Genomic DNA, 55,151 nt, shown 5'->3' on the forward strand with positions numbered 1-55,151 from the left:
ATCTGGCTGGGCATGCAGCGCATCCTGGACTTTGCCGCTGGCGTCAGGTTCTCACGCGAACTTCAGGCAGCAGGGAGTTGTGTATAACGAAATGCGCTAGCCCCCATCACCAACCTCTGCGTTGCCCGCGTAGCCGCCACATAAAACACCTGCGCCGCTTCCTTTTCGTCCTCCCCTGGCACCAGCATGTGCCCCACGCCGGGTAGCGCCACCACGGGGAACTCCAGGCCTTTGCTGACCTTCATGGTCATCACTTGAATGGCGTCTGCTCCGGGTTGGTAGTCGCCGCCTTTTGGTAGTGCGCTCACGGGGCCTTCCTTCCTTTGGTCAACCTGCTGGCCTTGGGTGTCTTTTTATCCTCATGCGTCAGAAACCCAATGGGCCGCTTGGGCGGCTCCGGTGGTGTGGTGAGCTCACGCACTACGTCCAGCAGTTGGCGCAATTGCAGCCGGGTGTTCCGGCTGAACGTATCGTGTGACATCTCTATAGACTCGGTTTTCATTTCCAACTCAGTCAGGCGTTTGGCAATATCGGCGTTTGCCGAGAGTGCCTGGCGCAACTGCACAAACGCCCGCACGACATAAATTCCCATCTCCACTGCTTGGCTTGACGCCAGCACATTAGCTGCCTGTATTGCCCCGTGCTCGGTAAACGCAAACGGCAGCGCCTTGGAAAACTTCAGATTTTGCAGGTGGTCGCAATTTGCGACCACCTCGGCTTTTTCATCCAGCGTGAGTTGAAACAGAAAATCGCCGGGGAAGCGGTCCCGGTTGCGTTTGACCTGCTCATTGAGCCGCTTGGTCTGCACCCCGTACAGCGCAGCCAAGTCCACATCCAGCATGACCCGCAGGCCGCGAATCACCTGGATACGGCTTTCGATGCGCGGCACCAGTACCGTGTTGCTCGTCATCACGCTTGTAGCCCTTTCATGTTCCTAGCCTTGCCCCAAACCTGCTGTCGCCGCTGACAGTAACCAGCAACCTCTGCGTAGCCGCCACATAAAACACCCGCGCCGCTTCCTTCTCGTCTTCGCCGGGCGCAGGCATGTGCCCCACATCGGGCAGCGCGACCACGGGGAACTTCAGGCCTTTGTTGACTTTCATGGTCATCACCTGAATGGCGTCTGCACCGGGGTTGTAGTCGCCGCTGCGTTTGCGCACGCGGTGCGGCAGCTTGCGTTGGGCCAGGGCCTTGGCCAAGTGGTCGGCTATGGCAAACGCTTCATCACGCAATGTGGGCAGTTTGATGATGATGATGGCGGCTTGGCCTTTGAGCCCGCAGCTGACGGCTTGCTTCGGGCCAACCCGCACGGTGTGCCCAAACGAATAGTCACTGCGCATTTGCCCCAACCGCCCAGCCAGTCGGCGCTTGCCCGCGCTATCGAATGAAGTGGTTCCTGTGAGGGAAATAAGAGTCGCCATTTCGCCGCCACCGCCCTGTTTGGTTGCTCAGTTTGATTAACACTTGGTAACAGGTGATCATGCAGCCAAAGTGACTTCTATGGTCGAGTTGTTTGCGGATTTATTAGAGGGAATGTTCGCGTCGCCTGTCTCCAAAAGCCGCAGCGCCATCCGCCTTACAAGGCAGGGCTTTTAAAGGTGGCAAAGCGTGGTTTACGTGTGCGTGACAGCCGCCTGCGCGTGGGCAAAACCGGCAGAAGCATCCACAATACTCATGTGCTACATAAAATATAGCAATAAAATCAATACCAGCGTGCGCAAAGCCACTATTTAACCAATTTTTTCGTCTCATCCCGCAGCAAATGCCCCAACGGCAGCGCGCCGCTGGCTTTCACCTCGCCGAGCGAAAAACTGGTGTGCAGGTCTTTCACGTTCGGCAGGTTGATCAGCACATCCCTGGCAAACTGGCTGAAGCTGTTCAGGTCACGGCTGACGACCTGCAATTCAAACGTGCCGGTGCCGCTGATGTAGTGGCAGCTGACCACTTCCGGAATCTTGCGGATCGCTTCTTCCAGCGACTGCAGCACGTCGCCGCTGTTGCGCGCGGCGTCCAGGCGCACGAAGGCCAGCACGTCCAGGCCGATCTTGTGGCGGTTGATCTCGGCGCGGTAGCCGGTGATGAAGCCGGCTTCTTCCAGCGCCCGCACACGCCGCCAGCAGGGCGCGGCTGACAAGCCGACGCGCGACGCCAGTTCGGTGTTGGTCAGACGGGCCTCGGTCTGCAACTCGTTCAGGATGGCGATGTCAAACTTGTCCAATGTTTCCATTTTTCGTATTTTGCAGCAAGAATCTTTCGTCAGGCGCGCTAAATCAGGCAAAAAAAGCAAAGACATATCACAAGGCGGGACATACACTTTTGCCTAAAGTCAAAGCGCTGGCCTGACCGGGCTTGACGCTGGCAAAACCATCTGCCCACAAGGCAGGTTACAAAAACCATCCTGGAGACAAACACCATGAATGCACCGCTGCCCGAGCACATCCGCAAAGCGCTGGAAACCGTCACGCTCGACGACAAATATTCGATTGACCGTGGCCGCGCCTTCATGAGCGGCGTGCAGGCGCTGGTCCGTCTGCCGATGCTTCAGCGCACGCGTGATGCCATCGATGGCTTGAACACCGCGGGCTTCATCAGCGGCTACCGGGGCTCGCCGCTGGGCGGTTACGACCAGGCGCTGTGGGCCGCCAAGAAGCACCTGGCGGCGCAAAACATCGTGTTCCAGCCTGGCGTGAACGAAGAACTCGGCGCCACCGCCGTCTGGGGCACGCAGCAGCTCGATTTGTACCCGCAGACCAACAAGTTCGACGGCGTGTTCGGCATCTGGTACGGCAAGGGGCCGGGCGTGGACCGCTGCTCGGACGTGTTCAAGCATGCCAACATGGCCGGTACGGCCAGGCATGGCGGCGTCATCGCGATTGCCGGCGACGACCACATCAGCAAAAGCTCGACCGCGCCGCACCAGAGTGACCACATCTTCAAGGCCTGCGGCCTGCCGGTGTTTTTCCCGTCCAGCGTGCAGGACATCCTGGACATGGGGCTGCATGCCTTTGCCATGAGCCGCTTTTCCGGCCTGTGGTCGGGCATGAAGACGATCCAGGAAGTGGTGGAGTCGTCGAGTTCGGTGTCGGTCGATCCGGACCGGGTGAAGATCATCATGCCGGAAGACTTCCAGATGCCGCCGGGCGGGCTGCACATCCGCTGGCCCGACGCGCCGCTGGAGCAGGAAGCGCGGCTGATGGACTACAAATGGTATGCCGCCCTGGCCTATGTGCGCGCCAACAAGCTCAACTACAACGTGATTGCCGGGCCGAACGACCGCTTCGGCATCATCGCCAGCGGCAAGGCCTTCAACGACACGCGCCAGGCGCTGAACGACCTGGGCCTGGACGAAGACACCTGCCACCAGCTCGGCATCCGCCTGCACAAGGTCAATGTGGTCTGGCCGCTCGAAGCCACCATCACCCGCGACTTTGCCCAGGGCCTGCAGGAAATCCTGGTGGTTGAAGAAAAGCGCCAGGTCATCGAATACCAGATCAAGGAAGAGCTTTACAACTGGCGCGCCGATGTTCGGCCCAATGTGCTCGGCAAGTTCGACGAACCCGAAGGCGACGAGTCGGGCGGCGAATGGAGCCGCTCCAATCCGAGCGACAACTGGCTGCTGCGCGCCAAGGCCGACCTGACGCCGGCGATCATTGCCAAGGCGATTGCCAAGCGCCTGACCAAGCTGGGTGTGCCGAGCGACATCGTGGCCCGCATGCAGGCGCGGCTGGCGGTCATTGATGCACGCGAACGCGCATTGATTGAAACCAAGACCGACACTGGCGAGCGTGCCCCGTGGTTCTGCAGCGGCTGCCCGCACAACACCAGCACCCGCGTACCCGAGGGTTCGCGCGCCGTCGCCGGCATCGGTTGCCATTACATGGCGACCTGGATGGACCGCTCGACCACCACCTTCACGCAGATGGGCGGCGAGGGCGTGCCCTGGGTCGGCCAGTCGGCCTTCACCCGCGACACGCACATCTTTGCCAACCTGGGCGACGGCACCTACTTTCACAGCGGCCTGCTGGCGATTCGCCAGAGCATTGCCGCCGGGGTGAACATCACCTACAAGATCCTCTACAACGACGCGGTGGCCATGACCGGCGGCCAGCAGGTCGGCGAGCGGCCCGAGGGCCATTCGGTGGCGCAGATTGCGCACAGCCTGCGCGCCGAGGGCGTGGCCCGGCTGGTCGTGGTCACCGACGAGCCCGAGAAATACCACGGCCGCTCGCATACCCTGGACAGCAGCGCCGCGCGCGCCGGTCACGCTGAACTGGTCAACGACCTGCCGCCAGGCATCGAGGTGCATCACCGCGACGAGCTGGACAAGCTCCAGCGCGAGTTCCGCGAGCTCAAGGGCACGACGGCCATCATCTACGACCAGACCTGCGCCACCGAAAAGCGCCGGCGCCGCAAGCGCGGCACGCTGGCCGATCCGGCCAAGCGGGTGGTCATCAACGAGCTGGTCTGCGAAGGCTGCGGCGACTGCTCGGTGCAGTCCAACTGCCTGTCGGTAGAGCCGCTGGAAACCGAATTCGGCCGCAAGCGCCAGATCAACCAGAACAGCTGCAACAAGGATTATTCTTGCGTCAAGGGTTTCTGCCCGAGCTTCGTGACGGTCGAAGGCGGCCAGCTCAAGAAGCCGAAGAAAGAGAAGAAGGGCGACCTGAGCAGCCTGCCGCCGGTTCCCGAGCCAGTGCTGCCGGTGGCTGAAAATGCCTGGGGCATCGTCGTCGGGGGCGTCGGCGGCACCGGCGTCATCACCATCGGCCAGTTGCTGGGCATGGCCGCGCACCTCGAAGGCAAGGGCGTGGTGACGCAGGACGCAGGCGGCCTGGCGCAAAAGGGCGGCGCGACCTGGAGCCACATTCAGATCGCCAACCGGCCCGAGTCCATTTTCACCACCAAGGTCGATACCGCCAAGGCCGACCTGGTGATCGGCTGCGACCCGATCGTGACCGCCAGCCCGTACACGCTGGCGACCATGCAGCCAGGCCGCACCTTCGTGGCGATGAATTCGCACGGTGCGCCGACGGCGGCATTCGTCACCAATCCCGACTGGCAGTTTCCGGGCGGCAACTGCGAAAGCGCCGTGCGCGCGGCCGTGGGCGCAGAAGGCATGGCGAGTTTCGATGCCGAGCAGGTTGCAGTGCAGCTGATTGGCGACTCGATCTACACCAACCCGCTGATCCTGGGCTTTGCCTGGCAAAAGGGCCGGGTGCCGCTGTCGCATGCCGCGCTGATGCGGGCCATCGAACTCAACGCGGTGCAGGTGGACAACAACAAGGCGGCTTTCGAATGGGGCCGGCGCTGCGCGCATGACCTGGCGCAGGTACAGGCGCTTTTCAAGGCCGCACAGGTGATCCAGTTTGTCAAGAAACCGTCGCTGAACGAGATGCTGGCCAAGCGGGTCGCCTTCCTGACGGATTACCAGAATGCGGCTTATGCGCAGACCTACCAGTCGTTCGTCGAGAAGGTGCGCGCTGCCGAGGCACCCCTGGGCAAAACCGTGCTGACCGAAGCCGTCGCCCGCTACCTGTTCAAGCTGATGGCCTACAAGGACGAGTACGAAGTGGCGCGGTTGCACACCGACACCGGTTTCCTGAACAAGGTGGGCGCCATGTTTGAAGGCGACTTCAAGCTCAACTACCACCTGGCGCCGCCGCTGCTGGCAAAGAAGAACGACAAGGGCGAGTTGCAAAAGCAGCAATTCGGTCCCTGGATGCTGACCGGCTTCAGGCTGCTGGCCAAACTCAAGGGTCTGCGCGGCACGCCGTTCGACGTGTTTGGCCGCACCGAAGAACGCAAGGAAGAGCGCGCGCTGATTGCCGACTACCGCGCCAGCATCAAGGAAGTGCTGGCCGGCCTGACCCTGGAAAATCACCCGACGGCTGTTGAAATTGCCCGGATTCCCGAACTGATCAAGGGCTACGGCCATGTCAAGGCGCGCCATCTGGCCGCTGCCCGGCCAAAGTGGACGGCGCTGATGCAGGCGTTCCGACAGCCGGAGCCGGTTCGGGAGGTCGCGGCAGCCTGAACTGGTGCGGCTGACTGTTGACTTGGACTTGCTTTGGTTTTGAGGCAAGGCGTTTTCAGGCAGCGGCCCGCCAGGGCCTCACCTAAATAGCCGCACACGCGCGAGTTGAATTCAGCGCTTGTGCCACGCCGCATACAATCCACCGGTCCATGCTCCGGCCTTTCTTGCCTGGGCGCTTGCCAGTGTTCCTTTAAAAATGTGGAGTCAGCCGTGTTTATTTCTTCAGCTTTTGCCCAGACTGCCCCTGCTGCCGCAGCCGGTGGCAGTGACATGATGTCCACCCTGACCGGCATGCTGCCGCTGGTGCTGATGTTCGTGGTGCTGTATTTCGTGATGATCCGTCCGCAGATGCGCAAGCAGAAAGAACACCGCACCATGATTGAGGCCCTGGCCAAGGGTGACGAAGTTGCCACAGCCGGCGGCCTGCTGGGCCGGGTCACGCGCCTGGGCGAAGGCTATCTGACACTGGAAATCGCCTCTGGCGTCGAAGTGCAGCTGCAGCGCAGCGCCATCGTCCAGGTGTTGCCCAAGGGCGCCATCAACAGCGCCAAATAAGGCAGTACTGCAGTAGACAAGACGGTGCAGCCGGCAAGACTGGGCCGTCCATTGCGCCTTTTGTTTTCCGTTTACCAGGGACAGTCCTCTCATGAATCGTTATCCGGCCTGGAAGTACGCCATCATGGCGGTGGTGCTGCTGATTGCTTCGCTTTATACGCTGCCCAATTTCTTCGGTGAAGCGCCTGCGGTGCAGATCTCCAGCAGCAAGTCCACCTCTAAAGTGGACACGAGCACATTGGCCAGGGTCGAGCAGGCGCTGAAGGATGCCAGCATCACGGCCGACGCCATCACGCTGGAAGCGGGTTCCATCAAGGCCCGCTTCAACGACACCGACACCCAGCTCAAGGCGAAAGATGCGATCCAGAAGGCGCTGGCGCCTGATCCTGCCAACCCCGCTTATGTGGTGGCACTGAACCTGCTGTCGCGCTCGCCGGCCTGGCTGACCTCGCTCAACGCCAATCCGATGTATCTGGGACTCGATTTGCGCGGCGGCGTGCATTTCATGCTGCAGGTGGACATGCAGGCGGCGCTGACCAAGCGTGCCGAATCGCTGGCCGGCGACATCCGCCTGTCGCTGCGTGAAAAGAACATCCGGCACAGCGGCATTGTTCGCAACGGCCAGGCGATCGAGATCCGCTTTCGTGACACCGCCACCCTGGAGTCGGCCAAAAACCTGATCCAGGACCAGATTCCCGATCTCCAGATGGCCGAAGCGCCTGACGGCACCGAGTACAAGCTGACCGCGACCATCAAGCCCGAGGCCGCGCGCCGCATCCAGGACCAGGCGCTCAAGCAGAACATGGTGACGCTGCACAACCGGATCAACGAACTGGGCGTGGCCGAGCCGGTGATCCAGCAGCAGGGCATTGACCGCATCGTGGTGCAACTGCCTGGCGTGCAGGACACGGCCAAGGCCAAGGACATCCTGGGCCGTACTGCCACGCTGGAAATGCGCCTGGTCGAAGACAGCGCCGAAGCCCGCGCTGCTGAAAACAACAACGGCCCGGTGCCCTTCGGCGCCGAGCGCTTCTTCGAGCGCAACGGCCAGGCCGTGATCGTCAAGAAGCAGGTCATCCTGACAGGCGAAAACCTGACCGATGCGCAGCCGGGCTTTGATTCGCAGAACCAGCAGCCCAAGGTTGACCTGACGGTCGATGCCAAGGGCGGCCGCATCATGCGCGACACCAGCCGCGAGAACCTCAAGAAGCGCATGGCGATCCTGCTGTTTGAAAAAGGCAAGGGCGAAGTGCTGACCGCGCCGGTCATCCAGGGCGAGCTGGGCAACCGCTTCCAGATTTCCGGCTCCATGAGTGTTGCCGAAGCCAGCGACCTGGCGCTGCTGCTGCGCGCCGGCTCCCTGGCTGCGCCCATGGACATCATTGAGGAACGTACCATCGGCCCCACACTGGGCGCCGAGAACATCACCAAGGGCTTTCACAGTGTGTCCTGGGGCTTTGCGGTGATCGTGGCCTTCATGGCCGTGTATTACATGCTGTTCGGCCTGTTTTCGGGCATTGCGCTGGCGGTCAACCTGCTGCTGCTGGTGGCCGTGCTGTCGATGCTGCAGGCCACGCTGACCCTGCCGGGCATGGCGGCCATGGCGCTGGCGCTGGGCATGGCGATTGACTCGAACGTGCTGATCAACGAGCGCATCCGCGAGGAACTGCGCGGCGGTGCCTCGCCGCAGGCCGCCATCCATTCAGGCTACGAACGGGCCTGGGCGACGATTCTGGACTCGAACATCTCGACCTTGATTGCCGGTCTGGCTTTGCTGGCCTTTGGTTCGGGGCCGGTACGCGGTTTTGCCGTGGTTCACTGCATCGGCATTCTGACCAGCATGTTCTCTGCGGTATTCTTCTCGCGCGGTCTGGTCAACCTCTGGTATGGCCGGCAAAAAAAGCTCAAGACGGTGTCCATTGGCACGATCTGGCGCCCGCCGTCAGACGGCGCGCTCGCCAAGTCATGACCGCCACTTTTTCCTGAGCTGCTTCCCAAGGACCCCAGATGGAATTTTTCAAAATCCGGCGTGATATTCCGTTCATGCGGTATGCGCTGATCTTCAACGTCATCAGTTTCGCCACTTTCGCGCTGGCCGTGTTTTTCCTGTTTTCGCGCGGGCTGCACCTGTCGGTCGAGTTCACCGGCGGCACCCTGATGGAAGTGAACTACACCCAGGCCGCCGATGTCGGCAAGATCCGGGACACGGTGGCCAAGCTCGGCCTGAACGATGTCCAGGTGCAGAATTTCGGCACCTCGCGCGATGTGATGATCCGCCTGCCGGCGCAAAAAGGCGTCAGCACGGCCCAGCAGAGCGATAACGTGCTGGCCGCGCTGAAAACCGCCAGCCCTGACGTGACCCTGCGCCGTACCGAATTTGTCGGCCCGCAGGTGGGTGAAGAACTCGCCCAGGATGGTCTCAAGGCGCTGGCCATGGTGGTGTTCGGCATCATGGTCTATCTGGCGTTCCGGTTCGAGTGGAAATATGCAGTCGCAGCCATCATCGCCAACCTGCATGACGTGGTCATCATTCTTGGATTTTTTGCCTTTTTCCAATGGGAATTCTCGCTGGCCGTGCTGGCCGCCGTTCTGGCGGTGCTGGGTTATTCGGTGAATGAATCGGTGGTGATCTTTGACCGGATTCGCGAGAATTTCCGCCGCTACCGCAAGATGAACACGGAAGAGATCATCAACAACGCGATCACCTCCACGATCAGCCGGACCATCATCACCCACGGCTCGACCCAGATCATGGTGCTGTCCATGCTGCTGTTCGGTGGCCCCACGCTGTTTTACTTCGCGCTGGCGCTGACGATTGGTATTTTGTTCGGCATTTACTCGTCGGTGTTCGTGGCCGCGGCCATTGCCATGTGGCTGGGCATCAAGCGCGAAGACCTGATCAAGGGGCCGTCGAAAAAAGACGAAGACCCGAATGATCCCAACGCGGGCGCAATGGTCTAGCACTATTCGACAACGCTCAATCGCCAGCTGTGCCGTCCCGCAATCCACCGCAAAGTTTTCTTGCCGGACAGGCTCGCGCCCTGTTCACAGAGCGTGTGGCGCAGATGGTGCCGGAACTTGCCAGGACGATTGGTGACACGCTGTCCGAACTGGCGCTGCGGCCGGGGAATGCACGGGAAATGCAGGATCTGCGCGACGCCTTGCGGCTCTACCAGAACAACCGCCCGGCCTGGGTTCACGGCATCCTCGGCGCTGTACGCCAGCCATTCTCTTCGTCCGCCAAGACGACGTCCTCGGTGCTGCCGGAGCTTGGAGAAATGGAACTGGTCGGCAACGAGACCGTCGAGCACCGCATTCTTGCCTCGCGCCTGGCGCTGCGGTTGCTTGATTTTGCAAGTTGGGAGCTCAATGACCTGCGCCTGCGCATCCAGACCCTGGAAGGCATGCCGGAATTGAGCCGGCTGGACCTGTTCCGCCCGGAAGTGATTGCACAGCACCTGGTCGAACAATGGACGCTGGCGGGCCTGCCGCAGTCGGCATGGCTGCTGGGCCAGGACACCATCCACAAGAACATGGCAGCCTGGATGCTGGAGATTTACCACGCAACCAACGCGTTTCTGATCGAACGCGGCGTCATGGCTGAGATTGACCTGCGGCCCCTGGTCAGGCGAACGCCTTCTGCTGTGAAAGCCGGCACGACCGCAGCCGAAGGCGCTGCTCGGATCGGCAGTGGTTCTGCAGGTGATGGAAATTCGGGAACGGCTCCGCTAACCGCACCCACCCGAAGCGGGTGGTCGGGCAACGCCGTCCAGGAAGAAACGCGCATGCAGACGGCGACCACGCCGCTGGCCCGCGTGCGGATGCGCGCGCAGGGTGTGCTCGGACATCTCAAGCAAATGCTTATGAGTCGCGTCGAAGGGTTTGACCAGCCACACGCTCGCCAGGCCTCGCCACAACTGGAACATGCCATGAACCGCCTTCAGCAGCAGGCTGAAGTTGAGATCCGGGAAGGCACCCGGCACTCGGAAGCGGGTTTTGCGCGCACGCAGGTCGACCAGGCGCTTCAGGAGCTGCGCCAGCGGACCAGCGTGCTGAAAAAGGCAGCTTCCAGTTCCGCGGAAAAGGCCACGATCGAAATCGTTGCCCTGATGTTCCAGAGCATCCTGGCAGAAGACCGCATCGCGCCCCAGATCCGTGTATGGTTTGCACGCCTGCAGATGCCGGTCCTTCGGGTGGCTGTCGCCGAGCCGGAGTTTTTCAGTTCGCTTGAGCATCCGGCGCGCCAGTTGATCGACCGCATGGGATCGTGCGCGCTGGGCTTCGATGTGACGGTCGAAGGTGATGTCCTTGAGACGGAAATCAAGCGCGTCGTGCAGGTGATCGAACAATACCCTGAAACCGGACGCCGCGTGTTCCAGCTTGTCTACGAAGAATTCGACAAGTTCCTGTCCCGTTTCTTTGCCGAGCAGGGCAGCGTGGCGCGTGCGGTCAGCCTGGCCCAGCAGCTGGAGCAGAAGGAAACCATGACCGTCCAGTACACCATCGAGATGCGCACCATGCTCGATGGCATGCCGGTACGCGATGAAATACGGGAATTCCTGTTCAGGATCTGGGCCGAGGTGCTGGCGATTGCCGCGATGAAGAACGGTCCGCAGCATGCGCAGACGCTGCTGTTCAAGCAGGCTGCGGCCGATCTGGTCTGGTCGGCCAGCGCCAAGCCCAACCGCAGCGACCGGTCGCGTGTGATTGCCGCGCTGCCCAGACAGCTGCAATTGCTGCGCCAGGGCATGACCCTGCTGGGGCTGGACCTGGCGGCGCAGGATGCCCAGCTGAAGATGATCAACGCCATCATGGCGGATGCCTTCATGTCGAAGACCGATGCGATTCCGCTTGAAAAGATCGAGGCCATGGCCAGGCGCCTGACCAACCTTGAAGACTATCTCTCGGAGCAGGAGGTCGGCGACTTTCCGCTGGATGCCGACAGCCTGGTCACCATGATAGGCATCGACTCGGTGCATATCGAGGTGATTGCCGACGGCGGCAGCCAGCCGACAGACGCCATGTGCGCCTGGGCCAGGGAATTGCAGCCGGGCAGCTGGTTCAACCTGGACCACAATGGAAAAATCAGCCATGTGCAGTTCGCCTGGTGCAGCGAGCGCAAGCAGTTGCACCTGTTTGCCACCGCCGATGGCCGCAGCTTCCTGATCCAGATGCGCCGGCTGGCAGCCTACCTGCAGGCGGGGCTGCTGGTACCGACGGAAGAGGAAGCGCTGACGGTACGCGCCACGCGCGATGCCCTGGCCAAGCTGGACGCCAATCCCGAACGACTTTTTGGCTGAAGCTAAATCGACCGTGGCTTTCGCACACGGCATGCAAAGCGAGTGACAGTTTTTTGCTACTGAATTAATAGCGGATCATGAACGTATTGCCTGCGAAAAAGGCCTATATGTCGTTAAAAACGAATGCGCTTTCGCGCTTGGCCTTATTGGCCAACCGGGCAGGAGTTGCACTGTCGGCAAAGGAATGACGCCATGGCGATGGCAAGGCCACGGGTCAATGCGCGAGGCGGCCTTCGGTGTCGTCGCACAATTCATCGAGCACCAGCGCGTCGGGTTCTTCGCCAAAGCTCCAGTACACCATGAGGACGATGATCTTCAGGTCATCGAGCGACACCGGATCGCCGGGCGCAGCCATGGCCCGGTCCATCACGATTTCGCGCATGTGCGGCGGCAATACGCCCGAGGTTTCCAGGAAGCAGACAAATCCCAGGCTTTGCGCGCCCAGGTGCGCTTGTTCTGCAACGGAGTAGATGCGCAGGCTGTTGCTGGCCTGCGCCTGCATGCGCGCAGGGACGGCGCCGCTGTCCGATGGCTCGCCTGCCAGTGCGCCCGGTGCATCCGGCAAGCTGATCTGCGTGCCTTTGGCGGCAATGTTCAGCCCGTCGAGCCAGACCAGCGCTTCCTGGATTTCCTCGGCTTCGAAGCCTGCTGCGATCAGTTTTCGCCCGAGTCTGTCAAATTCAGGACAGGCGGCGCCCTGCCAGTAATTTTCGTAGACGTAGACCAGAACTTCAAACATGCATTCAATATAACGCAGATAAGCTCAGCCCGCCGCCATGCGCTGAAACAGTCCGCCAGGCAGTCGCACAACCTGTCCTTCGAGTTCGAGTTCGAGCAATCCAGCCTGCAGATGGGCGGTGTCCAGGCCGGTGCGGGCCTGCAGCGCATCCAGGCTCACCGCATCGAATCCCAGCGCCGCCAGCAGCGGATCTTCGCGGGTGCCAGCGGCTTCGTCAGCCTCGTCGCCTTCGGGCGGCGTCTGCAGCGCAGCAGGCGCTGCGCCGGAACCGGTGGGGGCCAGCCGCAGTTCTTCGAGCACATCCTGCGCCACTTCCACCAGCTTGGCGCCCTGCTTGATCAGTGCATGGCAGCCGCGCGACTGCGGCGAATGGATCGAGCCGGGAATGGCAAAGACTTCCTTGCCCTGCTCGGCTGCGAGCCGGGCGGTGATCAGCGAGCCCGACTGCAACGCCGCCTCGACCACCAGCGTTCCCCGGCTCAGGCCGGAAATGATGCGGTTGCGTTTGGGGAAATTGGCCGTCAGCGGCGGCGTTCCGAGCGGGAATTCGCTGATGATCATGCCCTGCCGGGCAATGCGGTGCGCCAGGTCCAGGTGCCGCTTGGGATAGACCCGGTCCAGCCCGGTGCCGACCACCGCAATCGTCTCGCCGCCGCCCAGCATCGCGCCATCGTGGGCTGCGCCGTCAATGCCCAGCGCCAGTCCCGACACCACGCAGATGCCGGCGCTGCCAAACGCTTTGGCAAACTGCCGGGCATTGCTTTCGCCTTGCGGCGTCGGGTTGCGGCTGCCGACGATGGCCAGGCTGTTTGCTATTTTTTCAGTAGCTGAAAATGCACTGTTGGCAAGCGAACCCAGCATGTAAAGCATCAAAGGTGGATCTTCGATGTCGAGCAGGGCCGGTGGATAGGCAGGGTCGCCCAGCACCGCGATGCGTCGGTCGTGTCCGTCCTTTAGCCAGTCTGTCGTGGTCTTCAGCTGTGCCGCCAGGCCGGGCGGCTCGCTGCGCAGCGTGCTTGCCAGCTTGTCGGAGCCGAGTTGCTGCAGGGTGGCGCTGCTTTGCTCGAAGATGGCCTGCGCCGAGCCGAACGCCGTCAGCAGCTTGCGCGCCGTGGTATTGCCCACGCCGGGTGTGAGCGCCAGCCGCAACCAGGCGCGGAGCTCTTCGGAATCCATGGCGTCGGCCATTTATCGGGATGGCCGTTGAGCCGCCGCCTTGGCGTGCTCGGCCATGCAAGTGCAGTACACCGGCTGCATGCCGTTCAATCCGGGTTGGTGAAACGGTCGCCGACCTTGATGCCGTCAGTGGCCCTCAGGATCAGCGCATACGACAGCCGGTCAAAGGTGCGAAACACCATCAACAGGCCGTTGCGCTCGTTGGGCAGCTTGATGTCCGGCCGGGCGCTGTCGGTCTTGTCGCGCAGGCGCTCGCCGTCCTTCAGGATGGCCATCACATGGCCGCGCTCCAGGCCGTCGCGGCTTCCCCGGTTGATCACCACGATCTGGTTTTCAGAGGCCCAGGCCACGGCGTTGCCGTAGACCGAAACGATCTGTCCCGCCATGGGCGTCGAAGGCGCGCGCGGCACATAGCTGCGCAATTCACGGGGCGGCTCGGCCATCAGGCGGTCACCGACGCGCATTTCTTCCTTGGCGGCCACGATGTCGATGGTGGCCGGCACGCGTTCGGTCTGCAGCTTGCCGTCCTTGTCCGGATTCTGGACGCTGGATTCGCCGCGCACCAGCTCGGCCTTGCCGACGTAGTGCGCTTCATAACCCAGGATTTCCTGGGTGGTCGGGTCTTTCAACGGCGTGGCGTTGCGAAACACCCGGTAGTCCAGTGGCTCACCCTTGCGGTCGCTTAGCGGCTGGCCAGGGCCATCGCCGCCCGCATAGCCGCCCAGCGCGTAGGCGCGGTCGCCACGGCTGAGCAGCACCCGGCCTTCCTGGGTGGCGACGATGCGCGGGGCTTGTGAAAAAGTCAGTGCATCGACAATCAAGGGCTCGGCCAAAAAGGGCTCGATGTCCTGCGGCGCCAGCGTGGGAATCGAGGCATCGGCCAGCGACTCGTAGCGGGTGCGCGGCGACACCCGGACAGTGCCCATCGACGCACCATCGCTGCCCGCCTGGCGGGTGCGCAAGGTCGCGCGGCCATCGCGCTTGTCGAGGAACAGCTGCTGGCCGGGATAGATGCGGTGCGGGTTTCGGATGTCTTCCAGGTTCATGCCCCAGAGTTCGGGCCAGCGCCAGGGACTTTTGAGGAACAGGCCCGAGATGGCCCACAGGGTGTCGCCCGATCTGACGGTGTAGCTGTCAGGCGCATTGGGCATCAGGTCGGCCAGGGGGATGCCGGTCCGGGCCACCTGCGCGGCCGTGGCCTGCTGGCCCGGGGTGATGGGAAAGTTCTGGGCCTGCACGCCGGCTGACAGGGACAGCAGACCCGCAACGACGATTGAAACAGGGCGGAATCGACCAAAAGTTGTGTGCATCTTGAAGCTTGTTGGAACGGACTGCATTTACTTTGCGCTACAAGGAAATGCATTTTGCAATGCTTGTATCCGCGCAAATTTCCAGCGATTCTGTACCCAAGCCCTTCATTAAGCAATGATTAGGAGATTCTGAGAGGATTACAGGCTTTGAAAATTGGGAAAAGTGGCGAAAATAGCGACTTCTCCCCATTGCTGTCATGACCCAACTCACCATTCTTCGCTATCCCGATCCGCGCCTGCATACCGTGGCCAAGCCGGTTGCAGCCATCGACGCCCGTGTGCGCCAGCTGGCCGACGCCATGTTCCAGACCATGTACGACGCCGAAGGCATCGGCCTGGCCGCCACGCAGGTTGATGTGCACGAACGGCTGCTGGTCATCGACGTGAGCGAGGCCCGCGACCAGCCGCTGGTGTTGATCAATCCTGAAATCGTCTGGGCCAGCCTAGAGACGCGCATCGGCGACGAAGGCTGCCTGTCGGTGCCCGGCATCTACGACGGTGTCGAACGCTCGCTGGCAGTGAAGGTCGAGGCGCTGGACCTGGACGGCCAGCGCCAGGTACACGAGGCCGAAGGCATGCTGGCAGTCTGCATCCAGCATGAAATGGACCACCTGATGGGCAAGGTGTTTGTTGAATACCTGTCGCCCCTCAAGCGCAACCGCATCAAGACCAAACTGGTCAAGCAAAAAAAGGACGAGGAACGCGACTCGGTGCGCTGACGTGACGAGGAGGGGGTTGCCGCTTCGACATGCTTGATGCGCCGGCGACTCTTTAGAATCACGCCCCATGCGCGTTATTTTTGCCGGTACCCCTGACTTTGCCCGTGTGGCGCTTGTGCAATTGCACGCTGCCGGTTTTGAAATCCCCCTGGTGCTGACCCAGCCCGACCGCCCCGCCGGACGCGGCCTGAAGCTGCAGGCGTCCGCCGTCAAGCAGTGGGCCGAAAGCCAGCAGATTCCCGTCGTCCAGCCCAGAAGCCTGCGGCTGGACGGCAAATACCCCGAAGACGCCGCTGCCGCGCGAGATGCAATGCAAGCGGCGCAGGCCGATGCCATGGTGGTCGCTGCCTACGGGCTGATCCTGCCGCAGTGGGTGCTTGACCTGCCCCGGCTGGGTTGCTTCAACATCCACGCTTCATTGCTGCCGCGCTGGCGCGGCGCCGCGCCTATCCACCGTGCGATCCAGGCCGGCGACCGGGAAACCGGCATCACCCTGATGCAGATGGATGCGGGACTGGACACTGGAGACATGCTGCTGGTGGAAAAACTGGGTGTCCAAGACACCGACACCACCGGCACGCTGCATGACCGGCTGGCCGCGCTGGGCGGGCAGATGGTCGTGCAGGCGCTGAATCTGGCGGGCAGCAGCCAGCTGCATCCGGTCCGGCAGCCTGCCCAAGGCGTGAGCTATGCCCACAAGATCGAAAAAGCCGAAGCAGCGGTCGACTGGACGCAGCCGGTGGCCGTGGTGGACCGGCACATCCGCGCCATGACGCCTTTCCCGGGCGCCAGCACGCAGCTGGGGCCGGATACCCTGAAACTGTGGCACTGCGAAATTGATAGCTGTTCACGCCCGCCTGATGTGCGTGAAGGCCAGATTTTGTCTGCAAATGCTGATGGCGTCCGGGTCGTCTGCCGTGACGGCGTGCTGGTGCTCACCGAACTGCAGCGCGCCGGCGGCAAGCGCCTGGGCAGCGCTGACTTTTTGCGCGGCTTTGCGCTGGCGCCCGGCATGGCGTTCGGAAAGTAACCGCCGGTGTTTCTGCGCGCTGCTTATTACCGCCACGCTGAATTCCGCCAGGGTGCGCGCGACATGTTCTCCGTGGCGCCGGGTTTTGCCGCCTGGGGCCTGATGACCGGCGTGGCCATGGTCAAGTCGGGCATGAGCGTCATCGAGGCGATCCTGATGACGGTGCTGGTGTATGCCGGCAGCGCGCAGCTGGCCGCGATTCCGCTGCTCGTCGCGGGCGCGCCGGCGTGGGTGATTCTGGCCACCGCCTTTTGCGTCAACCTGCGCTTCGTGGTGTTCAGCGCGCACCTGCGTGCCTACCTGATGCACCTGCCCCGCTGGCAACGCCTGCTGACCGGCTTTTTGACCACGGACCTGAGCTACGTGCTGTTCGTGCGCCGCTTTCCCGTGCCTGGCGACACGCCCGGCCAGCGCCTGGCGGAGCAGGCCTACCTGGCGGGCAATTGCGGGTTGTGCTGGGTCAACTGGATGGGCAGCAGCCTGGTCGGCATTGCGCTGGCCAATTTCATCCCGAGCGCCTGGGGGCTGGGTTTTGCCGGCATCCTGGCATTGCTCGGCATCTCTTTTTCGCTGGTCACCACCCGGCTGCGCATCATCGCGGCGCTGGTGGCGGGCGCGGCGGCGGTGGCCGCGTTCGCGCTGCCGCTCAAGCTCAACATCCTGGTGGCCATCGCGGCTGCAGTTGCCGTTTGCATGATGCTTGAACGGGCCGGCCTGCGCGCGGCAGCGCATTCCCCGGGCGCCGTCCCTGAAGAAAAGCCATGAACGAGACCGATCTCTGGACCATCGGGACCATCGTCGGCATGGCGGGGGTGACGGTGCTGACGCGCTGCTTTTTCTTTTTGTCAGACAAGCCGTGGACCCTGCCGGACCTGGCCCGGCGCGGCCTGGACTATGCGCCGATTGCTGCGCTGGCGGCGGTGATCGTTCCCGAAATCGTCATGACGCAGGGCCACCTCATCGCCACCTGGCAGGATGCCCGGCTGTTTGGCACGGCGGCGGGCGTCGCCTGGTTTTTCTGGCGCCGGGGCGTGCTGGGCACCATCGTGAGCGGCATGGTGGTGTACCTGACGCTGCACCTCGGCTTGGGCTGGTGAATGTGGCCCCCACGGTCGCCCACTGCGTGTGGCTTCCTGCCCCCCGAGGGGGCTGCTGCGCCTGCGGCCCGGCAAAGCCGGTTCCGCGGCCCCTGCTGGGTTGGAGAGATTGCCCCCTAGGGTCGCTGGGTGGCAAGGGCCGAACCCTACAATTCTTTTTAGCCAGCCGCCCACCGGCGGTTTTATCAACCTTTGTACTTTGCGAGTCGCCCATGAATTTCATCCGTTTTTCTGATTTGTGCGCCAGCGGCCAGGTCGCCGGCAAACGCGTGTTCATCCGTGCCGACCTGAACGTGCCGCAGGACGCCAGTGGCGCCATCACCGAGGACACGCGCATCCGTGCTTCGGTGCCGTGCCTGCAGATGGCACTCGATGCCGGGGCGGCGGTGATGGTCACGTCGCACCTGGGCCGCCCCGTGGAAGGCGAATTCAAGCCGGCCGATTCGCTGGCGCCGGTTGCCCGACGGCTCGGCGAGCTGATGCAGCGCGAAATTCCCGTGGTGTCGAACTGGGTCGATGGCGTGGACGTGAAACCTGGTCAGCTGGTGATGCTGGAAAACTGCCGGCTGAACAAGGGCGAGAAGAAAAACGACGAAGCGCTGGCACGCAAGATGGCCGCGTTGTGCGACATCTTCGTGCATGACGCCTTCGGCACCGCGCACCGGGCCGAAGCCTCGACCTACGGCATTGCGCAATATGCGCCCGTCGCCTGCGCCGGTCCGCTGCTGGCCGCCGAGATGGACGCCATCACGGCCGCCTTCGCCCATCCCAAGCGGCCGCTGGTCGCCATCGTCGCTGGCAGCAAGGTCTCGACCAAGCTGACCATCCTCAAGGCGCTGGCCGAAAACGTCGATCAGCTGATCGTCGGCGGCGGCATTGCCAACACCTTCATGCTGGCCGCCGGCCTGAACATCGGCAAGAGCCTGGCCGAACCCGACCTGTTGGCCGAAGCCACGGCGGTGATGGCCGCCATGAAGGCGCGCGGCGCCGAGGTGCCGATTCCGACCGACGTGGTCTGCGCCAAGACCTTTGCCGCCGATGCGCCGGCCACCGTCAAGCAGGCGACCGATGTCGAGGACGACGACCTGATCCTGGACATTGGCCCCGACACCACCGCCCGGCTGGCCGCGCAACTCAAGCGCGCTGGCACCATCGTCTGGAACGGGCCGGTCGGCGTGTTCGAGTTCGAGGCCTTTTCACACGGCACCGAAGGCATCGCCCGGGCGATTGCCGAATCCAGCGCCTTCAGTATTGCCGGCGGCGGCGACACGCTCGCGGCGATCGCCAAGTACGGCATTGAAAAAGACGTGGGCTATATCTCGACCGGTGGCGGCGCTTTCCTCGAAGTGCTGGAAGGCAAGACGCTGCCGGCTTTCGAGATTTTGCAGAAACGGGCCGGCGACGCGCGCTGACCGCTCTTTTTTTAATAGCTGCTTGCGCCCGCCCAGCATGCGGAAAAAGCTTTTTTTGCTTGTAAAAAGAGGTTTTTGCGTATTTCTGGCGTGACAGGTGTGCAGCCAGCGCAATGCGCATTTCACCCGTCCTGCACGCGCGCTTTTTGGTACCCGTTTGGTAACCGGTTCCGTGTAAGAATCGGAAACTAAATTACAAGGAGACACCCCCCCATGACGCGTCGCGCCACCAAAATCGTTGCCACTCTTGGCCCTGCTTCCAGTGATCCGGTTCTGCTGGAAAAAATGATATGTGCCGGGGTCAATGTGGTACGGCTGAACTTCAGCCACGGCAAGGCACAGGACCACATCGACCTGGCCGCCCTAGTGCGCGAAGTGGCCCAGCGCACCGGCCGCGAAGTCGCCATCATGGCTGACCTGCAAGGCCCGAAAATCCGCGTCGGCAAGTTTGCCGAAGGCCGTGTGATGCTGGTGCCGGGTGAGAAATTCATCCTCGACGCGTCCCGCGTCGAACTGGGTGATGTCAAGGGCGTCGGGCTGGACTACAAGGAGCTGCCGCGCGATGTCAAGGCACGCGATGTGCTGCTGCTCAACGATGGCCTGATCGTGCTGACCGTCGATGCGGTGCGTGGCGAGGAAGTCCACACCACCGTCAAGCTCGGTGGCGAGCTGTCGAACAACAAGGGCATCAACAAGCAGGGCGGCGGCCTGACCGCGCCGGCGCTGACGGCCAAGGACATGGAAGACATCAAGACTGCGATGAGTTTCCAGGCCGACTACGTCGCCGTGAGCTTTCCGAAAAACGCCACCGATATGGAAATGGCGCGCCAGCTGTGCAACGTAGCCGCCGCGCCCTACAAGCACAAGCCGGGCCTGATCGCCAAGATCGAGCGCGCCGAGGCGATTCCCAAGCTCGACGAAATCCTCAAGGTCAGCGACGGCATCATGGTCGCGCGCGGCGACCTGGCGGTCGAAGTCGGCAATGCTGCCGTGCCGGCGCTGCAAAAACGCATGATCAAGATGGCCCGGGCCGCCGACAAGGTCGTCATCACCGCGACGCAGATGATGGAAAGCATGATCCTGAACCCGGTGCCCACGCGCGCCGAGGTCAGCGACGTGGCCAATGCGGTGCTCGACGGCACTGATGCGGTGATGCTCAGCGCCGAAACCGCCGCTGGCCGCTTCCCGCTGGAAACCGTCGAGGAAATGGCGAAGATCTGCGAGGAAGCCGAGAAGGCCGAGTACAAGGAGCTGAGCGCCGACTTTTCCGGCAAGACCTTTGCGCGGATTGACCAGTCGATTGCCATGGGTGCGCTGTTTACCGCCCACCACCTGGGAGCCAAGGCCATCGTGGCGCTGACCGACAGCGGCTCGACCGCCCTGTGGATGAGCCGCCATGACATCCGGGTGCCGATCTATGCGCTGACCCCGCGTCTGGAAACCCAGCGCAAGATGGCGCTTTACCGCAACGTGCGCTCCATCCTCATGGACAGCAGCGCCGACCGCGACACTGCGCTCGAACAGGCTGAAGGCCACCTGCTGCGCCTGGACATCGTTCAGAGCGGCGATGTGTACGCCATCACCTGCGGCGAGCCCATGGGCGCCCCGGGCGGCACCAACATGCTCAAGATCTGCCGGGTGGCGTAGGCCCCCACGCTTGTCGCTTCGCGTACTGCGCTGCCCCCCGAGGGGGCGCTGCGCCTGTGGCCCGGCAAAGCCGGTTCCACGGCCCCTGCTGGCGCGGCGAGGGTGCACGGCGCGCCCGGTCGGTGCTGGTCTGAATCCACCGCCAGGGGCGCTGCGTATAGCCCTACGCCATGAAAACTATCTTCTCTGAATTGCCCAGACGCTCATTGTTCGCCATGCTGCCGGCGCTGCTCACCGCCTGCTCGGGCACTGACCTGCTCAACGCCACGGTTTCCACCGACAGCTACCGGCGCACCGAGGGACTGGCCTATGGCGCCGACCCGCGCCAGCTGCTTGACGTGTACCAGCCGGCCGCAGGGGTTTCCCGCGCTCCGCTGGTGGTGTTTTTCTATGGCGGCAGCTGGTCGTCGGGCGAGCGCGGCGACTACCGGTTTGTCGGCGAAGCGCTGGCGTCGCGCGGCATTGTGGCAATGGTCGCCGACTACCGGCTGAGCCCGGCCTTCCGCTACCCGGCCTTTGTGCAGGACAGCGCCAGCGCGGTGCGCTGGGCGGTTGACCACGCGGCACGCTTTGGCGCTGACGAAAAACGCATTTTTGTCATGGGCCACAGCGCCGGCGCCTACAACGCCGCCATGGTCGCGCTGGATGCGCGCTGGCTGGCGGCGGTCGGTCTGGCACCTGCACAGTTGGCGGGCTGGATCGGGCTGGCCGGACCCTACGACTTTTTGCCGATTGGCGACGTCCAGACACGGGTCGCCTTCAACTGGCCGCAGACCTCAGCGGAAAGCCAGCCGATCATTCATGCGTCATCGGCCTCGCCGCCTGCATTGCTGCTGGCGCCAGCCGTGGACAGCGTGGTCAATCCGCAGCGCAGCACGGTGGCCATGGCGGCGCGGCTTCGTGCCAGCGGCGTTCGGGTCGAGTCCGAACTGTTCCCCGGCGTCAGCCATGTCACCTTGCTGGCATCCATGGCGCAGGTTCTCAGAAGCCGGGCGCCGGTGCTGGCGCGCGTGACAGATTTCGTGCAATCAGCTGGCTGACCGCCGCATCCACGCCGGCCGCCACCGTCCAGCACAGCCAGGCGGTCCACAAGGTATGGCTCATGTAGTGCGCGCCGCGAACCTGCTGCGCCAGCCCGAAGACGAAGCCGGCCAGCATCGCGCCGGCCAGCCAGCGCCGGGCGGTATGGGGAAGCACATGCCTGAAGGCGAAAAATCCGCCCATGAAGGCAAAGCCTGCCGACGCATGCCCGGCCGGAAAGCAGCCGCCTGTGCCGCCATCGCGAATGCCCCAGGCCCAGTGCGACACATGCGTCGCCACGCCGCCGAAGTCCTGCAGGTCCCAGGGGCAGCTGGTATGGCTGTACAGCTTGATCGTTGAGACGATCAGCAGCGCGACCAGCGTTGTCAAGGCCAGTTGAACTCGCCGCACCATGGGCAGGCGCTTGAGGCTGCCCAGGGGCAGGAACATGCCCACCAGCAGGTACAGCTCCAGCACCCAGGGCCACAGCCTGACGTCGTCATGCAGCAGGTTGCGCCACAGCCAGTGGCTTTCCAGCGCAAAACCGTTCGTGGAGCCGAACCAGTGCGCCATGACGAGGTCAAGGCTTGAGAAGTCCCAGATCAGCAGCAGCAACAGGCTGCCCAGCGTCCAGCGTAGAAAGTGCGTGCGGGGGGAGGGGACAGGAAACAGCTGGTTAGACATGGTGGCTTTGGGCATATCGGGTGCTGCGAAGGTAGCGGCGATGCCTTAAGTCACTCTTAAAGACCGGCGAAGTTCTGAAAAATAAGTCACGGGCGCGACAATAGGCGCATGAGAATCCTGGTGGTTGAAGACGACACGGGCATTGCCCTGGGCCTGAAGTCCAGCTTGCAGCAGCGGGGCTATGCGGTCGATGTGTGCGGCACGCTGCGCAGCGCCTGGGCAGCCCTGCGCAGCGAAGCGTTCGACCTGGTGCTGCTGGACCTGGGCCTGCCCGATGGCGATGGCAGCCAGCTGGTGCAGCGCATCCGGCAGGCGCCCGCAGCCGCAGGCGGCCTGCCCGACACCCTGACGCCAATCCTGATCATGACCGCCCGCGACCAGGTCGCCGACCGCATCCTCGTGCTGAACCTGGGCGCCGACGACTACCTGGTCAAGCCGTTTGACCTGGACGAGCTGGAAGCCCGCATGCGCGCGTTGCTGCGCCGGGCCGGGGGGCGCGCCCATCCACTGCTGGTGCATGGCGACCTGGTGGTCGACCCGGCCGCCCACACCGTGCTGCGCGCCGGCCAGCCGCTGGAACTGACGCCGCGCGAGTTTGCCCTGCTGCTGCTGCTGCTCGAATCGCGCGGCCGTGTGCTGTCGCGCCAGCAGCTGGAGGCACGGCTTTACAGCTGGCAGGATGCCGTGGGCAGCAATGCGGTCGAAGTGCATGTGCATCATCTGCGCCGCAAGATCGGGGAAAGCGTGATCCAGACGCTGCGTGGCGTCGGCTATTTCATTCCCCGGGAAGACCCGCCATGACGCCCCCTGCAGGCCGCCAGGCCTCGCTGACGCGCCGCCTGGTGCTGGGCGTGCTGGCGGCGCTGCTGCTGGTGTGGGCCGGATTTTTCGCCGTCGGACACCGCACCGGCATCCATGAGGCCGACGAACTGACCGATGGCCAGCTGGCGGGAACGGCGGCGCTGTTGCTGACGCTGGACCTGCCGCCCTTCATGGCAAGTTCCCTGGAGCCGAATCGCCAGGCCAACCTCAACATGGTCCGGCCGGCGCTGGACAGCCTGAAACACCACGACTACCAGTTTTCCCTGAGCGTGGTGGTGCGCGACGCGGCCGGCCATCTGCTGGCACGCTCGGGCGAGGCGCCGGTGCCTGACTTTGTCCCGCGTGACGGGTTTGCCGACCTGCTGCTTGGAACCCCGGCAAGCGCCTGGCGCAGTTTTTCCCAATGGGATGCCACGCACAGCCGGCAGGTGGTGGTGCTGGTTAAGTTCGAGGAACGCGAGGCACTGGCCGAGGATGTGGCTGCCCAGCTCGCCGAACCCGTTCTGTGGCTCCTGCCGGTGGTGGCGCTGGCGCTGGGCGCGGCTATTTTGCGGGGCCTGCGGCCACTGCAGGCGCTCTCGCGCGATGTGGAAGCGCTGGAGGTGGACAAGACGGCCCGCCTGCAGGCCCGCCACCCCTACCGCGAATTCAACTCGGTGGTGCGCTCCATCAACCGGCTGCTGGGCCAGCAGCAGGCGGCACTGGAGCGGGAACGGCAGCTGGCCAGTGAAATTGCGCACGAGCTGCGCACCCCGCTGTCGTCGATTGCCCTGCAGGCCGCATCGCTTCGCGGTGCCTTGCCGGCCCCGGCGCAAGCCGCAGCCTTGCAGCAGATCAGCACCGATGCGCTGCGCGCAGGCCATGTCATCAGCCAGCTGCTCGCGCTGGCGCGCACCGGCCAGGCCGGCATGCAGCAGGCGCTGGTGCCGCTGGACCTGGCCGTACTCGCGCGGGAAGTCGTGGCCGGTTATGCGCAGACGGCCTGGCAAAGCGGCCACCGGCTGAGCGTCCAGGGGGATGAACACCAGACCGTGCTGGCGCATCCCCTGCTGCTGGAGCTGGCCTTGCGCAACCTGATCGACAACGCCCTGCAGCACACCGCCCGCGGCACTGCTGTGTGCGTGCAATGGGGAAACGATGCGGGCCGCGCCTGGCTGCAGGTCTGCGATGACGGCCAGGGCGGCCACGACGCGCCGGCCGCCACCCCGGCCTCTATTGATCGACTGGGTCTGGGGCACAAGATCGTGGGCCGGGTGATGGACATTCATGGCGGCAGCTTCGCGCAACACATGGCAGCGGTGCCGTTCAACCGGTGTTATCGCCTTTGTTTCCCGGCGGTTTCATGACCTAACGGACTATTGGCAGACAGTAGAATGAAGGTTAAGGTTACCTTGCGGTTACCGTCAGCCAGCGTGGCATCGCCAGTTGCGCTACCCGCCCACGCACACCACCGTTTTCTTCAGCTTTTCAACTTTTCAGGGGACTCTCAATCATGGCACTCGTTTCGATGCGCGAACTGCTGGACCATGCCGCAGCCAATGGCTACGGCATCCCGGCTTTCAACGTCAACAACCTGGAGCAGGTCCAGGCCGTGATGGCCGCTGCCGACGAGGTTGGTGCGCCTGTCATCCTGCAGGCCAGCGCAGGCGCGCGCAAGTACGCCGGCGAAGCCTTCATCAAGCACCTGATCCTGGCGGCGGTCGAGGCCTATCCGCATATTCCGCTGGTGATGCACCAGGACCACGGCCAGAGCCCGGCGATCTGCCAGGGCGCCATCGAGCTGGGTTTCAGCTCGGTGATGATGGACGGCAGTCTGGAAGCCGACGGCAAGACCATCGCCAGCTTCGAGTACAACGTCGAAGTCACGCGCAAGGTGGTCGAAATGGCGCACGCCACCGGCGTGTCGGTCGAAGGCGAGCTTGGCTGCCTCGGCAGCCTGGAAACCATGCAGGGCGACAAGGAAGACGGCCACGGCACCGACGCCGTCATGACGCATGACCAACTGCTGACCGACCCCGAGGAAGCCGCCGAGTTCGTCAAGCGTACCCAGCTGGACGCGCTGGCGATTGCCATCGGCACCAGCCACGGCGCCTACAAGTTCACGCGCAAGCCCACCGGCGACATTCTGGCGATCGAGCGCGTGAAGGAAATCCACCGCCGCATTCCCAACACCCATCTGGTGATGCACGGCTCGTCGAGCGTGCCGCAGGATCTGCTGGCGCAGATCAACCAGTACGGCGGCCACATGAAGGAAACCTACGGCGTGCCGGTCGAGGAAATCCAGAAGGCGATCCAGTTCGGCGTGCGCAAGATCAACATCGACACCGACATCCGTCTGGCCATGACCGGCGCGGTGCGCAAGTTCCTGGCCGAGAACCCCGAGAAGTTTGATGCCCGGGAATGGCTCAAGCCTGCCCGTGAAGCCGCCAAGGCGATCTGCAAGCAGCGCTACATCGAGTTCGGCTGCGAAGGCCAGGCCGCCGGCATCAAGGGCCGCAGCCTCTCTAGCGTCGCCGGCGAGTACGCCAAGGGCGAACTGGCGCAAGTCGTTCATTAACCCGGCGCCTGCGCCCCTCGCTTCGCCGGATTGGCGATAATTCAAAGCCCGTGCCCGACCCGCGTCGCACGGGCTTTTTCATTTTTCCAACCTGCAGACCCGCATGACCACCACGACCCCCGCACTTCATACCTCGGCCCTGACTTCCTTGCCCCTGCTGGCACGCGGCAAGGTGCGCGACAACTATGCCGTGGGCAAGGACCGGCTGCTGATGGTGGCCAGCGACCGCCTGAGCGCCTTTGACGTGATCCTCGGTGAGCCGATTCCCGGCAAGGGCGCGCTGCTGACGCAAATGGCACTGTTCTGGTTCGACAAGCTGGGCGACATCTGCCCCAACCACCTGACCGGCGAGGCGCCTGAAAGCGTGGTGACGGCAGCTGAAATCCCGCAGGTCGTGGGCCGCTCGATGCTGGTCAAGCGCCTCAAACCCATTCCGGTGGAAGCGGTGGTGCGCGGCTACCTGGCCGGCAGCGGCTGGGCCGAATACCAGCAGAGCCAGTCGGTCTGTGGCGTGCCACTGCCCGCAGGCCTTAAAAACGCCAGCAAGCTGCCCGAACCCATCTTCACACCCGCCGCCAAGGCCGAGGCCGGCGAGCACGACGAAAACATCAGCTACGAGCAGGTCGTGACCATCGTCGGCCCCGAACTCGCCGCGCAGATCAAGCAACTCAGCATCGCGATTTATGAAACCGCCGCCGCCTTCGCGCTGACCAAGGGCATCATCATTGCCGACACCAAGTTCGAGTTCGGCCTCGACGACAACGGCACGCTGACGCTGATGGACGAGGTGCTGACGCCCGATTCGTCGCGCTACTGGCCCATAGAGGGTTACGAAGCCGCCTTTGCTGCGGGCGAGAATCCACCGAGCTACGACAAGCAGTTCGTGCGCGACTGGCTGGAAGCCGTGCGCATCAACGGGAAGCCGTGGGACAAGACCCCGCCATCGCCGCACCTGCCGCCCGACGTGATTGCCAAGACCGCCGCCAAGTACCAGGAGGCGATGGCGCGGCTGACGGCTTAAGGTTTGAAGACTTCAAAGATTTGTGCCACACTTGTGTCACAAATTAACCTGCAAGGAAAGTCTCATGTCCACCACGACCTTACGGATTGAAAACGCATTGCGCGAGCGGATCGTCCGGCTGGCGAAAGCTTTTGACCAGACGCCACACAACTTCATGCTCGAAGCGCTGGCGCAAAAAGCGGATGAGGCCGAGTGGAAGCTGGACATGCAGCGTGAAGCCCGGCAACGCGACATGGCCTTGATGGCCGGCGAGCCAGGCGTTGAATGGCATGAAATGCGCACGTACTTGCGTGGACGCCTGAGCGATGCAGCCGCCATGCCTGAATCCACGCCGCAGTCACAGTGAGCCGGATTGTTCTGGCCGCGCAAGTCAGGGCCGACTTCGACCGGATTTTCGATTTTCTTTTTGAGTACGCGCCTGATTCCGCCGCGACGCGCATCGAAGCCATCATTGCCGCTATCGATATTCTGCAAACCAGCCCATTGATCGGTCGGCCCATGGCCTTCGGCCAGCGTGAACTGGTGATTGCTACCGGCAGCAGTGGCTACCTGGCGCTTTACCGTTACGACCCGACGCTGGACACAGCGTTTGTGCTGGCAGTGCGCAGCCAGCGCGAGCACGGCTACAAAAAAGGATGATGCTGCGCACGGCACAACGGAAAGAGCCGTTTTATGAAAAATATGCTTGCAGCGCACACTGGATAAGCCCGAGAAGCTACTGATTCAATAGCAAAAAAGCCCCGCTACGAAAAACGCAGCGGGGCTTTTTTAATGGAAATCGCACAAACCGCCAACGGTCTGCACGCCTTCTGGCTTGCGCTTAATTGCCGCGATAGGTCGAGAAGCCGTAAGGGCTCAGCAGCAGCGGGATGTGGTAATGCGGCACCGTACCGTCCACCGCAAAAATCACCGGCACTTCAGGGAAGAACGTCGTCATCTTGTGCTGGGTAAACCAGTCGCCCGTCTTGAAGGTGACGCGGTAGTTGCCCTTTTCCAGTGTCTTGCCTTCCGGGTACAGCGCCGGAATGCGGCCCTGCTCGTTGGTCGTGCCGCTGTTCAATTCGGTCCAGTTCTTGCCGTCCTGCTTTTCCAGCAGCACTTTGACGCCGGGCGAAGGCAGGCCGTCTTGCAGGTTCAGCACGTGAACGCTCAGCGGGTTGGTGGCGGCAAAAGCGATGGCTGAAGCGCCGCACAGGGCAATGCCGGCGCACAGGGATTTGAAAGTCATCATGGGTAAGTTTCCTTTTTGGGTGGAGTTACGGGTTACGGATTAAAAATTCGACAGGCGGCCGGCTCAAGATGCGGGCGGCAGCACTTGGGCAATCGCTTTGAGCGCGCAGCCTTCGTCCTGCGCTGCGCCGCCCGAGCCGCCGACGCCGATGGCGCCAATCACGTCCTTGCCCACGGTCAGCGGCACGCCGCCACCAATCAGCAGCAGCGAATCGACGGTGTTGAGGTTTTGTGATTCGGGGTTGGCACGGGCGTTGGTAGCCAGCAGGCGCGTCGCCGTCTTGGTCGAGAGTGCTGTGAAGGCCTTGCGCTGTGCGGCTTCGGTGTTGTGGGGACCGACGCTGTCGTCGCGCTGCACGGCGATCAGGTTGCCGCCCCGGTCGACCACCACGGCCACCGCCGAGCGGCCGTCGGCGTGGCAGGCGGCCAGCGTGGCGTTGATCAGTTCATTGGCCATGGCCAGCGAGACGTTTTCCTGCTTCAACGTAACGGCCGGAGCAGCCCAGGCGCTGGACGCGGCGGCGGCGCACAGTGCCAGGGTGCTGAGGGCCAGCGCGGCGGCACGGGGGATAAGTTGCATCGGGTTTCCTTGGGGTCAATTCAGGGGCGCTTGTTGAAGCGAAGGCCTTGATGATGCGTCGCCAACCCCGTCAAAACGATGGCCCACAGATGACAACTTTGTCATGTACGCACGCGCCGTTTGCGTTTAGTCTTGTCTGCAAGGAGACGACGCATGCGCATACTGGTGGTGGAAGACGAGGTCAAGGCGGCAGACTATTTGCGCAAGGGGCTGGGCGAGTCGGGCTATTTGGTCGAAGTGGCGCACAACGGGCTGGACGGCCAGTTCCTTGCGCAGGAAAGCGAGTTTGACCTGATCATTCTGGACGTGATGCTGCCCGGCATTGACGGCTGGCAACTGCTGCAAATCATTCGCCGCAAGAGTCAGGTGCCGGTGCTGTTCCTGACGGCGCGCGACGCGGTGCAGGACCGCGTCAAGGGGCTGGAGCTGGGTGCCGACGACTACCTGGTCAAGCCGTTTTCGTACGCCGAACTGCTGGCGCGTGTGCGCACGCTGCTGCGCCGTGGCCCGCCGCGCGAGGCCGAGCATTTCCAGGTGGCCGATTTGCAGCTCGACGTGCTGCGCCGGCGCGTGTCGCGCGGCGCCGAACGCATCGTGCTGACGAACAAGGAATTCGCATTGCTGCAGCTGTTGATGGAGCGTAGCGGCGAGGTGCTGTCGCGGGCGCAGATAGCGTCTCAGGTGTGGCAGATGAACTTTGACAGCGACACCAACGTGGTCGATGTGGCGATTCGCCGACTGCGCGCCAAGGTCGATGACCCGTTCAGCCCGAAGCTGATCCACACCGTTCGCGGCATGGGCTACACGCTCGAAGCCCCCGAGGCATGAAGCAACGGATGACGGCGCTGTGGCCGCGCGCCCTCAGCCTGCGGCTGGCGCTGATGTTCGCGCTGGCCAGCGTGCTGCTGCTCGGCGCGCTGGGGCTGTACCTGTACCAGTCGCTGGAGCGCGAGATTGCCTGGCGCGACGATATTTCACTGGTCGGCCGCGTCGAGCGCATGGGCGTCTTGATTGGCGACAGCGACAGCATTGACGCGCTGCGCCAGCGCCCGCAGCTCTACGCCAACATGCTTGGCAACCGCGATGATCTGCTGTGGGTACTGGACGGCACCGGCCAGCCGCTCATCGAGATCAACCCGGCACGTTTGCCGGTGCCCGCACTGCCGCCGGGGCCGGGCGTGCAGTTGCAGGATGGCGTGGGCGCGCCGTCGCGCCTGGCCTGGCTGCATGTACGCCAGGACGGCCGCGATCTGACGCTGATTGCCGGCAAGCTGCTGGCCGAACGCAGCCAGATGCTCGCCGCCTACCGTCTGAAACTGTGGCTGGCACTGGGTGCCGGGGCGCTGCTGGCGTTTTTGCTCGGCTGGGCGGTCAGTCTGCGCGGCCTGCGTCCGGTGCGCATGCTGGCGGCGCGCGCGGCGGCTATTGACGTGCAGCACCTGCACCTGCGCCTCGACGCCGCGCAGCAAATCAGCGAACTGCAACAGCTCAGCGGCGCGCTGAACCAGATGCTGGCGCGGCTGGAGGACGGCTTTGGCCGGCTGTCGCGCTTTTCCGAAGATTTGGCGCATGAAATGCGCACGCCGCTCAACAACCTGATGGGCCAGACCCAGCTCGCGCTGCAAAAAAACCGCAGCACCGAGGACTACCAGGCGCTGCTGGCGTCCAGCCAGGAAGAGTACGAGCGGCTGGCGCGAATGATCGACAACATGCTGTTTCTGGCGCGTGCCGAGCAGCCCGACGCCGTGCTGCACCGCCAACCCATCGCATTGCACGATGCGACGGCGCAGCTGTGCGATTATTTTGAAGGCATGGCCGAGGAGCGCGGCATCGTGCTGGTCAATGAAGCCGATGGCGCGTTGTCCGCCGACCCGCAGTTGCTGCGCCGGGCACTGGCGAATTTGCTGGCCAACGCGCTGCGCTACGGCAGCGCCGACAGCCCGGTGCGTATCGCCAGCCAGCGGCACGGCGGCTGGGTGGACATCAGCGTGACCAACCAGGGCGAGCCGATAGCGCCCGAACACCTGCCGCGCCTGTTTGACCGCTTTTACCGCTGCGACCCGTCGCGCGCCGAGCCGGGCGACTCGGGCGGTCTGGGGCTGGCCATCGTGCGCTCCATCATGCAGCTGCACGGCGGCGCGGTGCGGGTCGAAAGCAGCGCCGCCGGGACCTGCTTTACCTTGCGCTTTCCGGTGCTGGTCTGAGGGCGGCCTGGCTGTAGCGCGCCATGTCACAGCCCGCTAACACCACCAACGGTCCGTCCTGCTTAAAAATAAGCGTTTCGCTCATTAACCCCAAGGAGACAGACATGGCGGCCAAGAAGATTCTGATGATTTGCGGCGACTACTGCGAAGACTACGAGACCATGGTGCCGTTTCAGGCGCTGCTGGCCGTCGGGCACACGGTGCATGCCGTGTGTCCCGACAAGAAAGCCGGCGACCAGATCAAGACGGCGATCCACGACTTTGAAGGCGCCCAGACCTACAGCGAAAAGCCGGGGCACAACTTCTCGCTCAACGCCACGTTTGCCGACATCCACGTGGAAAGCTACGACGCGCTGGTGTTGCCGGGCGGTCGTGGCCCCGAGTACCTGCGCAGCTATCCGGCAGTTGTCGCCATGGTGAAACATTTTTTTGACACCAACAAGCCTGTCGCTGCCGTCTGCCACGCCGCGCAACTGCTGGCGGGCGCCGATGTGCTGAAAGGGCGCACCTGCTCGGCCTACCCGGCCTGCCGCTTCGAGGTCGAGCGCGCCGGCGGCACCTATGCCGACATTGCCATTGATGCCGCGCATACCGAGGGCAATCTGGTGTCGGCACCGGCCTGGCCGGCCCATCCGGCATGGATTGCCCAGTTTCTGGTGCTGCTGGGGACGAAGATCACGCATTGACACCCCGCCAGCGGGCGCTGCATGATTCCGGGAGCCTGACCGACCCCCGGAAAACGTAAAACTGCTGGAGACAAATAATGTGCGAGGTCTTTATTAGCGCCGACCCGGCGCTCTACGCAAGCCGTATCCGTTCGGTGCGCCTGCATGGCGTGGCGACCAGCATCCGGCTGGAAAACCTGTTCTGGAATGTGCTGGCCGACATTGCCGGGCGCGACGGTATGAGCGTGCCCCAACTGTGTACCCGGCTGCATGACGAACTGGTGGCCGAGCGCGAGGGCATCGACAATTTCGCCTCGTTCCTGCGGGTGTGCTGTGGCCGCTATCTGGCGCTGCAGCTTTCGGGTGGCATTCCGCGTGACGCCTCCATTCCCATCGGCAGCCTGAACGCCAGGCAGGTGCTGGCGACCGAGCGGCGTTCGCTGGCGGCGCAGGGTGCGCGGCTCTGCGAAGTGCCGCGCACGTTGGCAGCCTAGCTCAGCACCACGCTGCTCAGGCGCCGGCGGTACGTGGCCACCGTGGCGTCTTCCGGCGGAATCTGGCCGTCGGCGACCTTGGGCTTGGGCGTTTCCATGATGTCCAGGATGGCGATGTAGGTCTTGCGCGCCAGGCCGTCGTTCCACGCCTTGTCGCGCATCAGGATTTCGAGCAACTCGTCGAGCGCATCGGTCCAGCGCTGGTCGGCCATCAGCCAGCGGGCCTGGTCGAAGCGGGTGTCGAAATCACGCTTGTTGGCGGCTATTTTTTCATCAAATGTGGCTTGCGCGCTTGCTGCATCGGCATGAGCAGCTACAAAATCAAGAGCATCCATCCAGCGTTTCAGGGAATCGAAGCGGCGCACCGTTCCGGTCTGGGCAATCACCGGCGCAAATGCCACCTTGGCATCGTCGTCGCGGCCCCGGCTCAGCAGCTGCTTGACATAGTCGAAGCGGGCGGATTCATTGGTCGGGTCGGCGGCGACGGCGCTTTGCAGCCGTTCGAGCACGGCTTCCGGCGCGTTGTCCAGCACCACTTCCTCTTCGGGCGGCGCTTCTTCCGGGGCGGGCGGCAGGTGCTTGTCCAGGAATTCCTTGATCTTGCCTTCAGTCAGCGCACCGGTAAACCCGTCCACCGGCTGGCCGTTCACCACCAGGATGCAGGTCGGAACGCTGCGAATGCCAAACGCCTCGCCCAGTTGCTGCTCCTGGTCCGAGTCGATCTTGACCAGCTTGAAGCGGCCTTCGTAGGCGATTTCAACCTTCTCAAGAATCGGTCCCAGCGACTTGCAAGGGCCGCACCACGGCGCCCAGAAGTCCACCAGCACGGGTGTGGTCGTGGAAGCCTCAATGACTTCCTGCTGAAAATTGGCAATGGTGACGTCGATCATGGTGTTGGGCAACTAAAGGTTGGAATAAGGGGGTTCAAGCCAGCGCCCTGGCGCCCTGAAAGGGAAGGGCAGTCATCGGTTCTGGCAGCAGGCATGACGATAGCATGCAAGCCGCAGCCAGCGGTTGCGCCGGGGCATGGCTTGGTTAGCTACCCCAGACCTTAAAATCACGCCTTATCGGCCCACAGCCTTCCAGCGACCTCAGCACTTCAATCCTTATGACGACAACCAACAATTCCGCAGCGCCCCTGGTCGGCGTGGTGATGGGTTCCAGCAGCGACTGGGACACGATGCAGCACGCGGTGCAAATCCTGCAACACTTTGGCGTGGCGCATGACGCGCGCGTGGTGTCGGCGCACCGCATGCCCGACGATTTGTTTGCCTATGCGGAAGCTGCCGCCGGACGTGGCCTGCAGGCGATCATTGCCGGTGCCGGCGGCGCGGCGCATTTGCCCGGCATGCTGGCCGCCAAGACCATCGTGCCGGTGCTCGGCGTGCCCGTCGCCAGCAAGCATTTGCAAGGTGTCGATTCATTGCACAGCATCGTGCAAATGCCCAAAGGCATTCCGGTCGCGACGTTTGCCATCGGCAACGCCGGCGCAGCCAATGCAGCGCTGTTTGCCGTCGCCATGCTCGCCCTGCACGACAAAACGATGGCCGACAAGCTGCAGGCGTTCCGCGCTGAACAAACTGAAGCCGCCCGCGCCATGACGCTGCCACCGGTATGACTACGTTGCCAATTTTCCCCGGCACGGTCGACGAAACCGGCCGCCCTGCCACGCTGGGCGTGATGGGTGGCGGCCAGCTGGGCCGCATGTTCGTGCATGCTGCGCAGCGCATGGGCTACTTCACGGCGGTGCTTGACCCGGACCCGCACAGCCCGGCCGGCCGCGTCAGCCACCACCATGTCCAGACCGCCTATTCCGATGTGCCGGGGCTGTCGCAACTGGCCGGGCTGTGCGACGCCATCACCACGGAGTTTGAAAACGTGCCGGCCAGCGCGCTGCAAGCCCTGGCTGCGGCCCGTCCGGTCGCACCGGGTGCAGCGGCGGTGGCCATTGCACAAGACCGGATTCAGGAAAAGTCCCATTTCATGGCCTCTGCCGGTGTGGCGGACGTGCGCTGCGCGCCTTATGCGGTCATTGAAACGCAGGAGCAACTTCAGGCCGTGCCCGACGACCTGTTGCCAGGCATCCTGAAAACCGCACGCATGGGCTACGACGGCAAAGGCCAGCTGCGCGTCAAGACGGCGGCTGAACTGGCGGCGGCTTGGGCCGAACTGGGGCAGGTGGCCTGCGTGCTGGAGAAAATGCTGCCTTTGAGCGCCGAATGCTCGGTGATCGTGGCGCGTGGCTGGGACGGCGCCATCGTGGCGTTTCCGCCGCAGTGCAACCTGCATGTCGATGGCATTCTGGCCGTGACCGAGGTTTATGAAGGAAATATGCCTTTTGCGCTTTCTGCACGGGCACAAGAAGCTACTAAATCAATAGCAAACCACATCGGCTATGTCGGCGTGCTGTGCGTCGAATTCTTCGTGATTGACGACGGCAGCGCAGACGGCGCGCTGATCGTCAACGAGATGGCACCGCGCCCGCACAACAGCGGCCACTACACGATGGACGCCTGCGACGTGTCGCAGTTCGACTTGCAGGTGCATGCGATGGCCGGCTTGCCGCTGCCCGTGCCGCGCCAGCATTCACCGGCCATCATGCTCAATTTGCTCGGCGATGTGTGGTTTGACGCCACCGGCCAGGCGCGCACGCCCGACTGGCAAGCCGTGCTGGCGCTGCCCGGCGCGCATTTGCACCTGTACGGCAAAACCGAGGCCCGGCCGGGCCGCAAGATGGGCCACCTGACCATCACCGGCGCTGACGTGGCCGGCGTGAAAGCCACCGCCCGCCAAGCCGCCGCGATCTTGGGCCTGCCGGGTTTTGAAGGCGACGAATGATTCTGCCCGGCACCGACCCGCAAGCGATTGACGACGCAGCCCGCCGCATCCAGGCCGGCGGGCTGGTCGGCTTTCCGACCGAAACCGTCTACGGGCTGGGGGCTGATGCGTCCAGCGACACCGCTGTCGCCGGCATTTTTGCCGCCAAGGGCCGACCCGCCAACCATCCCTTGATTGTTCATGTGGCCGATGCGGCGCAGGTCAATGATTACGCCAGCAGCGTGCCGCCCTTTGCCGCGCGGCTGATGCAGGCGTTCTGGCCCGGCCCGCTGACGGTGATCCTCCCGCGCCGCGACGGTGTGGCGGCGGCGGCAGCAGGCGGACAAAACTCCATCGGCCTGCGTTGCCCCGCGCATCCGGTGGCGCTGGCTTTTTTAAAGGCGTGCAACACCGGCGTCGCCGGCCCCAGCGCCAACCGCTTTGGCCGCGTCAGCCCGACCACCGCTGAACATGTGGCCGGCGAGTTTGGCGACGACCTGCTGGTGCTGGACGGCGGGCCGTGCGCGGTCGGTATCGAGTCCAGCATCGTCGATTGCACACGCGGCCAGCCCGTGCTGCTGCGTCCCGGCGTGCTGACCCGCGCGCAACTCGAAGCCGCCTGCGGCCAGCCGGTGCTGGACAAGGACGCTGTGCAGGCCATCGGCAGCGCCCCGCGCGCATCCGGCACGCTGGAGTCGCACTACGCGCCCAACGCCAAGGTGCGGCTGATGGACGCCAGCGCCATGCAAACCGCGCTCGATCTGCTGGGCGCAGACGCGGCCCACATCGCCGTCTATGCCCGTACGATTTTGCGCATCCAGTCCCCGAACGTGATTTACCGCCGCATGCCCGACGACGCGCTGGCCACCGCGCAGCAGCTGTTTTCGGTGCTGCGCAGTTTTGATGCGCAGGGCGTGCGGCTGATCTGGGTGGAAACCTTGCCCCTTGACACCGAATGGGACGGCGTGCGCGACCGGCTGGGGCGGGCTGCGGCGAGTTGAGGCGAGTTGAGGGTTTGGGCAGTTCTGGTGGTCAGACAGCCGGGGGCCAGTTGATTTGCACCTTGCGGTTATTGGCAAGACAGTCACGCAAATACAGGTTGATAAGACTCTGGTACGGCACCCCAGCCTCATCGGCCATGCCCTTGAAGTACGCCACAACGTCTTCAGACAGCCGCATGGTGACAGGCTTTTTCAACTTTGAAGCGTATGGGTTTTTGCGCGACTTCAGTGTCGCGAGATCGTATTCTGCTTTCATGGCTGGTTACCCCGGTAAAACGCGCTTTCACGCTGGGTGGCTTTGCGAGCCGAAATGATGCGAATCACCGCGCCGTGTCCACGCTCGCAATGACAGACGATGAGCAACTTGGCCCCGGAACTCATGCCCAGCAGCAAAAATCGCTCTTCATCGGAGGAGTGTTATTCATCAAAGAACTGAACGGCAAATTCGTCGTGGAAGGCTGATTTGGCTTCCTCGAAAGAAACTCGATGCTTCTTAAGGTTTTCTGAAGCTTTAGGCAAGTCCCATTCGAACGTAATCATCAATACATTGTATGTACGGCTGTGAACGTGTCAAGTTGAGTAAATAGGAAGCTTTTGAACGTACAGCCAATCGCCTGCGGATGAGCGCCGTCGCAGCACTGCAGCGAGCAAGAAGTGAACGTCACGATAGCTAGCAAAGGGTGAACGCAACTTAATGGGTATGCCCACCAGCGGCGGGCCGTGCGCGGTCGGCATCGAATCCAGCATCCTCGATTGCACACGCGGCCAGCCCGTGTTGCTGCGCCCCGGCGTGCTGACCCGCGCACAACTCGAAGCCGCCTGCGGCCAGCCGGTGCTGGACAAGGACGCTGTGCAGGTAATCGGCAACACGCCGCGCGCATCTAGCACGCTGGAATCGCACTACGCGCCCAAAGCCAAGGTGCGGCTGATGGACGCCAGTGCCATGCAAACCGCGCTTGACCTGCTGGGCGCAGACGCGGCGCACATCGCCGTTTATGCCCGCACGATTTTGCGCATCCAGTCCCCGAACGTGCTTTACCGCCGCATGCCCGACGACGCGCTGGCGACCGCGCAACAGCTGTTTTCGGTGCTACGCAGTTTTGACGCGCAGGGGGTACGGCTGATCTGAGTGGAAACCTTGCCCGTTGATATCGAATGGGACGGCGTGTGCGACCGACTGGGACGGGCGGCGGCGAGTTGAGGGGGTTGGGTGGCTTTGAGGTGACTAGTGGGTTACGGCCAGTTGCGGGCGCACATCAGTGACGGGTTTGAAGCAGGCAAAATTCACCATCCAATCTACCTTGTTGATGTCCACTAGATCGGAGAATCTTTTTGTTACTATTCTTTGCTGCCCGTCGATAGACATGTATGAGAATTTTCGGAAGGCGAGGCTACGAGGAACAGCAATGAAACGTCGCGGATCTTGGATGGGCTGTGATAGCTGACTTGCCTTGATTGACGAACGTCTCCGGCGGTTCAATAGACAGAATAATCGACATGGGGACTTGAGCATGGCAGAGGGTTCCACCGATCAGTACGCCGCAGGCGAGCAAGGCTTGGGATACATCTATCAGCCTCGTTTCGGTCTGCTGAAGCTTTTACAGCTGCCGGAGAGTACGTCGATCCTGATTGAAAAGGATGATGACCTTGATTTCATCGACAAGGACGGCGTCAAAACTCTTGCCTCGCTCAAACACAAGGGTGTCGGCGATCGCCTGACGGACCTATCCACAGACTTCTGGAAGTCGGTCCGAATCTGGATTGCACGCTACAACCGTGACGGCCGTAGCGAGGCCAGCCTTCGGTTTTTTCTGTTTTCAACAGGCACTGTTTCAAGCACGTCGTTCTTGCGACGCTTCCTACTTGAGCAGCCTGCGTACGACGACGAAGTCAAGTCGCTGTCCCAACTCACAGCCGATGTTCTGGCCAAAACAGAGTCGAAACTTATCGGCCCAATCGCCGAAGAGTTCCACAAATTCAATGACCACGAAAAAGAGGATTTTCTCTCGCGTATCGTAATTTTTGATGGCGGATCGCGCATCGAAGATGTGCCGTCAATCATCAAAGATCAACACATGCGCGGCATCCATCGTGACAACCGGAACGCCATCTTTGAGCGTCTCGAAGGTTGGTGGAATGACACCATCGTCAATCTGCTGGTCAGAAAGCGCACCGAGCCAATCTTCGGGTACGAGGTCTCAGACAAGCTATCCGCGTTTGCCGAGGAGTACAGGTCAGATAACCTTCCCGTCACATTCAGAGGGAAAGTACCGGAGGGAGAGATCGACGTAGATAACGATCCTCGACTTTTTGTTGCGCAACTGCGAGAAATTGGTATTGCCTCCAACCGTATCCGCAACGCCATCCTGGATTACTACCGGGCTTTCGAGCAGCGATCTTCCTGGGCTCGCGAGAGCCTCCTGATTTCGGGGGAAATGGAAGAGTACGAAGACCGCCTTGTCGATGAATGGAGCCGGTACCGCGACTTGGTGTTCGAAGAACTCGATAAAGAAAGCGCCGATGCGGTTCTTCTGGACGCAGGCAAAGCACTGTATCGCTGGGTTGACATCGAGAGTGGCAACAGCAGCACGCTTCGCATCAGGGAGCGCGTGACCGAACCCTACGTGATCCGTGGCGGATTTCATATTCTTGCCAACAGCCGGCCGCTTCCAAGGGTCTACTGGCACCCTCGCTTCCTTGATCGTGTCGGTCAGGTGTTGGGGGCTGCGGAATGAAACGATGGGATCAACGGCCATTCGAAGTTAGAAATCTTTTCAATCCCGCCTTCTGCGGCCTTGTGCTGTTCAGAGCATTGCTGGGCTATGAGGAAGAGAACCCGGATGGCATGCCGTTTTCTCTCGCGCTGCTCGTATTGCCACTGTGTCTGCAGAAAGACGCTCGTCAAGTGATCGCGGGAAACTCTCGCAGCTATCTGCTCAAGATCGTCGAGAAAAATCCTCAGTTACTGGTCGGCTTCGCCGAGCGGACCAGCGACATGTTGCCATTCGCACTGGAGGCTTTCGGCTTGCTGATGGAGCGGGGATGTTTTGTCGTATCGCAGGATGGCCGGTTGAAAACAGTATCGAGCCGGGTTCGCAAGTCGGTGACAGGGACCGACGAATCGGTTTCCTGTCAGCGTGTGGCACGCATCGTTGGAAAAGAATTTGCCCGCATCGCAGACCGCGTGACGGTGTACACGACCTTTGGAATACGCCCATGAAGATTAAGTCAATTCATATCTACAGCCACGACGGCCAGCGCCGAGATCTTCAGTTTAAGGTGGATGGCCTGAACGTCATCACCGGGCGCTCCTCCACCGGAAAATCAGCACTCTCTGAGATTGTTGAATACTGTATGGGGCGCTCGACCTTCAATGTCCCCGAAGGCATCATTCGCGACAAAGTGGCCTGGTTCGCTGTGATCTATCAGTTCCCCCAGGAACAGGTTCTGATCGCGAAGCCCACGCCAACTGCTGGGGGGACGAGTTGCAGCACCGCCATGCAGCGACGGGGACGTCAGCTTACAGCCCCGGACTTCAAGGATCTGGTGGTCAATACCGATGACGATGGGGTGGTTGCAATGCTGTCACGATTGCTAGGCATTCCTGAAAATCGAACCGATGTCGCGATCGAGCACAGCCGAGAGAGCTACGAAGCAAACGTCAAACACACCTACTATTACCTGTTCCAGAAACAAGGAATTGTCGCCAATAAGGATCAGCTCTTCTATCGTCAGAATGAAGGGTTTCAGCCACAGGCGATCCGCGATACGCTGCCGATACTTCTTGGAATTTCCTCAAGCGATCGGTATGAACTGGAAGTTAAGCTGCGCGCTGCCCAGCGAGAACTGAAGCTCAACGCCAAGCTACTGGAGCAAGCCCGCGACGCCATAGATACGTCCCAGCAAAAGGGGATCGGTCTTTTCTCGGAGGCCAAGACGGTCGGCATCATTGGGCTGGAGAACCAAGAAGCTGGGGCTGATGGTGTGATCAACGCCTTGCGCACTGCCTTGGAATGGAAGCCAGCCTCGGTTCCTGATGACGACGGTTACCGGATATCTCGGCTCGAAGAAGAGATTGGTCAGCTACGCAAGGATCGACGTGCGGTTCAGTCCAAGATTGATGCCGCCCGCCAGTTTTCGAAGCAGGCCGGCGGTTTTGAGAGTGAGGCGATGGAGCAGAAAGATCGGCTCGCTTCCATCAAAGCTCTTCCCAAGAACCCTGAGACGGGTGAATGGCAATGGCCATTCTGCGAAGCGAATCTGGCGTTGGAGTCCCCTGTCGCGCAAATGCTTCTCAACGAGTTGACGACACTCGACGCGGAGATGAGCATCGTGGTCGGGCAACGTCCGAAGCTCGAGGCTTACCTGACCGAACAGGATGACAAGGTGAGAGAAGTTGTAGCCGCAATCAAGAGCAAGGAAGCCGAGCTTTCAGCGGCGATCGCGGCGAATGAAGTTATTGCGCAAATGGGGACGCGCAACAATGCGGCTGCACGGGTCGTAGGTCGCGTTAGCTTGTTTTTAGAGAATCTTGTCCCCAATGCGGAACTCGCCTCGCGCGAGGCAGAGCAACGCCGTCTGAAGTTCAAGGTAGAGGAGTTGGAGAAGCGGGTTGGGGCCGACGATAGCCACGACCGACTGGTCTCCATCCTTAACAACATTTCGGCGCAGGTGTCACGTTACATACAGACCTTCGAAGCGGAGTTCAGCGCCTTCCCGGCGCGGCTCGATCTGAACCATCTCACCATCGTCTTTGATCGTCCAGATCGTCCGGTACCAATGAGTCGAACTGGCGGAGGTGAGAATCATCTGGCGTATCACCTCTCTGCATTGTTGGCTCTGCATCTCTTCGCCGCGAAGAACAACAGGCCGATTCCTCAGTTTCTGCTCATTGACCAGCCAACCCAGGTTTATTTTCCGTCGGAGAAGATCTATCAGGAAGCGGACGGATCTGTTCAGAAAACGGAAGCGGACGCCGATGTGGCGGCGGTGCGCCGGTTATTCGAACTATTGCTGAAATTCACGCAGAATGATGTCCCGGGCTTTCAACTCATCGTGACCGAACACGCGAACCTTCGAGAACAATGGTTCCAGGATGCTTTGGTTGAGCAGCCTTGGACGAAGCCTCCAGCACTGGTACCGGAAGACTGGCCTTTGCTACCACTGTCATCGTCGTGACCAGAAGTAGGAAGAGGCAGGACAACCAAGATTCCGAACTCTGTCATCGGTGCCGTTTTTCTGTTCGCGCCGAACACTACTACAGCCATTCGCCACTGAACTCCCTGTTTATGGAGAGTGGCGTGCCGGGAATCGTGCCCGAAGGAAACTGCGAAACGAAGTGCAGCAGTTGGCTTCGACGCCGCAACGCTGATTCCAGCGTCGATCCCATGCAAGTGCTCGGCCAGATCATCCAGAAGTTCACGGACCTAGAGCCCGACGACTGTAATCAAAAGATTGGCCTCGGACAAGAGCGCATCCGAGCCAGCTTCGCCCAGAACCAGTTAACCCATCATATGAACGGGTTCATCACTCTGGCAGGGGTGAACTCGGCTGCAATGTCACTCGCTGATTTTTCAAAGCTGGCAACTTTTCGTCTATCGAAACAGAGTTCGAACGTGCCATCTCGCAATTTGATCGCGATCCGTACGCAGCGATCACGACAGCCTGTGCCATCCTTGAAGCGCTGTGCAAGACGTACATCGGCGTAAATCGATTGGAAATGCCAACGAAAAAGGCAATTGGCCCACTCTGAAAAGCCATGCAGTAGTATCTTGGTCACAACATTGAGCATACCTTGCAGGACGATCAGAAAAAGATTTTGCAAGGCTTGGCGCCAATCGTTGACGGCGTTGACGGCGTTGACGACGTTGGCGCATATCGCACTCACATAGGGTCAGTGCACGGGCGCGGAATTAAGCCGCCGCAGATTGTGGCATCTGAGGCCAAGCTCAGGCTGGCAGTCCATGCATCGCACACGGTTGTGATTTTCGTCATGGAGCGCTGGCTGGGCGTGCAACCCATAGACTGCTCCGAATCTCTCACCATTCGTTCTCGTATTCGTAATCCCCAAGCTTGATATTTGCCGCCACTGCGCCGCACGAACTCACGGCGAAGAGCAGTAGATCCTTATACGATCGCACCGGTCGAAGCTGCTTTTCAGCTGTTGATTTTTTCGCTTTCTGGTTCATCCCCGAGTGGCCGCTACCAGTAAGCCAACCAAGGATAGTTGAAGACCGCTTTGGGTAGTAAACGGACGTTCACGAAAAAAGGTACAAAAAGGCGAGTCTCAAGCTCAAGGCGAGCCCTTGAAATGCACATCTGTAATCAACACAACTCTTGTGACGTAGTAGGCGCAGACAGATTTTAGATATGGCGAGATTTTTTTTAAAGTGCTTTGGGGCTTGTAGTGCGATAGTCATTCAGCGACAGGCCACAGCGCCGCACAGCCCTGCGGGCGTATCAAGTTCCATCACACGGCAGCTTTCAAGCCTTTCCGCCAGCGCCGGACTCCACTCTTGCAGCGCCAGCCCCAGACATTTAAGACCGGCCTCCAGACGCGTCCATTCACGAGCAAATGCCAGCGGTTGCTCAGACTCGGGCTGGCCCGCAATCCGGCGAATGGCCTGCGGACAAAGGTAGTCATGCGCCACGGCTTGCCAGTCAAAGGCGGGCGCGATGCGCAGGATGTCCACGCCCACCGGGCCGTTGTGGCGCAGGGCGGCTACCGACAAGCCCGCTTCGTGGCTCACGGACAGGCCGATGTTTTTACCGTGAACGGGATGTTCAACGCGCAAGGGCTGGCCGGGAATGGATTGCAAGACAACCGATTCGGGTGCGCAGCCCAGTTGCAGGCTCAGCACTTCGCGCAGTGCGTCGCGCATTTGCGCGCGGGCCGCTTCGCGCAGGGTGCTGTCGGGTGTGACGACGCTGATTACCAGCAACTCTGCCGCCCTGCCGGAACCTGCCGAACCCAGCAACCCGGAACCTTTGCCAGCGCTGGCGGCCAGCAAGGCGCGGGAGGCAGGCCAGGAATGCACAGCGATCAATTTTTCAGGACTTTTAAGTCCCAAACTTTCCAGCCTTTCCAGCCCTCGCAGTCTTTCCAGCATCTTCCGCCCCGCAGCCTCTACCCCAACCGCCTCAAACCCGCGCCGGTGCCGCCGGGCAACCGCGCCAGGCCGTTGCCGCTGGAATGAATTCGCCCTTCATCACCAGCGTCAGCGCGCCCAGTTTGGCGTTGTCGCCCACCACGGCGCTGTACAGCACGGCGCTGCGTGGCCCCATGTAGACGCGGCTTCCGATGGTGACGTGGTCGATCTTCATGATGCGGTCTTCGAACAGGTGGGTTTGCGGGCAGGCCAGGGCGTTGAGTTCGCTGTAGTCGCCAATCGTCACGCAGTCGAATTCGGTGATGTCGGTGGTGTCCAGGTACACGCCCCGGCCCATGCGGCTGCCCAGCAGGTTGAACGCGACCGGCAACCACGGCGTGCCGCGCAGGTAGCGCATGAAGTTCGGCACGGCAATGCCTTCGTACAGGTTGGTCACGGCTTCGGACAGCCAGACAAACGGCGTCCACATCGGCACGCTGCATTTTTGGTAGCGGCGCAGCAGCAGCCACTTGAGCGCCGCCACGAAAACGAAGGTGCCGATGCCATACGCCAAGCCGGCCAGGGTCAGGTCGGCTACCACTTCGCCCCAGCGCCCGTCGGCGGCCAGTGGCATCACGTCGAGCACCACGGTGTAGCCGACGGCGATGACAAACGCATGCGGCGCGACGATGCGAAACGCTTCCACCGTGCCGCGTCCGATGCGGCGCAACACTGATGGCCGGAACGTCAGGTGTTCGGCAAACCCGCGCACCTCTTCACGCGCCGGCAGGTTGATGGGCGGCGAGCCTAACCATGTGTCGCCGTTGCGCATCGCATCGTTGCCCGGCACGGTCGAATGCACGCCGATCAGCACGTTTTCCGGCAGCGTCGTGCCATCAGGGATATACGCGCCGTTGCCGACAAAGCTGCGCCGCGAAATCACCGTCGGCTTCATCGTCATCCAGCCGCCGTCGATCTTTTCGTCGCCCAGCATCACCGCGTCGGCAATGAAGGTGTCTTCGCCCAGCGTCAGCATGTCGGGCACCAGGCCGAGTGCGGTCGATATCTCTGCGCCCCGGCCCACTTTGGCACCCAGCAGCCGGTACCAGAACGGCGCATACACCGTGGCATACACGCCATGCAGCACGCTCAAGCTGCATTCCTGAATCTGGTTGACCAGCCATTTGGCGCAGTATTTGTTGCTGTGCACCGGCCAGCTGCCGGGTTTCATGCGCGGCAGCACGCCCCAGCGAATCGCCGCCGACAGCAGGGCGGTCAACACGATCAGCACCGCCGTGGCCGGGAAGGCCAGCACGAAATACTTGGCCAGCTGAAACGGAATCTCGATGTTCGGCACCGGCCCGAAATTCTCGGAGTTGTCGATCCAGTCGATCAGCATGAAACTGGGAAACACCGGCAAAAAGAACAGCGTCGTGATCAGCAGCGCGCCACACAGAAAGTACACCGCTTCGGTGGCCAGACGGACTCCGGAAACCGGCGGCCGCGCCGGGTTGGACGCCGGATCGAACGCGCCGACATCGCGCGCCGGCGAGCCGCTCCAGGTGCGCCCGGCCGGCACCGTCATGCCGTCGCTCAGCGCGGTTTGCCCTTCCAGGTGGCCGAAAGCGCCAACTGCCGTATTGCCCTCCAGAATGGCATACGAACCGACACCGGCATCCGCGCCGATGGCGATGGCGCCCAGGCGCAACTCGCCGTGTTCGACGCGCGCATTCTCGAAATTGACCGCATTGCCGATGCTTACCCCGTCGCCAATCACCAGGAGGTCGGGCGCGCGCAGGGTGATCGAACCGATCATCACGTCACGCCCGATTTGTGCGCCCAGGGCACGCAGCCACCACGCATACAGCGACGAGCCGCTGAGCATGTATGTCGGCGCCGACTCGATCAGCCGGTCAGCCAGCCACCAGCGGTAATACGTCAGGCCCCACAGTGGATAGCGGCCCGGCCTCAAGCGACCGGCGATCAGCCACTTACCGGCAATCGCCAGCGCGAAGCCCAGCAGCGTGGCAATCAAATAGGCGCCCGTCGCGGCGGCAATCGCCAGCACCAGCGAATCGCCTGCATCGCCGGTGAAGAAGTGGTAGGCAAAGAAGGGCGCCAGCCACTGGCTCATGTGCAGCGTCACCAGCGCCGGGATGGCGGCCGCCTGGGCGGTGCCGCAGCGCCAGCGCTTCCAGGCAGACGGCGGCGTCCAGCGGGTATCGACCGGCGGCGGTGCGTCATGCGCCTGCGCCAGCCCCTCGGCAATGCTCCCGACGGTGCGGCGCTGGTAGATGTCGCGCACCGTCACATGCGCAAAACGCGCATCGGCCCGCAGCGCCGACGCCAGTCGGGCGGCAAACAGCGAATGGCCACCCAGGTCGGAAAAGAAGTCGGCGCTGCGGCGAATCGCTTGGCCAGGAAACAGCTTCGACAAAGCGGCGAACAGTGCTTCTTCAGCGGGGCTTTCGGGTGTGTCGGAATCGGCCGCATCGCGTGCCACCAGCGCCAGCGGACGCGCTTTCAAGTCCTTGCGGTCAATCTTGCCGGAGGTCAGGCGCGGCATCTGTTGCAGCATTTCAAAGTGGCCGGGCACCATGTACGGTGGCAACACGGCGCTGAGTGCAGCGCGCAGCACGGTGTTTGAAAGTGCCTGGCCGCTTTCCGCAACGAGGAATGCGATCAGCTGGTCGATGCCGTCCTCGGGGCGCAGCACCACGGCGACCGTGCCCACCCCAGCTTGCTGGGCCAACACGGCTTCGATTTCACCCAGTTCAACGCGGAAGCCGCGAATCTTCACCTGGTCGTCGGTGCGGCCCAGGCATTGCACGCAGCCGTCCGGGTCGATGCGGGCCAGGTCGCCGGTGCGGTAGAGACGGGTTTGTTCGGCGCTGCTGGCCCACGGGTTGACCAGGAATTTCTCGGCGCTCAGGTCGGCGCGGCCCAGATAACCAGCCGCCACGCCCGGGCCGGTGATGCACAGCTCGCCAACGTCGCCGCGTGGCAGCAGCTTCAAGCCGCTTTCGACGTCCGTGCTGATGACCAGCAAGCCGTAATTGGGCAGCGGCCGGCCAATGGTTACCGGCTCGCCCGGATGCAATTCGGCCAGGCTGGCTGACACCGTTGCTTCGGTCGGGCCGTAGGTGTTGAACACCCGGCGTCCCGGCTTTGCCCAGCGCGCCACCAGCGCTTGCGGGCACATTTCGCCGCCGAGGTTGATCAGCCGCAGGCCCGGCACGTCCTGGTTGAACAGCGCCAGCAGCGTCGGCACGGCGTGCAGCACGGTGATGCGGTTTTCTTCCAGCGCACGCGGCAGCGCTTCGGGGTCGGATGCCACCTCCTTGGGCGCAATCCACAGCGTGGCACCGGCCAGATAGCTGATCCAGATTTCCTCGAACGACATGTCAAAGGCGACTGAAAAGCCTTGGTAAACGCGGTCGCTGTCTTTGATGCCGAGCAGGGCGTTTTCGCTGCGCAGGAAGTGGCAGATGTTTTGCTGGCTGATTTCAATACCCTTGGGCTTGCCGGTCGAGCCCGAGGTATAGATGACATACGCCGGATCGGACGGCATTGCGCCCTGACGTCGAAGCAACGGCGTCGTGTCCGGGGCTGAAAGCGCTTCGGCCGTCCACACCGCGCGACCGAAATCTGCCAGACGCGGCGCGAAGCTGGCGCAGCTGACGATGCCCGGCGCGTTCGCATCGTCCAGGCACACGGCAATGCGTTCGACCGGCGTGTCCGCATCAAACGGCAGCCAGGCGGCGCCGGTCTTGGCAATGGCCGCCTGCATCACCAATAAATCGATGCCACGCGGCAGCCACAAGCCGACGATCTGCCCGGGCCGCACCCCGGCTTCAATCATGCGGGAGGCCGCTCGATCAGCCTGCGCATCAAGTTCCCGGTAGGTCAGTTGGCGCTCACCGAAGACCAATGCCACGTGGTCCGGAAGGCGTGCGGCCGTGGCCTCCAGCAGGTCGGCAAGCACTTCAGCGCGAATCAGGTCGGGGCGAGGCGGCCCCAGCAATATGCCGGGATGCAGGGCGGGATCGTCGGCGGAAAGAAGGTGAAGGGGCGAAAGGTCGGGGGCGTCGGAAAGTAGGGTCGTGGTCATTGCGGGGCTTGGTAGTGCCCGATTTTGACAGATGAGCTGTGTTTTGAAGGGAGTTTGAGAGGCTCCCGTCGCCTTCATTTCAAGCTGGTCTGGCAGCCCGACCGATTGCCCGAACCGGCCGTATGGTCAACCCGACGATCAGTTCATCAGTTCAGCGCGGTCCGAAGATTGTTCTTGTAGACGTACAGCGTGACCGCAGGTTGGGTCAACTCGCCATTGGCGGTGAAGGCGATGTTGGCAGTCACGCCCTTGAACTGCGTCTTGCCGATGAAGGGCAGGTAGGTTTTCGGGTCCACCGAATTGGCGCGCTTCATCGCATCGACCAGCACAAAGGTCGCGTCATAGGCATACGGGCTGTAGATCTGGAACTGGCCGGGGAACTTGGCGTCGTACTTTTTCTTCCATTCGGCGCCGCCCTGCATTTTCTGGATCGACGCGCCGCCGGTGGCGCAGGTCACGTTTTTGATGGACGCGGCCTTGCTCGACAGCTCGGGCAGCTTTTCGGTGCACAGCGCATCGCCGCCGAAGAACTTCACATCGGTCAGGCCAAGCTGCGCCATCTGGCGCAGCATCGGACCAGCCTGCGCGTCGAGTCCGCCGAAGAACACCGCATCGGGCTTTTTGGCCTTGATGCCGGTCAGGATGGCCATGAAGTCGGTGGCCTTGTCGGTGGTGAACTCTTCTGCCACCACCTCGATGCCTTTTTGCTTGGCCGTGGCCTTGAACACGTCGGCCAGGCCCTGGCCGTAGGCGGTGCGGTCGTCGATCACCGCGACTTTTTTGACTTTCAGCGCGTCACCGGCAAAAATCGCCAGCGCTGCGCCGAGTGCGTTGTCATTGGCGATCAGGCGGAAGGTGGTCTTGTAGCCCGGTTTGGTCAGGTCCGGATTGGTCGCCGACGCCGTGATGTTGGGAAGGCCGCATTTGTTGTAGACGGTTGCTGCCGGGATGGAGGTTCCCGATTGCAGGTGGCCGACCACCCCGGCGACCCTGGCGTCGCACAGCTTCTGCGCCACGGCGGTGGCCTGGCGCGGGTCGCCGGCATCGTCCTCGGCCATCAGCTCGAACTTGATCTTCTTGCCGCCAATCACCAGGTTGCGGGTGTTCAGCTCGTCAATCGCCAGGCGCACGCCGTTTTCGGTGTCCTTGCCGATGTGCGCAATGCCGCCCGACGTGGGGCCGGCGTGGGCAATCTTGACGGTTTGCACTTCCTGGGCCTGAACCAGCGGGGCGGCCAGGCACAGGGCAGCAGCGGCAAGGGCGATACGGGAACGGGCGGTCAGCAGGGAAAAGGCGGGCATGTCGAATCTTTCTGGCAAAGGAAAAATTATAGGACGTGCGTTTTTGCCCTGCTACCCCGGTCTGCGCCAGCGCAAGGGCGGTTCGCCGCCAGTTCGTGTCCAATTGGCGCATGCACCCTACCGAACCCCACGACGCCGTCGACCACCGCCTGACCGAGCTGGAAATCAAGGCCAGCTTCAACGAAGACCTGCTCGACCAGCTGAACCAGGTCGTCATCCGCCAGCAGCAGCAACTCGACGCGCTGCTGCGCGAAGTCGAGCGGCTGCGCCAGCAGATGCCCGAAGCCGGCAGCGGGGTTTTCAGCCGGGCCGGCGACGACCTGCCGCCGCACTATTGAGCACGTCGCTGGTTGTTTTTCTGAAAATTAATGAAGAAATAGGGCTATTTCGCATGCTGCATAAGCGAAGACAGCTATTAATAAAATAGCAAGTAAAGCGGTGGACCGACGGGATGTAAAGAGTTGAAACATCCATAGACCATCCACTTGGATGGTTTTAAGATAACGACATGCCACCAAGAACCGCCAACACTGTCGCCGTCAGCAAACCGGCTGATGAAAAAATCACCATCAACCTGGGCTATGTCGATCTGGGTCAGATCGACCTGCTGGTGCAGGAAGGCTTTTACGCCAACCGCACCGACCTGATCCGCACCGCCATCCGCAACCAGCTCGTCAACCATGCCGATGTGGTCAGGCAGGTGGTGGCACGCAAGACGCTGGTGCTCGGCATCCAGCATTTCTCCGCCGACGACCTGCGCGCCGTGCAGGCCTCGGGTGAGGCCTTGCAGATCCGTGTGCTGGGCCTGGCCACCATCGCGCTCGATGTCACCCCCGAACTCGCCCTGGCCGCCATCGATTCGGTGGTGGTGCTGGGCGCGCTGCACGCCAGCCCGGCCGTGAAGGCGGCGCTGGCCGGCCGCATCCGATGAATTTCAACCTTTACCCTGAAACAACCCGTTCCCTGAAGGAAAACACCATGAACGCTAACCTTGAACGCATCCTCTCCGAAGCCTCGCGCATGGCGCAGGGCGCCATGCAAAAAGCCCTGGCGTCAGCCAGCCAGCACGCCGACAGCGGCGGTGAACATCCACTGCAACGGCTGGCCGCTGGCGCCAAAACCAGCGCCAGCCCGATAAACAACCCGGCCTTCCAGAATTCGATGGCCGAAGCCACGCGGCTGATGCAAACCGGCAACCTGCAGGCCGCCACCGCCGCCATCCAGGCCGCACTGGGCGGCGCCGCCATGCCGGCCAGCGCGGCGGACGACCTGAACGTCATCGACGTGGAGGCGCATGAAGTCGGCCGGGCAGCGCCGGCGCAAAAACCGTCCGAGCCGGCCGTCAAGCCCGGCCCGGCGGGCCAGTTCGTCAGCGGCAGCCACACCGAAGGCACAGCCGGCAGCCGCGAGTACAAGCTCTACATTCCGCCAGCGTCCTTCACCGAGCCCCTGCCGCTGGTGGTCATGCTGCACGGCTGCACGCAAAACCCGGACGACTTTGCCGCCGGCACGGGCATGAACGAGGCGGCCTTGAAGCGCGGTTTCTACGTGCTGTATCCGTCGCAGACGCAGCACGCCAATTCGTCGCGCTGCTGGAACTGGTTCAAGCACAACCACCAAAAGCGCGGCCGGGGCGAGCCGGCATTGCTGGCGGGCATGACGCGTGACGTGATGAAACGCTACAACATCGACCCGCAGCGCGTCTATGTGGCCGGGCTGTCGGCAGGCGGCGCCATGGCGGCGATTCTGGGCGACGCCTATCCTGACCTGTTTGCCGCCGTCGGTGTGCATTCGGGCCTGGCCACCGGCTCGGCGACCAATGTGCAGACCGCGCTCAGCGTGATGCAGACCGGCGCGCCGCCCAGCGCCCGGACCACGGCCAGCCCGCCGACCATCGTCTTTCACGGCGACAAGGACGCGACCGTGAACCCGGTCAATGGCGAGCAGGTCCTGGCGGCCAGCGCCGGCGCCCACACGCCGGAAACCAGACGCGCCAAGAGCGCCAACGGCCGCCAATACACCCAGCGCAGCTACAAGGACGCCGGCGGCCGCGTGGTGGCCGAACACTGGGCCGTACACGGCGCCGGCCATGCCTGGTCGGGCGGCAGCGCGCGCGGTTCCTACACCGACGGCACCGGCCCCGACGCGTCCGAAGAAATGCTGCGTTTCTTCCTGGCGAACACGTTGCGCACGGCGCATTGAGCCGCCGCTAAGCGTCTGAACTTTCTCGCAAAATCGCGCCGTTCGCCACAAGCGAGCGGCGTTTTTTTTGTGGCTTGCCGCCAAGCGCTGCCGCACCGGGCGTGGTTTGCGGCCTTATAGAATGGCGCCCCTGCCATTACCCACCTGCTTGCCCTGCCATGAACATCACCGTCAACGAAGAATTACTCGCCTACATCGACCCGCTGACGCCGGAAGAAAACGAAGCCCTGGAGCGCAGCCTGCTGGCTGAGGGTTGCCGCGACGCGCTCGTCCTGTGGGGCGAGGTGCTGGTCGATGGCCATAACCGCTACCGCATCTGCACCCTGCACGGCATTCCGTTCAATACCGTGCAGAACACGCGCTTCACCTCCATCGACGATGTGCATTTGTGGATGATCGAGCAGCACCTGGGCCGGCGCAGCGTGTCCGATTTCCAGCGCGGCGTGCTGGCCCTGCGCCGCAAGGACATTCTGACCGCGCGGGTGCAGCCGGCGCCGGCCGATGCGTCCGGGCTTGAGGCGGCTGCTGTTTCAGGCAAGCCCGAGCCGGTGCCGACGATGGGCGCCATTGCCAAGTCGGCACGCATCAGCAACGCCACCATCAACCAGATTGAAAAGATCCAGAAATCGGCCGCGCCCGAACTGGTCGCGGCAGTGAAGTCGGGAACCATCTCGATCAACGCGGCGGCCACCGTGGCGTCGCTGCCGGTGGAGGCGCAGGTGGCGGCCGTCGCCGGTGGCAAGAAAGAGCTTCAGCAGGCCGCCCGGCAGGTGCGCGAAAGCAAGGCCGTGGCCCGCACCGAGCCCGAAACGCCCGAAGGCGTGATTGCCCGGCTGCGCCAGACCATCACCGAACTCAGCGCGGAGAATGCCGCGCTCAAGGCCAGGCTGGCTGAACTGACCGCCTGAAGCGGCATCGCCGATGCATTGACCTGCATCAAGCCCGGCGGCATGAGCCATCTGCACGGCAGGGATGCGGGATAGACTGATTTCACAAGCGTTGTGATTCAGTTCTGTTCACCATTCAAGGAGTCCCCATGCCCGCCATGATGAAAGCCGCCGTGTTCGTCGAACCCGGCCGTATTGAAATTGCCGACAAACGCATCCCCGACGTCGGACCCAACGACGCCCTGGTGCGCATCACCACCACCACGATCTGCGGCACCGACGTGCACATCCTCAAGGGTGAATACCCTGTCGCCAAGGGGCTGACGATTGGCCACGAGCCGGTCGGCGTGATCGAAAAGCTCGGCAGCGCCGTGCAGGGTTACACCGAGGGCCAGCGTGTGATTGCCGGCGCCATCTGCCCGAACTTCAATTCCTATGCCGCCCAGGATGGCGCGCCGTCGCAGGACGGCAGTTACCTGATCCCGCTGGGGCTGTGCGGCTGCCACGGCTACAAGGCCACGGCCGGCTGGCGCTTTGGCAACCTGATCGACGGCACGCAGGCCGAATACGTGCTGGTGCCCGATGCGCAGGCCAACCTGGCGCCGATTCCTGACGGTTTGACCGACGAGCAGGTGCTGATGTGCCCGGACATCATGTCCACCGGCTTCAAGGGCGCGGAAAACGCCCGCATCAAGATTGGCGACACGGTGGTGGTGTTTGCCCAGGGGCCGATTGGCCTGTGCGCCACCGCCGGCGCGCGCCTGATGGGCGCCAGCACCATCATCACCATCGATGGCAACGACCACCGCCTGGGCATCTCGAAACAGCTGGGTGCCGACGTGACGCTGAACTTCAACAACTGCGACGTGGTCGAGGAAGTCATGAAGCTCACCGGCGGGCGCGGCGCGGATTCATCCATCGAGGCGCTGGGCACGCAGGCCACTTTCGAGTCGGCGCTGCGCGTGCTCAAACCCGGCGGCACGCTGTCCAGCCTCGGCGTGTATTCGAGCGACCTGACAATTCCGCTGTCGGCCTTTGCCGCCGGACTGGGCGACCACACCATCCGGACGGCGCTGTGCCCCGGCGGCAAGGAACGCATGCGCCGGCTGATGAACGTGCTGGCATCCGCCCGGCTCGATCTGGGCGTGATGGTGACGCACGAGTTCAAGCTGGAAAACATCGTCGCCGCCTACGAGCTGTTTTCGCACCAGCGCGACGGGGTGTTGAAGATCGCGATCAAGCCTTAACGCGCATTTGCTTTGGCTGGAAAATGAGTTTTTCAGCATAAAAAAGGCTGTTTGCGCATATCCCGTATGTGCAGGCAGCTATTAATACAATAGCAAAAGTACTCGATTTCCTGCCGCCTGCGCTTGCCAGTCAAACCGGTTCTGCTCCAGCGCGCCAGGCTTGGCCCGTCGGCAGTGTGCTGCTATTTGTAAAACGCCTCGACCTTGCCCTTGAGTTTCATCAGCAGCGGACGGCCCTTGCGGTCCAGTGTCTTGCCCGCCGGCACCTTCACCCAGCCTTCGCTGATGCAGTATTCCTCGACATTGATGTGCTCCTTGTCGTTCAGGCGAATGCCAATGTCATGTTCGAACACGGCCGCGACATGGTGCGGGCTGCGCGGGTCAACCGACAGGCGGTCGGGCAGGGGAGGCGTTGCAGTGGCTTCGTTCATGGGTAGGTTTTTTCAGTTAAGCAGAGGGGTAGCGATTTTCCATGATCCGGTCATGGGCTTTGAAAATGGCCGGCAAGGCTTCATACCTTCTTCAAAAAGCAGGCCTTCAGCATGAAGCTGCCGGCGTCCATCTTGCAGTCCACTTCATGGTCGCCGCCCACCAGCCGGATGCTTTTGACCTTGGTGCCCATCTTGAGCGTGGTCGATGAGCCCTTGACCTTCAGGTCCTTGATCAGCACCACGGCATCGCCGTCGGCCAGCACGTTGCCGTTGGCGTCCTTGATGACGGCAACGTCGCTGTCATCGGCTTCCGGTGCGGCGGCCATCGGCCACTCGTAACCGCAGTCGGCGCAGACATGGTTGCCGGCGTCCGGATAGGTGTTTTCCATCGTGCACTGGGGGCAGGCGGGGGCTGTGGTCATGGGGCTGTTCGATTCGCGGAAAGGGAGGAAAGGTCCCGAGTATCCCCGATGGTCAATGCCATGCGGCGGGTCAGCCCGGCGTGTAGTCGTCCCGTCAGTGCCGGGACGGCGGCGTCAGTACCTCGGCCAATGCTCCGGTGATGTCGCTGCGCAATGCTGCCCAGGCGTCGCCGCCCGCCAGGCAAAAGCGCTGGTTCACCTCCAGTTCCAGGCCGACATACTCACCGGGCGCATGCCGTTTGCGCAGCAGCGAGGTCAGGCCGTCGCCCTTGCCTTGATACGGATAGTTGCGCCGCAGCTTCAGCCCGGGCCGGCGCTTTTGCGTGGCGCTGAGCCAGCGCCACGCAAAAGCGCCCTCATCGGCGCGCCTCGGGTCATACAGCCAAGCGACATCGGCCTGGCGCACCACGCTGTTCAGCTCGGGCGTGAAACTGTGCGAGGCCACATGGATGACGCGCCGGCCGCCGGCAATCAGGCGTGCGATTTCCGATTCGACGGCATCGCGGTGCGGCCGGTAATGCTGCGCGACGATCTCGCGCCGGGCGACTGCCGGCAGGCCACGCGTGGCCTGCGAATACAGCTGCCGGTGGCCGATGGAGCGGTTCAGGTCGATCAGCAGGCGCGTGGTGGTGGCAGAGAACAGCGGCGCGCCCAGTGCGCCGGCCATCTGCTGCGCCAGTTCCAGCGCGCCCGGGTCCCAGCCGCGATGGGTTTCCAGCAAGGCCTCGTGGCCAGTGAACAGTGCGGCATAGCCGGCAGGCACCTCGCGCCCGCCATGCTCGCAGGTGATGACCAGCGCGTCAGCAGCAGGCGCCGGGGTCACACCGTGCTGATGGCGTTGCCATGCGTATCGACTTCATAAGTCGTGACCTCGAACTTTTTCAGGGTGTTGGGACCGAAAGCCATCGTCAAGGGCACGTCGCCCGCATCGCGGCCGCGCGCCATCACCACGCGGCCGATGCGCGGCGTGTTGTGGCGTGCGTCAAAGGTGTACCAGCGGCCGCCCAGGAAGACCTCGAACCAGGCGCTGAAATCCATCGGGTAGGGCACCGGGGGAATGCCAATGTCGCCCAGATAGCCGGTGCAGTAGCGCGCCGGAATGTTCATGCAGCGGCACAGCGTCACCGCCAGGTGCGTGTAGTCGCGGCACACGCCGGTGCCTTCGCGCCAGCCTTCGACAGCGGTTCGCGTGGCGCGGGCGGCGTTGTAGTTGAAATGAATATGGTGGTGTACATAGTCGCAAATGGCCTGCACCCGCGCCCAGCCGGCCGGCGCCTGGCCGAACTGGTTCCAGGCAAACTGCAGCAATTCGCTGTCCACCTCGCAGTAGCGGCTGGGCAGCAGGAAC

At 62.7% G+C, this 55,151-nt stretch carries 53 protein-coding genes and 3 pseudogenes (1 of these 56 running past the window's edge); 35 read left to right on the forward strand and 21 right to left on the reverse strand.

Going from position 1 to position 55,151, the window contains the following annotated elements; translation table 11 throughout:
• Positions 1 to 62: 62 nt before the first annotated feature.
• The 4 genes and pseudogenes from GZ092_RS05030 to GZ092_RS05045 all read right to left on the reverse strand — a co-directional run.
• Positions 63 to 287: pseudogene (locus tag GZ092_RS05030) on the reverse strand (3'-5' exonuclease); the annotation flags it as partial.
• 17 nt (positions 288 to 304) lie between these two features.
• Positions 305 to 910 carry an ORF6N domain-containing protein gene (locus GZ092_RS05035; RefSeq protein WP_293634986.1) on the reverse strand — a complete coding sequence of 202 codons (606 nt, stop codon included), beginning with the start codon at positions 908 to 910 and terminating at the stop codon, positions 305 to 307.
• Positions 911 to 926: 16 nt separating this feature from the next.
• Entirely contained in the window at positions 927 to 1,340 is a 414-nt protein-coding gene (locus GZ092_RS05040; RefSeq protein ID WP_293634987.1) for a 3'-5' exonuclease, read from the reverse strand.
• 386 nt (positions 1,341 to 1,726) lie between these two features.
• Positions 1,727 to 2,227, reverse strand: a complete 501-nt coding sequence (locus GZ092_RS05045; RefSeq protein ID WP_293634988.1) for an Lrp/AsnC family transcriptional regulator — start codon at positions 2,225 to 2,227, stop codon at positions 1,727 to 1,729.
• Positions 2,228 to 2,413: 186 nt separating this feature from the next.
• Between GZ092_RS05045 and GZ092_RS05050 the strand changes: the two genes are divergently transcribed.
• The 5 genes from GZ092_RS05050 to GZ092_RS05070 all read left to right on the forward strand — a co-directional run bounded on the left by GZ092_RS05050 (position 2,414) and on the right by GZ092_RS05070 (position 11,889).
• Entirely contained in the window at positions 2,414 to 6,034 is a 3,621-nt protein-coding gene (locus tag GZ092_RS05050; protein WP_293634989.1) for an indolepyruvate ferredoxin oxidoreductase family protein, read from the forward strand.
• A 210-nt stretch (positions 6,035 to 6,244) separates the two neighbouring features.
• Positions 6,245 to 6,589, forward strand: coding sequence for a preprotein translocase subunit YajC (gene yajC / locus GZ092_RS05055; protein WP_293634990.1), 345 nt, complete (start codon positions 6,245 to 6,247; stop codon positions 6,587 to 6,589).
• Positions 6,590 to 6,680: 91 nt separating this feature from the next.
• Complete coding sequence (gene secD / locus GZ092_RS05060; protein ID WP_293634991.1) at positions 6,681 to 8,558, forward strand: protein translocase subunit SecD; 1,878 nt, start codon at positions 6,681 to 6,683, stop codon at positions 8,556 to 8,558.
• Positions 8,559 to 8,596: 38 nt separating this feature from the next.
• Positions 8,597 to 9,550: a protein translocase subunit SecF gene (secF, locus tag GZ092_RS05065; RefSeq protein ID WP_293634992.1), complete on the forward strand. Its 954-nt coding sequence runs from the start codon at positions 8,597 to 8,599 to the stop codon at positions 9,548 to 9,550.
• Positions 9,551 to 9,579: 29 nt separating this feature from the next.
• The gene (locus GZ092_RS05070) at positions 9,580 to 11,889 is read left to right on the forward strand and encodes a DUF1631 family protein (RefSeq protein ID WP_293634993.1); all 2,310 of its coding nucleotides are present in this window, start codon (positions 9,580 to 9,582) and stop codon (positions 11,887 to 11,889) included.
• 214 nt (positions 11,890 to 12,103) lie between these two features.
• On the opposite strand, the gene GZ092_RS05075 is transcribed toward GZ092_RS05070, so the two are convergent.
• The 3 genes from GZ092_RS05075 to GZ092_RS05085 all read right to left on the reverse strand — a co-directional run bounded on the left by GZ092_RS05075 (position 12,104) and on the right by GZ092_RS05085 (position 15,114).
• On the reverse strand, positions 12,104 to 12,628 hold the full coding sequence (locus GZ092_RS05075; RefSeq protein ID WP_293634994.1) for a DUF494 domain-containing protein: 525 nt from the start codon (positions 12,626 to 12,628) through the stop codon (positions 12,104 to 12,106).
• Between the two features lie 24 nt (positions 12,629 to 12,652).
• Positions 12,653 to 13,804 (reverse strand): DNA-processing protein DprA, encoded by a 1,152-nt coding sequence (gene dprA, locus GZ092_RS05080; protein ID WP_293634996.1) that lies wholly within the window; start codon positions 13,802 to 13,804, stop codon positions 12,653 to 12,655.
• A gap of 86 nt (positions 13,805 to 13,890) precedes the next feature.
• Complete coding sequence (locus GZ092_RS05085) at positions 13,891 to 15,114, reverse strand: LysM peptidoglycan-binding domain-containing protein (protein WP_293634998.1); 1,224 nt, start codon at positions 15,112 to 15,114, stop codon at positions 13,891 to 13,893.
• Between the two features lie 197 nt (positions 15,115 to 15,311).
• Here GZ092_RS05085 and def point away from each other — a divergent pair, with 197 nt between their 5' ends.
• From def to GZ092_RS05120, 7 genes are all read left to right on the forward strand, one after another.
• A complete protein-coding gene (def, locus tag GZ092_RS05090) occupies positions 15,312 to 15,833 on the forward strand; it encodes a peptide deformylase (protein ID WP_293635000.1) in 522 nt (173 codons plus the stop codon).
• Between the two features lie 67 nt (positions 15,834 to 15,900).
• Positions 15,901 to 16,863 carry a methionyl-tRNA formyltransferase gene (gene fmt, locus GZ092_RS05095; protein ID WP_293635002.1) on the forward strand — a complete coding sequence of 321 codons (963 nt, stop codon included), beginning with the start codon at positions 15,901 to 15,903 and terminating at the stop codon, positions 16,861 to 16,863.
• Positions 16,864 to 16,926: 63 nt separating this feature from the next.
• Positions 16,927 to 17,628 carry an AzlC family ABC transporter permease gene (locus GZ092_RS05100; RefSeq protein ID WP_293635236.1) on the forward strand — a complete coding sequence of 234 codons (702 nt, stop codon included), beginning with the start codon at positions 16,927 to 16,929 and terminating at the stop codon, positions 17,626 to 17,628.
• Positions 17,625 to 17,960, forward strand: coding sequence for an AzlD domain-containing protein (locus GZ092_RS05105; RefSeq protein ID WP_293635004.1), 336 nt, complete (start codon positions 17,625 to 17,627; stop codon positions 17,958 to 17,960). Before GZ092_RS05100 ends, GZ092_RS05105 begins: the two co-directional genes overlap by 4 nt.
• A 212-nt stretch (positions 17,961 to 18,172) precedes the next feature.
• On the forward strand, positions 18,173 to 19,372 hold the full coding sequence (locus tag GZ092_RS05110) for a phosphoglycerate kinase (protein ID WP_293635006.1): 1,200 nt from the start codon (positions 18,173 to 18,175) through the stop codon (positions 19,370 to 19,372).
• A gap of 213 nt (positions 19,373 to 19,585) precedes the next feature.
• The gene (gene pyk, locus GZ092_RS05115) at positions 19,586 to 21,019 is read left to right on the forward strand and encodes a pyruvate kinase (protein WP_293635008.1); all 1,434 of its coding nucleotides are present in this window, start codon (positions 19,586 to 19,588) and stop codon (positions 21,017 to 21,019) included.
• 170 nt (positions 21,020 to 21,189) lie between these two features.
• On the forward strand, positions 21,190 to 22,059 hold the full coding sequence (locus GZ092_RS05120) for an alpha/beta hydrolase (protein WP_293635010.1): 870 nt from the start codon (positions 21,190 to 21,192) through the stop codon (positions 22,057 to 22,059).
• On the opposite strand, the gene GZ092_RS05125 is transcribed toward GZ092_RS05120, so the two are convergent.
• On the reverse strand, positions 22,001 to 22,738 hold the full coding sequence (locus tag GZ092_RS05125) for a phosphatase PAP2 family protein (RefSeq protein WP_293635012.1): 738 nt from the start codon (positions 22,736 to 22,738) through the stop codon (positions 22,001 to 22,003). The genes GZ092_RS05120 and GZ092_RS05125 overlap by 59 nt on opposite strands.
• A 93-nt stretch (positions 22,739 to 22,831) precedes the next feature.
• On the opposite strand from GZ092_RS05125, the gene GZ092_RS05130 reads away from it, so the two are divergent.
• The 6 genes from GZ092_RS05130 (at position 22,832) to GZ092_RS05155 (ending at position 27,762) form a co-directional block, all read left to right on the forward strand.
• Positions 22,832 to 23,524, forward strand: coding sequence for a response regulator (locus tag GZ092_RS05130; protein WP_293635013.1), 693 nt, complete (start codon positions 22,832 to 22,834; stop codon positions 23,522 to 23,524).
• Positions 23,521 to 24,891 carry a HAMP domain-containing sensor histidine kinase gene (locus GZ092_RS05135; RefSeq protein WP_293635015.1) on the forward strand — a complete coding sequence of 457 codons (1,371 nt, stop codon included), beginning with the start codon at positions 23,521 to 23,523 and terminating at the stop codon, positions 24,889 to 24,891. The genes GZ092_RS05130 and GZ092_RS05135 overlap by 4 nt, the downstream gene beginning before the upstream one ends.
• Positions 24,892 to 25,037: 146 nt before the next feature.
• Positions 25,038 to 26,102 carry a class II fructose-bisphosphate aldolase gene (gene fba, locus GZ092_RS05140; protein ID WP_293635017.1) on the forward strand — a complete coding sequence of 355 codons (1,065 nt, stop codon included), beginning with the start codon at positions 25,038 to 25,040 and terminating at the stop codon, positions 26,100 to 26,102.
• A 103-nt stretch (positions 26,103 to 26,205) separates the two neighbouring features.
• Positions 26,206 to 27,123 carry a phosphoribosylaminoimidazolesuccinocarboxamide synthase gene (locus GZ092_RS05145; protein ID WP_293635019.1) on the forward strand — a complete coding sequence of 306 codons (918 nt, stop codon included), beginning with the start codon at positions 26,206 to 26,208 and terminating at the stop codon, positions 27,121 to 27,123.
• Positions 27,124 to 27,187: 64 nt separating this feature from the next.
• Entirely contained in the window at positions 27,188 to 27,469 is a 282-nt protein-coding gene (locus tag GZ092_RS05150; RefSeq protein WP_293635021.1) for a hypothetical protein, read from the forward strand.
• Positions 27,466 to 27,762: a type II toxin-antitoxin system RelE/ParE family toxin gene (locus GZ092_RS05155; protein ID WP_293635023.1), complete on the forward strand. Its 297-nt coding sequence runs from the start codon at positions 27,466 to 27,468 to the stop codon at positions 27,760 to 27,762. The genes GZ092_RS05150 and GZ092_RS05155 overlap by 4 nt, the downstream gene beginning before the upstream one ends.
• Positions 27,763 to 27,943: 181 nt before the next feature.
• Here the strand turns inward: GZ092_RS05155 and uraH are convergent, their stop codons facing one another.
• Together uraH and GZ092_RS05165 are read right to left on the reverse strand one after the other, a co-directional pair.
• A complete protein-coding gene (gene uraH / locus GZ092_RS05160; protein WP_293635025.1) occupies positions 27,944 to 28,354 on the reverse strand; it encodes a hydroxyisourate hydrolase in 411 nt (136 codons plus the stop codon).
• Between the two features lie 63 nt (positions 28,355 to 28,417).
• Complete coding sequence (locus GZ092_RS05165; protein WP_293635027.1) at positions 28,418 to 28,933, reverse strand: heme-binding protein; 516 nt, start codon at positions 28,931 to 28,933, stop codon at positions 28,418 to 28,420.
• Positions 28,934 to 29,086: 153 nt separating this feature from the next.
• Here GZ092_RS05165 and GZ092_RS05170 point away from each other — a divergent pair, with 153 nt between their 5' ends.
• From GZ092_RS05170 to GZ092_RS05185, 4 genes are all read left to right on the forward strand, one after another.
• Positions 29,087 to 29,761, forward strand: a complete 675-nt coding sequence (locus tag GZ092_RS05170) for a heavy metal response regulator transcription factor (RefSeq protein WP_293635029.1) — start codon at positions 29,087 to 29,089, stop codon at positions 29,759 to 29,761.
• Complete coding sequence (locus GZ092_RS05175; protein WP_293635031.1) at positions 29,758 to 31,137, forward strand: heavy metal sensor histidine kinase; 1,380 nt, start codon at positions 29,758 to 29,760, stop codon at positions 31,135 to 31,137. The genes GZ092_RS05170 and GZ092_RS05175 overlap by 4 nt, the downstream gene beginning before the upstream one ends.
• A 104-nt stretch (positions 31,138 to 31,241) precedes the next feature.
• Positions 31,242 to 31,823, forward strand: a complete 582-nt coding sequence (locus GZ092_RS05180; RefSeq protein WP_293635033.1) for a DJ-1/PfpI family protein — start codon at positions 31,242 to 31,244, stop codon at positions 31,821 to 31,823.
• A 77-nt stretch (positions 31,824 to 31,900) separates the two neighbouring features.
• Entirely contained in the window at positions 31,901 to 32,296 is a 396-nt protein-coding gene (locus GZ092_RS05185; protein WP_293635035.1) for a ribbon-helix-helix domain-containing protein, read from the forward strand.
• On the opposite strand, the gene trxA is transcribed toward GZ092_RS05185, so the two are convergent.
• The gene (trxA, locus tag GZ092_RS05190; protein ID WP_293635037.1) at positions 32,293 to 33,186 is read right to left on the reverse strand and encodes a thioredoxin; all 894 of its coding nucleotides are present in this window, start codon (positions 33,184 to 33,186) and stop codon (positions 32,293 to 32,295) included. The genes GZ092_RS05185 and trxA overlap by 4 nt on opposite strands.
• A gap of 218 nt (positions 33,187 to 33,404) precedes the next feature.
• Between trxA and purE the strand changes: the two genes are divergently transcribed.
• Genes purE through GZ092_RS05205 form a run of 3 tightly spaced genes read left to right on the forward strand, consistent with a single transcriptional unit; the run spans position 33,405 to position 36,114 of the window.
• Positions 33,405 to 33,914: a 5-(carboxyamino)imidazole ribonucleotide mutase gene (gene purE, locus GZ092_RS05195; protein ID WP_293635039.1), complete on the forward strand. Its 510-nt coding sequence runs from the start codon at positions 33,405 to 33,407 to the stop codon at positions 33,912 to 33,914.
• Positions 33,911 to 35,134 (forward strand): 5-(carboxyamino)imidazole ribonucleotide synthase, encoded by a 1,224-nt coding sequence (locus tag GZ092_RS05200; protein WP_293635041.1) that lies wholly within the window; start codon positions 33,911 to 33,913, stop codon positions 35,132 to 35,134. The genes purE and GZ092_RS05200 overlap by 4 nt, the downstream gene beginning before the upstream one ends.
• Positions 35,131 to 36,114, forward strand: coding sequence for an L-threonylcarbamoyladenylate synthase (locus GZ092_RS05205; RefSeq protein WP_293635043.1), 984 nt, complete (start codon positions 35,131 to 35,133; stop codon positions 36,112 to 36,114). The genes GZ092_RS05200 and GZ092_RS05205 overlap by 4 nt, the downstream gene beginning before the upstream one ends.
• Positions 36,115 to 36,145: 31 nt before the next feature.
• Here the strand turns inward: GZ092_RS05205 and GZ092_RS05210 are convergent, their stop codons facing one another.
• Together GZ092_RS05210 and GZ092_RS05215 are read right to left on the reverse strand one after the other, a co-directional pair.
• A complete protein-coding gene (locus tag GZ092_RS05210) occupies positions 36,146 to 36,370 on the reverse strand; it encodes a BrnA antitoxin family protein (RefSeq protein ID WP_293635045.1) in 225 nt (74 codons plus the stop codon).
• Positions 36,367 to 36,654: pseudogene (locus tag GZ092_RS05215) on the reverse strand (BrnT family toxin). The gene GZ092_RS05210 and the pseudogene GZ092_RS05215 overlap by 4 nt, the downstream one beginning before the upstream one ends.
• Before the next feature lie 172 nt (positions 36,655 to 36,826).
• On the opposite strand from GZ092_RS05215, the pseudogene GZ092_RS05220 reads away from it, so the two are divergent.
• From GZ092_RS05220 to GZ092_RS05235, 4 genes and pseudogenes are all read left to right on the forward strand, one after another.
• A pseudogene (locus GZ092_RS05220) lies at positions 36,827 to 37,315 on the forward strand (Sua5 family C-terminal domain-containing protein); the annotation flags it as partial.
• 310 nt (positions 37,316 to 37,625) lie between these two features.
• Positions 37,626 to 38,849 carry an ABC-three component system protein gene (locus tag GZ092_RS05225; protein ID WP_293635047.1) on the forward strand — a complete coding sequence of 408 codons (1,224 nt, stop codon included), beginning with the start codon at positions 37,626 to 37,628 and terminating at the stop codon, positions 38,847 to 38,849.
• Entirely contained in the window at positions 38,846 to 39,334 is a 489-nt protein-coding gene (locus GZ092_RS05230) for a three component ABC system middle component (protein WP_293635049.1), read from the forward strand. The genes GZ092_RS05225 and GZ092_RS05230 overlap by 4 nt, the downstream gene beginning before the upstream one ends.
• A complete protein-coding gene (locus tag GZ092_RS05235) occupies positions 39,331 to 41,292 on the forward strand; it encodes a DUF3732 domain-containing protein (RefSeq protein ID WP_293635051.1) in 1,962 nt (653 codons plus the stop codon). Before GZ092_RS05230 ends, GZ092_RS05235 begins: the two co-directional genes overlap by 4 nt.
• Before the next feature lie 331 nt (positions 41,293 to 41,623).
• Here GZ092_RS05235 and GZ092_RS05240 read toward each other — a convergent pair whose 3' ends face one another.
• Positions 41,624 to 42,001 carry a hypothetical protein gene (locus GZ092_RS05240; protein WP_293635053.1) on the reverse strand — a complete coding sequence of 126 codons (378 nt, stop codon included), beginning with the start codon at positions 41,999 to 42,001 and terminating at the stop codon, positions 41,624 to 41,626.
• On the opposite strand from GZ092_RS05240, the gene GZ092_RS21215 reads away from it, so the two are divergent.
• A complete protein-coding gene (locus GZ092_RS21215; RefSeq protein WP_363254298.1) occupies positions 41,942 to 42,190 on the forward strand; it encodes a hypothetical protein in 249 nt (82 codons plus the stop codon). The genes GZ092_RS05240 and GZ092_RS21215 overlap by 60 nt on opposite strands.
• A gap of 343 nt (positions 42,191 to 42,533) precedes the next feature.
• On the opposite strand, the gene GZ092_RS05245 is transcribed toward GZ092_RS21215, so the two are convergent.
• The 3 genes from GZ092_RS05245 to GZ092_RS05255 all read right to left on the reverse strand — a co-directional run bounded on the left by GZ092_RS05245 (position 42,534) and on the right by GZ092_RS05255 (position 48,614).
• Positions 42,534 to 43,151, reverse strand: coding sequence for a 4'-phosphopantetheinyl transferase superfamily protein (locus tag GZ092_RS05245; RefSeq protein WP_293635055.1), 618 nt, complete (start codon positions 43,149 to 43,151; stop codon positions 42,534 to 42,536).
• A 103-nt stretch (positions 43,152 to 43,254) separates the two neighbouring features.
• The gene (locus GZ092_RS05250) at positions 43,255 to 47,313 is read right to left on the reverse strand and encodes a Pls/PosA family non-ribosomal peptide synthetase (RefSeq protein ID WP_293635057.1); all 4,059 of its coding nucleotides are present in this window, start codon (positions 47,311 to 47,313) and stop codon (positions 43,255 to 43,257) included.
• 146 nt (positions 47,314 to 47,459) lie between these two features.
• Positions 47,460 to 48,614 (reverse strand): branched-chain amino acid ABC transporter substrate-binding protein, encoded by a 1,155-nt coding sequence (locus tag GZ092_RS05255; RefSeq protein WP_293635058.1) that lies wholly within the window; start codon positions 48,612 to 48,614, stop codon positions 47,460 to 47,462.
• 110 nt (positions 48,615 to 48,724) lie between these two features.
• Here GZ092_RS05255 and GZ092_RS05260 point away from each other — a divergent pair, with 110 nt between their 5' ends.
• The 5 genes from GZ092_RS05260 to GZ092_RS05280 all read left to right on the forward strand — a co-directional run bounded on the left by GZ092_RS05260 (position 48,725) and on the right by GZ092_RS05280 (position 52,950).
• Entirely contained in the window at positions 48,725 to 48,952 is a 228-nt protein-coding gene (locus GZ092_RS05260; protein ID WP_293635059.1) for a SlyX family protein, read from the forward strand.
• Positions 48,953 to 49,122: 170 nt separating this feature from the next.
• Positions 49,123 to 49,545, forward strand: a complete 423-nt coding sequence (locus GZ092_RS05265; protein WP_293635061.1) for a CopG family transcriptional regulator — start codon at positions 49,123 to 49,125, stop codon at positions 49,543 to 49,545.
• A gap of 47 nt (positions 49,546 to 49,592) precedes the next feature.
• On the forward strand, positions 49,593 to 50,816 hold the full coding sequence (locus GZ092_RS05270; protein WP_293635063.1) for a PHB depolymerase family esterase: 1,224 nt from the start codon (positions 49,593 to 49,595) through the stop codon (positions 50,814 to 50,816).
• Between the two features lie 158 nt (positions 50,817 to 50,974).
• Entirely contained in the window at positions 50,975 to 51,724 is a 750-nt protein-coding gene (locus tag GZ092_RS05275; protein WP_293635065.1) for a hypothetical protein, read from the forward strand.
• Between the two features lie 128 nt (positions 51,725 to 51,852).
• Positions 51,853 to 52,950 carry an NAD(P)-dependent alcohol dehydrogenase gene (locus GZ092_RS05280; protein WP_293635067.1) on the forward strand — a complete coding sequence of 366 codons (1,098 nt, stop codon included), beginning with the start codon at positions 51,853 to 51,855 and terminating at the stop codon, positions 52,948 to 52,950.
• 182 nt (positions 52,951 to 53,132) lie between these two features.
• On the opposite strand, the gene GZ092_RS05285 is transcribed toward GZ092_RS05280, so the two are convergent.
• The 4 genes from GZ092_RS05285 to GZ092_RS05300 all read right to left on the reverse strand — a co-directional run.
• On the reverse strand, positions 53,133 to 53,381 hold the full coding sequence (locus GZ092_RS05285) for a DUF3297 family protein (protein WP_293635069.1): 249 nt from the start codon (positions 53,379 to 53,381) through the stop codon (positions 53,133 to 53,135).
• Between the two features lie 80 nt (positions 53,382 to 53,461).
• Positions 53,462 to 53,803, reverse strand: a complete 342-nt coding sequence (locus GZ092_RS05290) for a zinc ribbon domain-containing protein YjdM (RefSeq protein ID WP_293635071.1) — start codon at positions 53,801 to 53,803, stop codon at positions 53,462 to 53,464.
• 94 nt (positions 53,804 to 53,897) lie between these two features.
• Positions 53,898 to 54,626 carry an N-formylglutamate amidohydrolase gene (locus GZ092_RS05295; RefSeq protein WP_293635073.1) on the reverse strand — a complete coding sequence of 243 codons (729 nt, stop codon included), beginning with the start codon at positions 54,624 to 54,626 and terminating at the stop codon, positions 53,898 to 53,900.
• Positions 54,623 to 55,151, reverse strand: the 3' portion of a protein-coding gene (locus GZ092_RS05300) for a transglutaminase family protein (RefSeq protein WP_293635075.1). The gene runs 314 nt beyond the window's last position; the window shows 529 of its 843 coding nt (coding positions 315–843); its start codon lies off the right edge, out of view — the gene reads right to left on this strand; its stop codon occupies positions 54,623 to 54,625. Before GZ092_RS05300 ends, GZ092_RS05295 begins: the two co-directional genes overlap by 4 nt.

It is taken from the genome of Polaromonas sp. (assembly GCF_010365105.1).
Lineage (GTDB): Bacteria > Pseudomonadota > Gammaproteobacteria > Burkholderiales > Burkholderiaceae_C > Polaromonas.

Excerpts from the sequence above, each read along its gene's own strand:
- GZ092_RS05225 (WP_293635047.1), top strand. The coding sequence starts at position 37,626 with ATGGCAGAGGGTTCCACCGATCAGTACGCCGCAGGCGAGCAAGGCTTG.
- GZ092_RS05265 (WP_293635061.1), top strand. The coding sequence starts at position 49,123 with ATGCCACCAAGAACCGCCAACACTGTCGCCGTCAGCAAACCGGCTGAT.
- GZ092_RS05205 (WP_293635043.1), top strand. The coding sequence starts at position 35,131 with ATGATTCTGCCCGGCACCGACCCGCAAGCGATTGACGACGCAGCCCGC.
- GZ092_RS05120 (WP_293635010.1), top strand. The coding sequence starts at position 21,190 with ATGAAAACTATCTTCTCTGAATTGCCCAGACGCTCATTGTTCGCCATG.
- GZ092_RS05200 (WP_293635041.1), top strand. The coding sequence starts at position 33,911 with ATGACTACGTTGCCAATTTTCCCCGGCACGGTCGACGAAACCGGCCGC.
- GZ092_RS05165 (WP_293635027.1), bottom strand. The coding sequence starts at position 28,933 with ATGCAACTTATCCCCCGTGCCGCCGCGCTGGCCCTCAGCACCCTGGCA.
- uraH (WP_293635025.1), bottom strand. The coding sequence starts at position 28,354 with ATGATGACTTTCAAATCCCTGTGCGCCGGCATTGCCCTGTGCGGCGCT.
- trxA (WP_293635037.1), bottom strand. The coding sequence starts at position 33,186 with ATGATCGACGTCACCATTGCCAATTTTCAGCAGGAAGTCATTGAGGCT.
- pyk (WP_293635008.1), top strand. The coding sequence starts at position 19,586 with ATGACGCGTCGCGCCACCAAAATCGTTGCCACTCTTGGCCCTGCTTCC.
- GZ092_RS05210 (WP_293635045.1), bottom strand. The coding sequence starts at position 36,370 with ATGAAAGCAGAATACGATCTCGCGACACTGAAGTCGCGCAAAAACCCA.
- secF (WP_293634992.1), top strand. The coding sequence starts at position 8,597 with ATGGAATTTTTCAAAATCCGGCGTGATATTCCGTTCATGCGGTATGCG.
- GZ092_RS05100 (WP_293635236.1), top strand. The coding sequence starts at position 16,927 with ATGTTCTCCGTGGCGCCGGGTTTTGCCGCCTGGGGCCTGATGACCGGC.
- GZ092_RS05250 (WP_293635057.1), bottom strand. The coding sequence starts at position 47,313 with ATGACCACGACCCTACTTTCCGACGCCCCCGACCTTTCGCCCCTTCAC.
- GZ092_RS05270 (WP_293635063.1), top strand. The coding sequence starts at position 49,593 with ATGAACGCTAACCTTGAACGCATCCTCTCCGAAGCCTCGCGCATGGCG.
- GZ092_RS05185 (WP_293635035.1), top strand. The coding sequence starts at position 31,901 with ATGTGCGAGGTCTTTATTAGCGCCGACCCGGCGCTCTACGCAAGCCGT.
- GZ092_RS05290 (WP_293635071.1), bottom strand. The coding sequence starts at position 53,803 with ATGACCACAGCCCCCGCCTGCCCCCAGTGCACGATGGAAAACACCTAT.
- GZ092_RS05105 (WP_293635004.1), top strand. The coding sequence starts at position 17,625 with ATGAACGAGACCGATCTCTGGACCATCGGGACCATCGTCGGCATGGCG.
- GZ092_RS05180 (WP_293635033.1), top strand. The coding sequence starts at position 31,242 with ATGGCGGCCAAGAAGATTCTGATGATTTGCGGCGACTACTGCGAAGAC.
- GZ092_RS05050 (WP_293634989.1), top strand. The coding sequence starts at position 2,414 with ATGAATGCACCGCTGCCCGAGCACATCCGCAAAGCGCTGGAAACCGTC.
- GZ092_RS05135 (WP_293635015.1), top strand. The coding sequence starts at position 23,521 with ATGACGCCCCCTGCAGGCCGCCAGGCCTCGCTGACGCGCCGCCTGGTG.
- GZ092_RS05260 (WP_293635059.1), top strand. The coding sequence starts at position 48,725 with ATGCACCCTACCGAACCCCACGACGCCGTCGACCACCGCCTGACCGAG.
- GZ092_RS05045 (WP_293634988.1), bottom strand. The coding sequence starts at position 2,227 with ATGGAAACATTGGACAAGTTTGACATCGCCATCCTGAACGAGTTGCAG.
- GZ092_RS05175 (WP_293635031.1), top strand. The coding sequence starts at position 29,758 with ATGAAGCAACGGATGACGGCGCTGTGGCCGCGCGCCCTCAGCCTGCGG.
- GZ092_RS05040 (WP_293634987.1), bottom strand. The coding sequence starts at position 1,340 with ATGCGCAGTGACTATTCGTTTGGGCACACCGTGCGGGTTGGCCCGAAG.
- GZ092_RS05110 (WP_293635006.1), top strand. The coding sequence starts at position 18,173 with ATGAATTTCATCCGTTTTTCTGATTTGTGCGCCAGCGGCCAGGTCGCC.
- purE (WP_293635039.1), top strand. The coding sequence starts at position 33,405 with ATGACGACAACCAACAATTCCGCAGCGCCCCTGGTCGGCGTGGTGATG.
- GZ092_RS05035 (WP_293634986.1), bottom strand. The coding sequence starts at position 910 with ATGACGAGCAACACGGTACTGGTGCCGCGCATCGAAAGCCGTATCCAG.
- GZ092_RS05125 (WP_293635012.1), bottom strand. The coding sequence starts at position 22,738 with ATGCCCAAAGCCACCATGTCTAACCAGCTGTTTCCTGTCCCCTCCCCC.
- GZ092_RS05275 (WP_293635065.1), top strand. The coding sequence starts at position 50,975 with ATGAACATCACCGTCAACGAAGAATTACTCGCCTACATCGACCCGCTG.
- fmt (WP_293635002.1), top strand. The coding sequence starts at position 15,901 with ATGCGCGTTATTTTTGCCGGTACCCCTGACTTTGCCCGTGTGGCGCTT.
- GZ092_RS05230 (WP_293635049.1), top strand. The coding sequence starts at position 38,846 with ATGAAACGATGGGATCAACGGCCATTCGAAGTTAGAAATCTTTTCAAT.
- GZ092_RS05145 (WP_293635019.1), top strand. The coding sequence starts at position 26,206 with ATGACCACCACGACCCCCGCACTTCATACCTCGGCCCTGACTTCCTTG.
- GZ092_RS05280 (WP_293635067.1), top strand. The coding sequence starts at position 51,853 with ATGCCCGCCATGATGAAAGCCGCCGTGTTCGTCGAACCCGGCCGTATT.
- dprA (WP_293634996.1), bottom strand. The coding sequence starts at position 13,804 with ATGGATTCCGAAGAGCTCCGCGCCTGGTTGCGGCTGGCGCTCACACCC.
- fba (WP_293635017.1), top strand. The coding sequence starts at position 25,038 with ATGGCACTCGTTTCGATGCGCGAACTGCTGGACCATGCCGCAGCCAAT.
- GZ092_RS05170 (WP_293635029.1), top strand. The coding sequence starts at position 29,087 with ATGCGCATACTGGTGGTGGAAGACGAGGTCAAGGCGGCAGACTATTTG.
- secD (WP_293634991.1), top strand. The coding sequence starts at position 6,681 with ATGAATCGTTATCCGGCCTGGAAGTACGCCATCATGGCGGTGGTGCTG.
- GZ092_RS05235 (WP_293635051.1), top strand. The coding sequence starts at position 39,331 with ATGAAGATTAAGTCAATTCATATCTACAGCCACGACGGCCAGCGCCGA.
- GZ092_RS05255 (WP_293635058.1), bottom strand. The coding sequence starts at position 48,614 with ATGCCCGCCTTTTCCCTGCTGACCGCCCGTTCCCGTATCGCCCTTGCC.
- GZ092_RS05285 (WP_293635069.1), bottom strand. The coding sequence starts at position 53,381 with ATGAACGAAGCCACTGCAACGCCTCCCCTGCCCGACCGCCTGTCGGTT.
- GZ092_RS05075 (WP_293634994.1), bottom strand. The coding sequence starts at position 12,628 with ATGTTTGAAGTTCTGGTCTACGTCTACGAAAATTACTGGCAGGGCGCC.
- def (WP_293635000.1), top strand. The coding sequence starts at position 15,312 with ATGACCCAACTCACCATTCTTCGCTATCCCGATCCGCGCCTGCATACC.
- GZ092_RS05085 (WP_293634998.1), bottom strand. The coding sequence starts at position 15,114 with ATGCACACAACTTTTGGTCGATTCCGCCCTGTTTCAATCGTCGTTGCG.
- GZ092_RS05150 (WP_293635021.1), top strand. The coding sequence starts at position 27,188 with ATGTCCACCACGACCTTACGGATTGAAAACGCATTGCGCGAGCGGATC.
- GZ092_RS05130 (WP_293635013.1), top strand. The coding sequence starts at position 22,832 with ATGAGAATCCTGGTGGTTGAAGACGACACGGGCATTGCCCTGGGCCTG.